This is a genomic window from Haloferax sp. Atlit-48N, from assembly GCF_003383015.2.
Taxonomy (GTDB): domain Archaea; phylum Halobacteriota; class Halobacteria; order Halobacteriales; family Haloferacaceae; genus Haloferax; species Haloferax volcanii.
The window spans coordinates 2,747,039-2,801,028 of the sequence record NZ_CP137689.1; the positions used below are offsets into that span (position 1 = coordinate 2,747,039).

60 protein-coding genes (2 of these 60 running past the window's edge) are annotated in these 53,990 nt (G+C 68.7%); 23 read left to right on the forward strand and 37 right to left on the reverse strand.

The features are described 5' to 3' along the window. The 3 genes from DEQ67_RS14565 to DEQ67_RS14575 all read right to left on the reverse strand — a co-directional run. Positions 1-254 carry the 5' portion of a tryptophan--tRNA ligase gene (locus DEQ67_RS14565; protein WP_115860761.1) on the reverse strand. It extends 1,336 nt beyond the left edge of the window, so the window shows 254 of its 1,590 coding nt (coding positions 1-254); the start codon lies at positions 252-254; its stop codon lies beyond the left edge, outside the window. After that, entirely contained in the window at positions 251-1,270 is a 1,020-nt protein-coding gene (endA, locus tag DEQ67_RS14570; RefSeq protein ID WP_004066002.1) for a tRNA-intron lyase, read from the reverse strand. Before endA ends, DEQ67_RS14565 begins: the two co-directional genes overlap by 4 nt. 185 nt (positions 1,271-1,455) lie before the next feature. Next, a complete protein-coding gene (locus DEQ67_RS14575; protein ID WP_115860759.1) occupies positions 1,456-2,187 on the reverse strand; it encodes an Sjogren's syndrome/scleroderma autoantigen 1 family protein in 732 nt (243 codons plus the stop codon). Positions 2,188-2,289: 102 nt separating this feature from the next. Between DEQ67_RS14575 and DEQ67_RS14580 the strand changes: the two genes are divergently transcribed. After that, positions 2,290-2,940 (forward strand): HAD family hydrolase, encoded by a 651-nt coding sequence (locus DEQ67_RS14580; protein WP_115801928.1) that lies wholly within the window; start codon positions 2,290-2,292, stop codon positions 2,938-2,940. Between the two features lie 69 nt (positions 2,941-3,009). Here the strand turns inward: DEQ67_RS14580 and DEQ67_RS14585 are convergent, their stop codons facing one another. Continuing rightward, complete coding sequence (locus DEQ67_RS14585) at positions 3,010-5,349, reverse strand: DEAD/DEAH box helicase (protein WP_115801929.1); 2,340 nt, start codon at positions 5,347-5,349, stop codon at positions 3,010-3,012. Between the two features lie 608 nt (positions 5,350-5,957). On the opposite strand from DEQ67_RS14585, the gene lipA reads away from it, so the two are divergent. From lipA to lpdA, 5 genes are all read left to right on the forward strand, one after another. Continuing rightward, positions 5,958-6,893, forward strand: a complete 936-nt coding sequence (gene lipA, locus DEQ67_RS14590; RefSeq protein ID WP_049920508.1) for a lipoyl synthase — start codon at positions 5,958-5,960, stop codon at positions 6,891-6,893. Positions 6,894-7,200: 307 nt separating this feature from the next. Then, positions 7,201-8,307 (forward strand): pyruvate dehydrogenase (acetyl-transferring) E1 component subunit alpha, encoded by a 1,107-nt coding sequence (gene pdhA, locus DEQ67_RS14595; protein WP_004065991.1) that lies wholly within the window; start codon positions 7,201-7,203, stop codon positions 8,305-8,307. Next, on the forward strand, positions 8,304-9,287 hold the full coding sequence (locus tag DEQ67_RS14600) for an alpha-ketoacid dehydrogenase subunit beta (protein ID WP_004044820.1): 984 nt from the start codon (positions 8,304-8,306) through the stop codon (positions 9,285-9,287). The genes pdhA and DEQ67_RS14600 overlap by 4 nt, the downstream gene beginning before the upstream one ends. 3 nt (positions 9,288-9,290) lie before the next feature. After that, positions 9,291-10,874 (forward strand): dihydrolipoamide acetyltransferase family protein, encoded by a 1,584-nt coding sequence (locus DEQ67_RS14605; RefSeq protein WP_115860755.1) that lies wholly within the window; start codon positions 9,291-9,293, stop codon positions 10,872-10,874. Next, positions 10,874-12,301, forward strand: coding sequence for a dihydrolipoyl dehydrogenase (gene lpdA / locus DEQ67_RS14610; RefSeq protein ID WP_115891790.1), 1,428 nt, complete (start codon positions 10,874-10,876; stop codon positions 12,299-12,301). Before DEQ67_RS14605 ends, lpdA begins: the two co-directional genes overlap by 1 nt. Before the next feature lie 31 nt (positions 12,302-12,332). Here lpdA and DEQ67_RS14615 read toward each other — a convergent pair whose 3' ends face one another. The 4 genes from DEQ67_RS14615 to serB form a co-directional block, all read right to left on the reverse strand. Then, positions 12,333-12,545: a helix-turn-helix transcriptional regulator gene (locus DEQ67_RS14615; RefSeq protein WP_004044826.1), complete on the reverse strand. Its 213-nt coding sequence runs from the start codon at positions 12,543-12,545 to the stop codon at positions 12,333-12,335. Beyond that, positions 12,542-12,958: a DUF2178 domain-containing protein gene (locus DEQ67_RS14620; protein WP_006600888.1), complete on the reverse strand. Its 417-nt coding sequence runs from the start codon at positions 12,956-12,958 to the stop codon at positions 12,542-12,544. The genes DEQ67_RS14615 and DEQ67_RS14620 overlap by 4 nt, the downstream gene beginning before the upstream one ends. A 187-nt stretch (positions 12,959-13,145) precedes the next feature. Beyond that, positions 13,146-13,337, reverse strand: coding sequence for a hypothetical protein (locus DEQ67_RS14625; RefSeq protein ID WP_004044830.1), 192 nt, complete (start codon positions 13,335-13,337; stop codon positions 13,146-13,148). Between the two features lie 51 nt (positions 13,338-13,388). Then, positions 13,389-14,036, reverse strand: coding sequence for a phosphoserine phosphatase SerB (gene serB / locus DEQ67_RS14630; protein ID WP_004065980.1), 648 nt, complete (start codon positions 14,034-14,036; stop codon positions 13,389-13,391). A gap of 142 nt (positions 14,037-14,178) precedes the next feature. Here serB and DEQ67_RS14635 point away from each other — a divergent pair, with 142 nt between their 5' ends. Then, positions 14,179-14,616, forward strand: a complete 438-nt coding sequence (locus tag DEQ67_RS14635) for a hypothetical protein (RefSeq protein ID WP_115801932.1) — start codon at positions 14,179-14,181, stop codon at positions 14,614-14,616. Positions 14,617-14,646: 30 nt separating this feature from the next. Here the strand turns inward: DEQ67_RS14635 and DEQ67_RS14640 are convergent, their stop codons facing one another. After that, positions 14,647-15,312, reverse strand: a complete 666-nt coding sequence (locus DEQ67_RS14640; protein WP_115801933.1) for a DUF7504 family protein — start codon at positions 15,310-15,312, stop codon at positions 14,647-14,649. A 138-nt stretch (positions 15,313-15,450) separates the two neighbouring features. On the opposite strand from DEQ67_RS14640, the gene serA reads away from it, so the two are divergent. Beyond that, entirely contained in the window at positions 15,451-17,028 is a 1,578-nt protein-coding gene (gene serA, locus DEQ67_RS14645; RefSeq protein ID WP_006600886.1) for a phosphoglycerate dehydrogenase, read from the forward strand. Between the two features lie 36 nt (positions 17,029-17,064). On the opposite strand, the gene DEQ67_RS14650 is transcribed toward serA, so the two are convergent. The 6 genes from DEQ67_RS14650 to DEQ67_RS14675 form a co-directional block, all read right to left on the reverse strand. Next, a complete protein-coding gene (locus tag DEQ67_RS14650; protein WP_115891791.1) occupies positions 17,065-17,643 on the reverse strand; it encodes a hypothetical protein in 579 nt (192 codons plus the stop codon). Between the two features lie 149 nt (positions 17,644-17,792). Continuing rightward, on the reverse strand, positions 17,793-19,052 hold the full coding sequence (gene thrC, locus DEQ67_RS14655; protein WP_115891792.1) for a threonine synthase: 1,260 nt from the start codon (positions 19,050-19,052) through the stop codon (positions 17,793-17,795). Between the two features lie 114 nt (positions 19,053-19,166). Further along, a complete protein-coding gene (locus DEQ67_RS14660; RefSeq protein ID WP_004044838.1) occupies positions 19,167-19,538 on the reverse strand; it encodes a helix-turn-helix domain-containing protein in 372 nt (123 codons plus the stop codon). Positions 19,539-19,620: 82 nt separating this feature from the next. Then, positions 19,621-19,857, reverse strand: coding sequence for a hypothetical protein (locus DEQ67_RS14665; RefSeq protein WP_004065969.1), 237 nt, complete (start codon positions 19,855-19,857; stop codon positions 19,621-19,623). Positions 19,858-19,977: 120 nt separating this feature from the next. Then, a complete protein-coding gene (locus DEQ67_RS14670) occupies positions 19,978-20,670 on the reverse strand; it encodes a DUF5828 family protein (RefSeq protein WP_004065968.1) in 693 nt (230 codons plus the stop codon). Between the two features lie 73 nt (positions 20,671-20,743). Beyond that, positions 20,744-20,953: a hypothetical protein gene (locus tag DEQ67_RS14675; protein WP_006600884.1), complete on the reverse strand. Its 210-nt coding sequence runs from the start codon at positions 20,951-20,953 to the stop codon at positions 20,744-20,746. An 88-nt stretch (positions 20,954-21,041) separates the two neighbouring features. Here DEQ67_RS14675 and DEQ67_RS14680 point away from each other — a divergent pair, with 88 nt between their 5' ends. Continuing rightward, entirely contained in the window at positions 21,042-21,422 is a 381-nt protein-coding gene (locus DEQ67_RS14680; RefSeq protein ID WP_115801936.1) for a cupin domain-containing protein, read from the forward strand. After that, on the forward strand, positions 21,419-22,072 hold the full coding sequence (locus DEQ67_RS14685; RefSeq protein WP_115860747.1) for a hypothetical protein: 654 nt from the start codon (positions 21,419-21,421) through the stop codon (positions 22,070-22,072). Before DEQ67_RS14680 ends, DEQ67_RS14685 begins: the two co-directional genes overlap by 4 nt. Before the next feature lie 36 nt (positions 22,073-22,108). Here the strand turns inward: DEQ67_RS14685 and DEQ67_RS14690 are convergent, their stop codons facing one another. The 3 genes from DEQ67_RS14690 to DEQ67_RS14700 all read right to left on the reverse strand — a co-directional run bounded on the left by DEQ67_RS14690 (position 22,109) and on the right by DEQ67_RS14700 (position 25,332). Beyond that, entirely contained in the window at positions 22,109-23,932 is a 1,824-nt protein-coding gene (locus DEQ67_RS14690; protein WP_115860745.1) for a carbon starvation CstA family protein, read from the reverse strand. Between the two features lie 136 nt (positions 23,933-24,068). Continuing rightward, positions 24,069-25,034 carry an ArsA family ATPase gene (locus DEQ67_RS14695; RefSeq protein ID WP_004065960.1) on the reverse strand — a complete coding sequence of 322 codons (966 nt, stop codon included), beginning with the start codon at positions 25,032-25,034 and terminating at the stop codon, positions 24,069-24,071. Position 25,035: 1 nt separating this feature from the next. Continuing rightward, positions 25,036-25,332 (reverse strand): hypothetical protein, encoded by a 297-nt coding sequence (locus DEQ67_RS14700; RefSeq protein ID WP_115801940.1) that lies wholly within the window; start codon positions 25,330-25,332, stop codon positions 25,036-25,038. A 101-nt stretch (positions 25,333-25,433) separates the two neighbouring features. Between DEQ67_RS14700 and DEQ67_RS14705 the strand changes: the two genes are divergently transcribed. The 4 genes from DEQ67_RS14705 to DEQ67_RS14720 all read left to right on the forward strand — a co-directional run bounded on the left by DEQ67_RS14705 (position 25,434) and on the right by DEQ67_RS14720 (position 28,130). After that, positions 25,434-26,726: a CobW family GTP-binding protein gene (locus DEQ67_RS14705; protein ID WP_115891793.1), complete on the forward strand. Its 1,293-nt coding sequence runs from the start codon at positions 25,434-25,436 to the stop codon at positions 26,724-26,726. Further along, positions 26,723-26,977 (forward strand): hypothetical protein, encoded by a 255-nt coding sequence (locus tag DEQ67_RS14710; RefSeq protein ID WP_115891794.1) that lies wholly within the window; start codon positions 26,723-26,725, stop codon positions 26,975-26,977. The genes DEQ67_RS14705 and DEQ67_RS14710 overlap by 4 nt, the downstream gene beginning before the upstream one ends. 108 nt (positions 26,978-27,085) lie before the next feature. Next, positions 27,086-27,766 (forward strand): uracil phosphoribosyltransferase, encoded by a 681-nt coding sequence (gene upp / locus DEQ67_RS14715; protein ID WP_004044864.1) that lies wholly within the window; start codon positions 27,086-27,088, stop codon positions 27,764-27,766. A 160-nt stretch (positions 27,767-27,926) separates the two neighbouring features. Further along, the gene (locus DEQ67_RS14720) at positions 27,927-28,130 is read left to right on the forward strand and encodes a DUF7569 family protein (protein WP_004044866.1); all 204 of its coding nucleotides are present in this window, start codon (positions 27,927-27,929) and stop codon (positions 28,128-28,130) included. Between the two features lie 284 nt (positions 28,131-28,414). Here the strand turns inward: DEQ67_RS14720 and DEQ67_RS14725 are convergent, their stop codons facing one another. Continuing rightward, positions 28,415-29,047 carry an IMPACT family protein gene (locus DEQ67_RS14725; RefSeq protein WP_115801943.1) on the reverse strand — a complete coding sequence of 211 codons (633 nt, stop codon included), beginning with the start codon at positions 29,045-29,047 and terminating at the stop codon, positions 28,415-28,417. A 334-nt stretch (positions 29,048-29,381) separates the two neighbouring features. Next, the gene (locus DEQ67_RS14730; protein ID WP_004044870.1) at positions 29,382-29,885 is read right to left on the reverse strand and encodes an ACT domain-containing protein; all 504 of its coding nucleotides are present in this window, start codon (positions 29,883-29,885) and stop codon (positions 29,382-29,384) included. A gap of 150 nt (positions 29,886-30,035) precedes the next feature. On the opposite strand from DEQ67_RS14730, the gene DEQ67_RS14735 reads away from it, so the two are divergent. Then, a complete protein-coding gene (locus DEQ67_RS14735) occupies positions 30,036-30,731 on the forward strand; it encodes a hypothetical protein (protein ID WP_004065955.1) in 696 nt (231 codons plus the stop codon). A gap of 36 nt (positions 30,732-30,767) precedes the next feature. Here the strand turns inward: DEQ67_RS14735 and hisB are convergent, their stop codons facing one another. Continuing rightward, positions 30,768-31,361: an imidazoleglycerol-phosphate dehydratase HisB gene (gene hisB / locus DEQ67_RS14740; RefSeq protein WP_004044873.1), complete on the reverse strand. Its 594-nt coding sequence runs from the start codon at positions 31,359-31,361 to the stop codon at positions 30,768-30,770. A 121-nt stretch (positions 31,362-31,482) separates the two neighbouring features. On the opposite strand from hisB, the gene DEQ67_RS14745 reads away from it, so the two are divergent. Together DEQ67_RS14745 and DEQ67_RS14750 are read left to right on the forward strand one after the other, a co-directional pair. Next, a complete protein-coding gene (locus tag DEQ67_RS14745; RefSeq protein ID WP_223173856.1) occupies positions 31,483-31,629 on the forward strand; it encodes a hypothetical protein in 147 nt (48 codons plus the stop codon). A 57-nt stretch (positions 31,630-31,686) separates the two neighbouring features. Beyond that, on the forward strand, positions 31,687-31,875 hold the full coding sequence (locus DEQ67_RS14750) for a hypothetical protein (RefSeq protein ID WP_008576453.1): 189 nt from the start codon (positions 31,687-31,689) through the stop codon (positions 31,873-31,875). 45 nt (positions 31,876-31,920) lie between these two features. Here DEQ67_RS14750 and hisA read toward each other — a convergent pair whose 3' ends face one another. Continuing rightward, complete coding sequence (hisA, locus tag DEQ67_RS14755) at positions 31,921-32,637, reverse strand: 1-(5-phosphoribosyl)-5-[(5-phosphoribosylamino)methylideneamino]imidazole-4-carboxamide isomerase (RefSeq protein WP_004065951.1); 717 nt, start codon at positions 32,635-32,637, stop codon at positions 31,921-31,923. A 125-nt stretch (positions 32,638-32,762) separates the two neighbouring features. Between hisA and glmM the strand changes: the two genes are divergently transcribed. Next, entirely contained in the window at positions 32,763-34,127 is a 1,365-nt protein-coding gene (glmM, locus tag DEQ67_RS14760; protein ID WP_115860739.1) for a phosphoglucosamine mutase, read from the forward strand. A gap of 45 nt (positions 34,128-34,172) precedes the next feature. On the opposite strand, the gene DEQ67_RS14765 is transcribed toward glmM, so the two are convergent. The 9 genes from DEQ67_RS14765 to DEQ67_RS14805 form a co-directional block, all read right to left on the reverse strand. Next, positions 34,173-34,424, reverse strand: a complete 252-nt coding sequence (locus DEQ67_RS14765) for a hypothetical protein (RefSeq protein WP_115801945.1) — start codon at positions 34,422-34,424, stop codon at positions 34,173-34,175. 88 nt (positions 34,425-34,512) lie between these two features. Continuing rightward, on the reverse strand, positions 34,513-34,881 hold the full coding sequence (gene hisI, locus DEQ67_RS14770; protein WP_115801946.1) for a phosphoribosyl-AMP cyclohydrolase: 369 nt from the start codon (positions 34,879-34,881) through the stop codon (positions 34,513-34,515). A gap of 81 nt (positions 34,882-34,962) precedes the next feature. Beyond that, the gene (locus DEQ67_RS14775; protein ID WP_115801947.1) at positions 34,963-36,015 is read right to left on the reverse strand and encodes an A24 family peptidase; all 1,053 of its coding nucleotides are present in this window, start codon (positions 36,013-36,015) and stop codon (positions 34,963-34,965) included. Positions 36,016-36,088: 73 nt separating this feature from the next. Beyond that, entirely contained in the window at positions 36,089-37,030 is a 942-nt protein-coding gene (locus DEQ67_RS14780; protein WP_115860737.1) for a hypothetical protein, read from the reverse strand. Between the two features lie 118 nt (positions 37,031-37,148). After that, positions 37,149-37,538 carry a ferredoxin Fer gene (gene fer, locus DEQ67_RS14785; RefSeq protein WP_004065944.1) on the reverse strand — a complete coding sequence of 130 codons (390 nt, stop codon included), beginning with the start codon at positions 37,536-37,538 and terminating at the stop codon, positions 37,149-37,151. A gap of 140 nt (positions 37,539-37,678) precedes the next feature. Next, complete coding sequence (locus DEQ67_RS14790) at positions 37,679-38,800, reverse strand: inorganic phosphate transporter (RefSeq protein WP_006600870.1); 1,122 nt, start codon at positions 38,798-38,800, stop codon at positions 37,679-37,681. 106 nt (positions 38,801-38,906) lie between these two features. After that, positions 38,907-40,199 carry an O-acetylhomoserine aminocarboxypropyltransferase/cysteine synthase family protein gene (locus DEQ67_RS14795; RefSeq protein ID WP_004065939.1) on the reverse strand — a complete coding sequence of 431 codons (1,293 nt, stop codon included), beginning with the start codon at positions 40,197-40,199 and terminating at the stop codon, positions 38,907-38,909. Positions 40,200-40,330: 131 nt separating this feature from the next. Then, positions 40,331-41,578, reverse strand: a complete 1,248-nt coding sequence (gene metX, locus DEQ67_RS14800) for a homoserine O-acetyltransferase MetX (RefSeq protein ID WP_115891795.1) — start codon at positions 41,576-41,578, stop codon at positions 40,331-40,333. Beyond that, a complete protein-coding gene (locus DEQ67_RS14805) occupies positions 41,575-42,894 on the reverse strand; it encodes an O-acetylhomoserine aminocarboxypropyltransferase/cysteine synthase family protein (RefSeq protein WP_115860735.1) in 1,320 nt (439 codons plus the stop codon). Before DEQ67_RS14805 ends, metX begins: the two co-directional genes overlap by 4 nt. Before the next feature lie 177 nt (positions 42,895-43,071). Between DEQ67_RS14805 and ligA the strand changes: the two genes are divergently transcribed. Further along, the gene (gene ligA / locus DEQ67_RS14810; RefSeq protein WP_115860733.1) at positions 43,072-45,171 is read left to right on the forward strand and encodes an NAD-dependent DNA ligase LigA; all 2,100 of its coding nucleotides are present in this window, start codon (positions 43,072-43,074) and stop codon (positions 45,169-45,171) included. Positions 45,172-45,234: 63 nt separating this feature from the next. On the opposite strand, the gene DEQ67_RS14815 is transcribed toward ligA, so the two are convergent. From DEQ67_RS14815 to DEQ67_RS14825, 3 genes are all read right to left on the reverse strand, one after another. After that, positions 45,235-46,158, reverse strand: a complete 924-nt coding sequence (locus DEQ67_RS14815) for an ABC transporter permease (RefSeq protein ID WP_004044911.1) — start codon at positions 46,156-46,158, stop codon at positions 45,235-45,237. Next, positions 46,155-47,135, reverse strand: coding sequence for an ABC transporter ATP-binding protein (locus tag DEQ67_RS14820; protein ID WP_115801953.1), 981 nt, complete (start codon positions 47,133-47,135; stop codon positions 46,155-46,157). Before DEQ67_RS14820 ends, DEQ67_RS14815 begins: the two co-directional genes overlap by 4 nt. A 114-nt stretch (positions 47,136-47,249) precedes the next feature. Then, the gene (locus DEQ67_RS14825; RefSeq protein WP_004044915.1) at positions 47,250-47,525 is read right to left on the reverse strand and encodes a hypothetical protein; all 276 of its coding nucleotides are present in this window, start codon (positions 47,523-47,525) and stop codon (positions 47,250-47,252) included. A gap of 112 nt (positions 47,526-47,637) precedes the next feature. Here DEQ67_RS14825 and DEQ67_RS14830 point away from each other — a divergent pair, with 112 nt between their 5' ends. Further along, positions 47,638-47,865, forward strand: a complete 228-nt coding sequence (locus DEQ67_RS14830; protein ID WP_115860731.1) for a hypothetical protein — start codon at positions 47,638-47,640, stop codon at positions 47,863-47,865. Positions 47,866-47,888: 23 nt separating this feature from the next. Here DEQ67_RS14830 and DEQ67_RS14835 read toward each other — a convergent pair whose 3' ends face one another. Then, the gene (locus tag DEQ67_RS14835; protein WP_004065900.1) at positions 47,889-49,412 is read right to left on the reverse strand and encodes a methyl-accepting chemotaxis protein; all 1,524 of its coding nucleotides are present in this window, start codon (positions 49,410-49,412) and stop codon (positions 47,889-47,891) included. Between the two features lie 142 nt (positions 49,413-49,554). Between DEQ67_RS14835 and DEQ67_RS14840 the strand changes: the two genes are divergently transcribed. After that, on the forward strand, positions 49,555-51,294 hold the full coding sequence (locus tag DEQ67_RS14840; RefSeq protein ID WP_115860729.1) for an excinuclease ABC subunit C: 1,740 nt from the start codon (positions 49,555-49,557) through the stop codon (positions 51,292-51,294). A 64-nt stretch (positions 51,295-51,358) separates the two neighbouring features. Here DEQ67_RS14840 and mdh read toward each other — a convergent pair whose 3' ends face one another. Next, positions 51,359-52,273 (reverse strand): malate dehydrogenase, encoded by a 915-nt coding sequence (gene mdh, locus DEQ67_RS14845; RefSeq protein WP_008578602.1) that lies wholly within the window; start codon positions 52,271-52,273, stop codon positions 51,359-51,361. 206 nt (positions 52,274-52,479) lie between these two features. Here mdh and DEQ67_RS14850 point away from each other — a divergent pair, with 206 nt between their 5' ends. Both DEQ67_RS14850 and DEQ67_RS14855 read left to right on the forward strand, forming a co-directional pair. Further along, complete coding sequence (locus DEQ67_RS14850) at positions 52,480-53,079, forward strand: Sjogren's syndrome/scleroderma autoantigen 1 family protein (RefSeq protein WP_115891796.1); 600 nt, start codon at positions 52,480-52,482, stop codon at positions 53,077-53,079. An 80-nt stretch (positions 53,080-53,159) separates the two neighbouring features. Continuing rightward, positions 53,160-53,549 carry a universal stress protein gene (locus DEQ67_RS14855; protein WP_008609153.1) on the forward strand — a complete coding sequence of 130 codons (390 nt, stop codon included), beginning with the start codon at positions 53,160-53,162 and terminating at the stop codon, positions 53,547-53,549. 24 nt (positions 53,550-53,573) lie between these two features. On the opposite strand, the gene DEQ67_RS14860 is transcribed toward DEQ67_RS14855, so the two are convergent. Continuing rightward, positions 53,574-53,990 carry the end of a DEAD/DEAH box helicase gene (locus DEQ67_RS14860; RefSeq protein ID WP_115801958.1) on the reverse strand. The gene runs 2,160 nt beyond the window's last position, so only the last 417 of its 2,577 coding nucleotides appear in the window; the start codon falls outside the window, past its right edge; it ends in the stop codon at positions 53,574-53,576.

A 53,990-nucleotide genomic window follows, 5' to 3' on the forward strand; every position in this document is an offset into this window, starting at 1 on the left:
TCGTCGCCGTTGCGCATGGCGTCGAGGACGGGCCGGTAGTCGCGGTGGCCGAAGATGACCCCGCGGCGCATCAGGTAGTGCGGGTTCGGCACCTCGTCGAGCACCTCGTCGAACTCCTCGATGCCGAACTCCTCGAACAGCTTCCGGTAGTCGGAGACGGTCGACGAGCCCCACGGGTCGAGGGCAACTTCGTCTTTCCCCTCTGCTGTGCCTCCATCGGTGCGGATGCGCTCCGCGGGTTCGTCGTCTGTCATGGCGTGAGCCGACTGACCGAAAGCCAGTCTATCTCTCCGTTGTCGTCGGTCAGCGCAAAAACCATTCGCTTGCGGACACCGCCGGCGAGGCGCACGTCGAGCGAGAGGTCCCGCGGGACGAACGTGTGGTCGGGCGCGACCACGCGCACGAGGAACTCGGAGTGCGAGAGGTCGTCGACCGACTCGAACTCGGTGTAGACGCGGAAGTCCGAGCCGAACTTGAAGCCGCTCTTCGGGACCGTCTTGGCCTCCCTGAGCGCGGCGTACACCGCGAGTCGACGGTCGAACCGGTCGCCCTCCACGTCGCGGCCGCGGGAGACCACGTCGGCCTCGTCGATGGCGAGCGCGTCGGCGCGGGCGAGGTAGGCGGCTTCCAGCAGCGACAGTTGGAGCGGGCCGCTGTCGGCGTTTCTGCCGTACAGCCGCTGACCGAAGAAGCCGCGCTGGTAGAGGCGGTCGACGCCGTCCCAGACGAGCGCGCGGTCCGAGAGGAGTTCCGCGTCGAGGTCGGCCGGGAGGTCCTCCGCGGCCGTCCCCTCGGGGGAGTCGCCCTCGGTGTCGAAGTAGGTCAGGTCGCCGTCCTCGTCGACGATGGCGAGCACCACCTCTCCGAGCGACGAGACGGGGATGCTCTCGCGCTCGCCGACGACGCGGACGCGGTGTTCGACCTCGCCGTCCCACGGCCCCTTCCCGCGGGGGTAGACGAGGAAGTCAGCGCCCGCGGCGTCCGCGACGCCCGGCCACCCCTCGCGGGCGGGCGAGAGGTAGAACCCGCGGTCGCGGAGGTCTTTGTAGACGACGAAATCGAGGGTGGTCCCGGTGCGCGCGAGGAGTTCGCGCAGGCCCATCCCGTCCACGCCGTCGATGTCGTCCCGCGAGAGCAGGTGGGCGGCCTCGACGGGCGCGACCTCGAGGTCGTCGCCGCCGGTGGGTCTCCCGTAGCCGCGGGAGTCGTGGAACCGCTGTCGAGCGTCGCCCGGGAGATGGACGACGCCGTCTTCGAGGCGTCCTTGCATACCAGAATCGGGGCGCGGCGACGACAAAGGGCCTGCGATGCCGGCGGCGCGGCCCGCGGGGGCGTCGGAGCGGCGGCCGTCGCCGCCGCCGGTTCGTCGCGGTCGCGGCCCCGACCCCGGACGCACCCCTCGCGGCCGGCCGTGTCGCCAGCGACGGGGCCACGCTCGCCGCCCCTCGTCTCGACTCATCGGCCCTCGCAGGTCGAGTCGAGACACCGCCGGCCGCGACCCGTCTCGAATATCGGCAGGCCGCAGTCGCAGTCGTCTCCGACGACGCCCGCGGGGAGCGAGAAGGCCGTCTCGCAGTCGGGATAGGCGTCGCAGCCGGCGAGCAGGCGACCGCTCCGCCGGAGGATTCGGAGCGGCGACCCGCAGTCCGGACACGACCACTCGCCGTCGAACCGGTCTTTCACGTGGTCGTCCAGCGGGTCGCACCGGCGGTCGATGCACACCTCGAACGGCGCGCCGCGCTCGACGCGCATCAGCGGCAGGCCGCAGTCGTCGCACGTCTCGTCGAGGACGGTCGCGCCCGCAGGGAGGCGATACTCGGTCCCCGAGTCGAGGGCGACGACGGAGCCGTTGGTCCTGACGAGCGGGTCGCCGGTGTCGGGATGCGAGCCGACCGGGACACCCGCGTCGCTCGCGGGGTACTCGGCGCGGCCGGTCACGTCGTTCGAGTCGACGGTGAGGGTCTGGTCGCCCGCGCGGGCCACGAGGCCGAACGACCCCGGTCCCGACTCGACGGTCAGCGAGTCGGCGCGGGTCAGCCACGCGACGGGCTGGTAGCCCCCGGCGTCGTGGACGAGGACGGTTCTGTCGGGCTTGGCCACGACGACGACCCGGCCGCGCTGGGTGCGGTCGCGGGAGCCTTCGAAGCTGACGGTGCAGTCGCCGGCGAAGACGCGTATCGAATCCATGCGGCGGGGTGGTCGCCGGTTCCGATTTGAACCTACGTGCGAGGGTTCACCGGGCATGCCGCGGCACGAAGCTCTTTGGTCGGTCGCGGCCGAGGGCGAATCATGGACGCGAACGTCGTGCTGTTCGACATGGACGGAGTGTTAGTCGATTCCGAGCAGTACTGGCACGCCTTCGAGGACGAGTGGGTGTTCGCCGACGCCATCGAGTCCGGCGACCCCGACCACGAGGAGATAACGGGGATGAACTTCCGCGAGATATACGACTACCTCGACGCGGAGTACGGGACGACCGTCACGAAAGACGAGTTCGTCGCGGCGTACCACGAGAACTCAGAGAGCGTCTACGGCGAACACGTCGTCCTGATGGACGGCGCGGAGGAGCTGTTTTCGGACCTCCGCGCGGCGGGCAAGAAACTCGCAATCGTCTCGTCGGCCCCGCAGGACTGGATTTCGACCGTCCGCGAGCGATTCGACCTCGACCCGCTTGACCTCGTGCTCTCGGCCGACGACATCGACAAACCGGGGAAGCCCGAACCCCACATCTACGAGCACGCCGCCGCCGAGTTCGGCGTCGCCCCCGAGGAGTGCGTCGTCATCGAGGACTCGATAAACGGCATCGAGGCGGCCGTGCGGTCCGGCGCGTACACCATCGCCTACCGCGGCGGGCAGAACGCCGACCTCGACCTCTCGCGGGCGGATAGAATCGTCGACGGGCCGGCGGAGTTGCGGGCGGCGCTGTTGGGCGAGGAGTAAGCGAGAGGCGACCGAGACGAGATTACAAACGACCGAACCCCGACCGAACGCGGCTGCCGCCGCGCTTTTCTATTCGACCCGAACCGTCCGCGACTCCCGAATCGGGAGCAGCGGCAGGTCGGGGAACGCGACCTCCACGACGAACTCCAGTTCGTCGTCCGTCGCGCCGAAGACGCCGACGGGGACGGTCACCTCGTCGGAGAGGTAGCACGTCTTCGTCGACATCTCAACGTCGTTGACGGTGACGCGGATGCCGACGGAACCGCCGCCGCCGTCGTTTCGAACGCGGATGTCGTGCATGTCGCTCTCGCCGCGGGCGACCGACTCGGGGAACTCGCCCCAGTCGATGTCGGGCGCGGGGAGGTCCTTCGCGCTCTCGATGACGCGCTCGGCGACGCCCTGCGAGAGGCCCGCCCGAGTGAGTTCTTTCACGCCGGCGTCGACCACGTCTGCCGGGGTCGAGAGGCCGCCGGTGGCGAGCTTTCGCGCGCGACCGGGACCGATGCCGTCGACGGCCGTGAGCGCCGCGGCGTCGCTGCTGACGCCGTTGTCGACGCGGGCCTCGACGCGCCTTGCGAGGTTTGCCGCGCGGGCGTCCGCGAAGGTGTCGAGGAACTCCCGGAGCGCCGAGAGGAGTCGGAGCGCGTTCTGCTTGATGACCCACGCGTCGCTCCGGAGTTCGCTCGGCGTCGAGTTCGCCATGCTGGCGTGGAGGATGGCGAGCACCTTCTTCGGGCCGTCTTCGAGCGTGGTCGAGACGCCCGTCAGCACCGAGTCGACGGCGTCCACCTCGGACTGGCGCGCCGACACCTGTCGGAAGTCGGCCGCGCCCGCGACGGTTTCGAGGACGTCGTCGGCGGTGATGCGGTCCCGTTCCGCGAGGTCCGCGAAGCGCGAGGCGGTCCCGAGTCGGAGATAGTACTTCGAGGTGAGTCGCCCGAGCGGGGTCGCGTCGATGGAGAGGTCGTCGTCCATCTCGACGAAGCCGCGGGAGACGAGGCGGTCGAGCACGTCGCGGACGCGCTCGCGGAGGTCTTCGAAATCGTAGGCCGCCGGGTTCGACTGCGCCCGCCGGTAGTAGAACGTCGTCTCCAGCCACGACATGACGTCGTCGAGGTCGCGGATGGTCCCCATGGCGATTTCGGCGTTGAGGTGCGAGTCGAGGTCTTCTGCGAGGCGCGACTCGATTTCCTTGCCCTCGCGAAGCAGGCGGCGGTACTTGTTCTGGTCCGAGCGGTCGCAGACGACCCAGCCGTAGCCGACGTCGTCGTAGCCGGGGCGGCCCGCGCGGCCGAGCATCTGGAGGATGTCGAGCGGGGAGATGTCCACCTCGCCTTCGAGCGGGTCGTGGTGTTTCGTGTCGCGGATGACGACGCAGCGCGCGGGGAGGTTCACGCCCCACGCGAGCGTGGAGGTCGAAAACAGGAGCTGAATCTTGCCCTCCTTGAACCACTCCTCGACGGCCTCGCGGTCGTCCCGCGAGAGGCCGGCGTGGTGGAAGCCGACGCCGTCCAAGACGCCCTTGGCGAGCGAGTCGTTGCTCAGTTCCTTCGCCTCGTTGTGGAAGTCGTAGTCGCCGCGCGCGCCGATGGGTACGTCGCGCTTTGCGAGTTCGTCGCGGGCCTTGGCGGCCGCGCGGACGGCGTCCTGCCGCGAGGAGACGAAGACGAGCGACTGGCCGCCGTCGCGGATGTGCGGCTCCGCGAGGTCGAACGCCCGGTACAGTCGGCGGTACTTGTCGGCGAAGGAGTTCTCGCCGTGGGTGTAGGTCTTGACGCCCGCGTGGAGGTCGACGGGGCGATAGTCGTCACCGAACTCGAAGGTGGTCTCGTCCGGCGCGTCGAGCCACGCCGCCACGTCGTCGATGTTGGGCATGGTCGCAGACAGCGCGACGATTCGGGGGTCGCAGATGCGGCGCATCCGCGAGACGGTGACTTCGAGGACGCCGCCGCGGGTCTCCGAATCCAGCAGGTGGACCTCGTCGATGACGACGCAGTCGACGTCCTCTATGAACGAGTAGCGCGCGGAGTCGTGTTTCCGGGTCGCGGAGTCGGTCTTCTCGGGCGTCATCACGAGGATGTCGGCGCGGGCGGCCCGGCGGGGATTCAGGTCGCGCTCGCCGGTGACGACGTAGACAGAGTAGCCGAGGTCCTCGAAGCGCTCCCACTCGGTCTCCTTCTCGGTGGTGAGCGCGCGGAGCGGCGCGATGAAAAGCGCCGTCCCCTCGTCGCGGAGGGTCCGGCAGATGGCGAGTTCGGCGAGCGCCGTCTTCCCGCTGGCGGTGGGCGCGGAGGCGACGACGTTGTGGTCGGTGTCGAGGATGGCGGGCAGCGCCTCGCGCTGCATCCGGTTGAACTCCTCGAACCCGAAGGCGTCTGCGAACTCGGGGACCGCCTCGGCGACTTTCACTGGGCGCACCTCCGGGTGCGCGCTGGCGTCGGGGACGAGACGAAGACGAGCGTCATACACGAAGCCGAGTCGTCCGTGGGGAAAGGCGTTTCTCCATCCGGCGCGGCGACTCGGGAGCGTCGAACGAGCGGAATACGGAGGGGCTGAGGTTGGTGAGTGGTAGGGTGGTGAGGATTGGTTCGGGGCCCGAGGCGCAGGCCCGCTTACGCGGCGCCGGCGAGCGCGGCGATGAACGACCAGTTCGTCCCCGCGGTGGCCTCGTGCTTCTTCGATTCGGCCTTCGTCATGTCGCGGCGGTGTTTCCAGTTCATACTCGAGAGAAGTATTTACTCGAATATAAGTTTTTCAGTTATTTGATACATCTAGCACGGTCGTACGTGCTGTTTGATTGAAAGTCGTGATGTATCCGAGGTTGACGTTTCGTTTTCCGTGATAGAACTGTTCGTTTGAACTATTCTGAACAACGTGTGCTACCGTAGACCATTGTTCGACCGAACGGTGTCGTGGCGACGCGGGTTCGGTCGCCTCCGGCGAGCGATCCCGCCGCCAACCCGACAGACGGCGGACCAATCCTCACGTTTTTGCCCGTCGCCTCGCAAGAACTGCCTATGCGCACGCGGCGGAAGCCAGACTGGTTGAAGATGCGACCGCCATCGGGCCGGCGCTTCACCGATATCAAATCGACGCTCCGGGACCGGAACCTCAACACCGTCTGCGAGGAGGCGAACTGCCCGAACCTCGGGGAGTGCTGGAGCGGCCGCGACGGCCCCGGGACGGCCACGTTCATGCTCATGGGCGACCGGTGTTCGCGCGGGTGTAACTTCTGCGACGTGACGACAGGCGGGATGGAGCCGCTGGACCCCGACGAACCGGCGAACGTCGCCGACGCGGTGACCGAAATCGGCCTCGACTACGTCGTGTTGACCTCCGTGGACCGCGACGACCTGCCGGACCAGGGCGCGGCCCACTTCGCGGAGACCATCCGCGAAATCAAGCGCCGCGACCCCGAGGTGCTCGTCGAGGTGCTGATTCCCGACTTCCAGGGCGAACCCGAGCACGTCCGGAAGATAATCGACGCCGGACCCGACGTCATCGCCCACAACATCGAGACCGTCGAGCGCCTCCAGTGGCCGATTCGGGACCGCCGCGCCGGCTACGAGCAGTCGCTTTCGGTGCTCCAGCAGGTGACAGACGAGTCCGACATCCACACGAAGACCTCGGTCATGCTCGGCCTCGGCGAGCACGCCCACGAGGTCTACCAGACCCTCTCGGACCTCCGCGAGGCCGACGTTGACATCGTCACCTTCGGCCAGTACCTCCAACCCTCCCGGAGCCACCTCGACGTGTTCGAGTACGTCCACCCCGACGCCTTCGAGACGTGGCGGCGCGTCGCAGAAGACGAACTGGGCTTCCTCTACTGCGCGTCCGGCCCGATGGTCCGGTCGTCGTACAAGGCCGGCGAACTGTTCGTGGACGCGCTCCTCCGCGAGGGGTCGAGCGTCGAGGAGGCGCGGCAGGCCGCCCGCGCGGCCGCCGGACAGTAGGCCGCGGTCGCCACCCCTCGCGTCCGCCCGACTCAGCCATCCGGGTCCGACATCCGGTCCGACCCCGCCCCCGCCCCGAAGCGGACCTGCAACGCTGCCGATATTTCCGATTATTTCTCGGTGATGTGTGGGTTCACACGAATGAACGTCAGGAAGAATCGTTTAGAAGCGAAAATGTCCAATTTTACCTCGTGTGAGTTGACATAGCACGACGCGAGACGCAATATTCCGAGTCAAAGTAAATTATATACGAAAACAATATAACGCCGGCGGGTGTCGATTTTGCCATGAACAGGAGGGTTCTCCCGTGAGCGTGCTTCAACGCGACCCGCAGGACCAGGTACGAGTGCTCGACGAGGACGGGACCGTCGTCGGCGAGGTTCCCGACATCGACGACGAGACGCTCGTCGAGATGTACCGATACATGCGTCTCGCCCGGCACTTCGACACGCGGGCGGTGAGTCTCCAGCGACAGGGGCGGATGGGGACGTATCCGCCGCTGTCGGGACAGGAGGGCGCACAAATCGGGAGCGCAATCGCGCTCGACGAACAGGACTGGATGGTCCCGAGCTATCGCGAACACGGCGCGTCGCTGCTCCGGGGGCTTCCGCTGAAGCAGACGCTTCTGTACTGGATGGGCCACGAGAAGGGCAACGAGATGCCCGAGGGCGTGAACCTCTTCCCGCCCGCGGTCCCCATCGCTTCGCAGATTCCCCACGCGACCGGCGCGGCGTGGGCGAAGAAGCTCCGCGGCGAGGACGACACGGCCGTCATCTGTTACTTCGGTGACGGCGCGACCTCCGAGGGCGACTTCCACGAGGGGCTGAACTTCGCGGGCGTCTTCGACACCCCGAACGTCTTCTTCTGTAACAACAACCAGTGGGCCATCTCGGTGCCGCGGGAGCGACAGACCGCCTCCGAGACGCTGGCGCAGAAGGCGACCGCCTACGGCATCGACGGCGTGCAGGTCGACGGGATGGACCCGCTCGCGGTCTACTCCGTGACGAAGGCGGCGCTCGACAAGGCGAAGAACCCCGGCGAGGGCGAGGGCCGCCCGACGCTCATCGAGGCGGTCCAGTACCGCTTCGGCGCGCACACGACCGCCGACGACCCGACCGTCTACCGCGACGACGAGGAAGTCGAGAAGTGGAAGGCGAAAGACCCCATCCCGCGGCTGGAGGCGTTCCTCCGCGAGACGGGCCGCATCGACGACGAGGCCGTCGAGGCCATCGAAGAAGACGTGAAAGGGCGGGTCGCGGACGCCATCGAGGCGGCCGAGTCCGACCCGCGGCCGGACCCGAGCGAGATGTTCAACTACGCCTACGCCGAGCGGACCCCGGAGATTCAGGCACAGTACGAGGAGTTCGAAGCGCTCCGCGAGAAGTTCGGCGACGAAGGATTCCTCAGAGAATGAGCAGTCAGAACCTCACCATCGTGCAGGCGGTACGGGACGGTCTCTACACCGAGATGAACCTCGACGACGAGGTGCTCGTCATGGGCGAGGACGTCGGCAAGAACGGCGGCGTCTTCCGGGCCACGGAGGGCCTCTGGGACGAGTTCGGAGACGACCGCGTCATCGACACGCCGCTGGCCGAATCGGGCATCGTCGGCACGGCCATCGGCATGGCCGCGATGGGGCTGAAGCCGGTCCCCGAGATTCAGTTCTCCGGCTTCATGTACCCCGGATTCGACCAAATCGTGAGCCACATGGGGCGGTTCCGCAACCGCACCCGCGGCCGCTACACGCTCCCCATGGTGCTCCGCGCGCCCTACGGCGGCGGCATCCGCGCCCCCGAGTCGCACTCGGAGTCCAAGGAGATGTTCTACGCGCACGAGGCCGGCCTGAAGGTCGTCATCCCCTCGACGCCGTACGACACGAAGGGACTGCTCATCTCCGCCATCCGCGACCCCGACCCGGTCATCTTCATGGAGCCGAAGCTCATCTACCGGGCGTTCCGCGGCGAGGTCCCGGAAGACGACTACACGGTCCCCATCGGCGAGGCCGCGGTTCGCCGCGAGGGCACGGACGTGTCCGTGTTCACCTTCGGCGCGATGACGCGCCCGACGCTGGAGGCCGTCGAGAACCTCGAAGAAGAGGGTATCGACGCCGAGGTCGTGGACATCCGAACCATCTCGCCGCTCGACCGCGAGACCATCGTGGAGTCGTTCAAGAAGACCGGCCGCGCGGTGGTCGTCCACGAGGCCCCGAAGAACGGCGGCCTCGGCGCCGAAATCACGGCGACGGTTCAGGAGGAGGCGCTGCTCTATCAGGAAGCGCCGGTCAAGCGCGTCGCGGGCTACGACGTGCCGTACCCGCTGTACGCGCTGGAGGACTACTACCTCCCGTCGGTCGCCCGCGTCGAAGAAGGTATTCGTGAGGCGGTGAACTTCTGAACGATGGCGCTCAAGGAATTCAAACTCCCCGACGTCGGTGAAGGCGTCGCGGAAGGCGAACTCGTAACGTGGCACGTCGCGCCGGGCGACGAGGTAACCGAAGACCAGGTGCTCGCGGAGGTCGAGACCGACAAGGCGCTCGTCGACGTGCCCTCGCCGTTCGACGGGACGGTGAAGGAACTCCTCGCCGAGGAGGGCGAGGTCGTCCCCGTCGGCGACGTCATCATCACCATTCAGGAGGATGGCGACGACGAGGAGGCCGCCGCAGACGCCGAGACTTCCGATTCGGACGCTGAAACGGCCGAGTCTGAGTCGGCCGAGAGCGACGACGCCGACGGCGCTAGCGACGACGAGTCGGGTTCCGGCGGGCGCGTGTTCGCCCCGCCGAGCGTCCGTCGCCTCGCCCGCGAGCTCGGCGTCGACCTCGACGCCGTCGACGGCAGCGGCCCGAGCGGCCGCGTGACCGAAGGCGACGTTCGCGCCGCCGCGGACGACGACGGCGACGAGGACGACGAGCCCAGCGGCCCGCGGACCGTCCAGAAAAACGGGAAGTCCGCGACCGCGAAGCGCGACGAGGGAACGTCGAGCGCGTCCGCCTCCTCGTCCGCGCCGGCCGAGAGCGCCGACCGCGAGCAGACGCTCGCCGCGCCCGCGACCCGCGCGCTGGCCAAAGAGGAGGGCGTCGACATCGACGCGGTCCCCGCGACGGAGATGCGCGACGGCGAGGCGTTCGTCTCGCCCGAGGCCGTCCAGGAGTACGCGCAGGCCCAGCGCGAGGCGCAGGCCGCGGACGCCGAGGCGGTGTCCGCCGAGGCCGACGCCGGAACCGCGACCGCCGAGGCGACGGGCGACGCGGCGAGTGAACCCGCACCGCCCGAGGCCGGCCCCGGTGCCGGCGAGCGCGTCCCCTACAAGGGCGTCCGCAAGGCCATCGGCGACCAGATGCAGCGGTCGAAGTACACCGCGCCGCACGTCACCCACCACGACGAGGTGGACGTGACGGAACTCGTCGAACTGCGCGAACAGCTCAAGCCCGTCGCCGAGGAGCGCGGCTCGCGGCTGACCTACATGCCGTTCGTGATGAAGGCCGTCGTCGCGGCGCTGAAGGACTTCCCGTACCTCAACTCGCAGCTCGACGAGGAAAACGAGGAAATCGTCCTGCGCGACGAGTACAACATCGGCGTCGCGGCCGCGACCGACGCCGGTCTGCTCGTCCCCGTCGTCCACGACGCGGACCGCAAGGGGATGCTCGAACTCGCCGACGAGATGAACGAGAAGGTCGAGAAGGCCCGCAACCGCAAAATCGCGCCCGAGGAGATGCGCGGCGGCACCTTCACCATCACCAACGTCGGCGGCATCGGCGGCGAGTACGCCACGCCGATTATCAACTACCCCGAGGTGGCGATTCTCGCGCTCGGAGCCATCAAAGAAAAGCCCCGGGTCGTCGACGGTGAGGTCGTGCCGCGAAACGTCCTCACCCTCTCGCTGTCGTTCGACCACCGCGTCGTCGACGGCGCGCAGGGCGCTCGGTTCACGAACCGCGTGAAGGAACTGCTCGAAGACCCCAAACTGCTGGTGTTAGAATAATGGTCGTCGGAGACATCGCAACCGGAACCGAACTGCTCGTCATCGGCGCGGGACCCGGCGGCTACGTCGCCGCCATCCGCGCCGCACAGAACGGCATCGACACGACGCTGGTCGAGAAGGACGCCTACGGGGGCACCTGCCTCAACTACGGCTGTATCCCCTCGAAGGCGCTCATCACGGGGGCGAACCTCGCCCACGAGGCGGGCAACGCCGAGGAGATGGGCATCCACGCCGACCCCGTCGTGGACATGTCGCAACTGCGCGACTGGAAGAGCGGCGTCGTCGACCAACTCACCGGCGGCGTCGAGAAGCTCTGTAAGGCGAACGGCGTCAACCTCGTCGAGGGAACCGCCCGCTTCAAAGACGAACACGCCGTCCGCATCGCCCACGGCGGCGAGGGGCAGGGCTCGGAGACCATCGAGTTCGAACACTGCATCATCGCCACCGGCTCGCGCGTCATCCAGATTCCCGGCTTCGACTTCGGGGACGAGCCGGTGTGGTCGTCGCGCGACGCCCTCGAAGCCGACACCGTCCCGGAGCGACTGGTCGTCGTCGGCGGCGGCTACATCGGGATGGAGCTGTCCACGACGTTCGCGAAACTCGGCGCGGACGTGACCGTCGTCGAGATGCTCGACGACATCCTGCCGGGCTACGAGTCCGACGTGGCCCGCGTCGTCCGCAAGCGCGCCGAAGAGCTCGGCATCGACATGCACTTCGGTGAGGGAGCCAGCGGCTGGCGCGAGGAGGACGACGGCATCATGGTGACGACCGAGACCGAAGACGGCGAGGAAAACGAGTACCGCGCCGACAAGGTGCTCGTCGCCGTCGGGCGCTCGCCCGTCACCGACACGATGGACATCGAGAACGCCGGTCTCGAAGCCGACGACCGCGGATTCCTCTCGGTCGACGACCGCCGCCGCACCGACGTGGAGCACATCTACGCCGTCGGCGACGTGGTCGAGGACACGCCGATGCTCGCGCACGTCGCCTCGAAGGAGGGCATCGTCGCCGCCGAGCACGTCGCCGGCGAACCGGTCGCCTTCGACAGTCAGGCCGTCCCCGCCGCGGTGTTCACCGACCCCGAAATCGGCACGGTCGGCATGACCGAAGCCGACGCCGAGGAAGCCGGCTTCACGCCCGTCGTCGGGCAGATGCCCTTCCGGGCATCCGGCCGCGCGCTGACGACGAACCACGCCGACGGCTTCGTCCGCGTCGTCGCCGGCGAGGAGTCCGGCTTCGTCCTCGGGGCGCAAATCGTCGGCCCCGAGGCCTCCGAACTCATCGCCGAACTCGCGTTGGCCATCGAGATGGGCGCGACGCTCGAAGACGTGGCCTCGACCATCCACACCCACCCGACGCTCGCGGAAGCGGTCATGGAGGCCGCCGAGAACGCGCTCGGACAGGCGATTCACACCCTGAATCGGTGAGGAAGCGTCCGAAAAACGGCGAGCTGATTTTTTAGGCGGTCAGGTCGGCATCGAGTTCCGGGTCGAAGAGGTCCTCGACGCGGCAGTCGAAGTACGCCGCCAGCTTGAACGCCAGTTCGAGCGAGGGGTCGTACCGCTCGCGCTCGATGGCGTTGATGGTCTGGCGGGTGACGCCGACCGCTTCGGCGAGTTCGCCTTGGCTGAGGTCGGCGGCCTCGCGGCGCGTTCGGAGCCCGTTTTTCATGTCCGAGCGCGGACCCAGAGGTAGCACAGGGCGAAGAGCCCGAACAGTCCGACGTAGCCGTACAGCGCGCCCGAGAGGAACGGCGAGACCTCGAACAGCCCGAGCGTCGCACCGAGTCGGGCGGCGGACGCGCCGAGGACGAGAACCACCGCGGCGACGGTCATGGTGAGCTGACTCGCCCGCCGTTCGAGCGAGCGGTCGCGCTCGTCGAACAGCGCGACGTCGGTGCCGCGCCAGACGGCGAGCGCGGCGACGATGCCGAGCCAGTAGACGGCTTCCCCGAGGACAGGGTAGTCGAGGAATCGGAGGACGAGGGAGGCGAGGACGCCCGCTCCGATGGAACCGAACAGCAGGCGCCGGTACCGCCGTTGTCTGGAGAGCCGAGGCGTCGGTGAGCGTTGGACTTGTGACATAGTGCTGTGTAAAGCGCCGGTCGCGGGAAGCCGGGTGGAAAGTTCGCTTTACAGTAAAGTATACTTTACACATCGACTTAATCGTTGTCCCCGTTCGGTCGCGTCGCTCCGGGGTTCGCACAGTCGCAAAAAGAGCAGTTCAGCGTCGGTTCAGTTCTGTTCTGTCCTGTCTGGGTCGCGGTCGCGCTCACCCGTCGTCGAACCACCACAGCGCCAGCATCGTCCCCACGACTGCCACGGCCGCGGGAAGCGACTCGTCGACGCCGAGTGTGCGGACATCGAGGAGGACGACGCCCTCGAACAGGGCGGCGACCGCGAGAACCACGAAGGCGAAGCCCGCCACCCAGAGTTCGGGCGTGTTGACGTCGCTGATTGCCATGCGCGGCGCTACGGGCCGAGATATGATAAGTGTTAGCAGACCACAAGCAGTCTACTCGTCGGCGTCGAGAATCCCGTGGCTCTCGAAGAGCTTTCCGAGTCGGTCCATGGAGGCGACGACGGCGTCGCAGGCCGGGCGGACCGCGTCCTTGGGGACGAAGCCGACCGAGAGGCCGGCGACTTCGAGCATCGGGAGGTCGTTCGCGCCGTCGCCGACCGCGACCGTTCGGTCCATGGGTACGTCGAGTTCGGCGGCGTGAGTCTCCAGCGCCGTGTCCTTCGTGCCCTCGATAAGCGACCCTTCCACGTCGCCGGTGAGTCGGCCGCCCTTCACGGGCAGGCGGTTCGAGACGATGTCGTCGACTTCGACGCCTTCCTTTTCGAGCGCGCGCTCGACGCCGCGTTCGAAGCCGCCGGTGAAGATGGCGACGTGGTGGCCGTAGTCGCGGAGGCGCTGGATGAGGTCGGCCGCGCCGGGGCGGAGTGCCACCTCGCCGTAGGCCTCCTCTGCGAGTTCCTCTTCGAGACCTTCGAGGAGGCGGGCGCGCGACCGGAGGCTCTCCGCGTAGCTCAGCTCGTCGTTCATGGCTCGCTCGGTGATGTCGGCCATCTCGTCGGCCGTGCCGTTCTTCTTGCCGAGGAGGACCGTCATCTCGGAGTCCGAGAGCGTGCCGTCGAAGTCGAAGGCGATGATGCGCATATCTGCCCGTCGTCGCCGCGGGGTTTCAAAGCTTCCGCGTCGGCAGTTATGCGGCGCGGGAGGGACGCTGGCGAGCCGACCGCCGGGAAACCGCGGCGACGCCGCGCACAGCTATTTATCCATCGTCTCCCTGACAACACGTATGGACGACCTCCACGACGCCGAACACGAGACGCTCAGCGACGTCGAAGCCGACCTTGCCGAGGACTTCGGCGAGGAAGGAGACAGTCCGCTCCGACAGTTCGTCCGAAGCCTGCACGACCTCGACGAGGCCGAGGTGCGCGCGGTCGGCCAGTACGACGGCGAGGCGTTCGAACTGCTCTACCTCCGCGGCGATATCGACGAGGCGCTCGAACCGGACGCGCGCACCGAGCGCGTGAAGACGCTCGTGATGAAGGCGCTCGGCGAGCCAGTCAACGAACCCGAACTCGATGACTACGGGGAGTTGAACGCCGTCATCCGGTGGTTCGACGAGGTCGTCGTCGCCATCTATCCGCACGACGAGTGGTCGGGGGCCATCGCGACGTTCGACCGGGCGAACTCGCCGCTGGTCGACCTCGCGGTGACGCACCTGTCGTGAGAAGGCTCGCCGGCCGCCTCCGGAACCCGCTCAGATTCGAAGCGGCGTCCACGACCGCGGGCCGTCGTCGAGGCCGCGGACCCGGAACTCGGGGTCGCCGTCGGTGTCGCGCGTCTCGACGAAGCCGTCGAACGGCTGTTTGAGGAGCGCGAGTTCGCGCTCGTCGACGAAGCCGGTGTCGAGCGTGAAGACGCCCGTGAACCCGGCCGCGGAGATGCGGCCCGTGATGACGTGGAGGAACTGGAACAGCCGCTTGAGGTCGGTGTACATCACGAGCGTCGAGAGGACGTGCAGGCCGACGCGGGCCGACCGACTCGCCTCGTAGTGCTCCCGGAGCGACTCGGTCAGGTGGATGCCGATGCCGGTCAGGTCGCCGGGGCTGGAGACGTACCGGAGGTTTCCCGCGTCGGCGCGGTCATCGAGGAGGTCTGCGACGCTCGTCGTGTCGATGACCTCGAACTGCTCCGGGGGCGACCCGCTGATGTACGACAGCTCCCGTGCGATGCTCGGGGCGGGCTTTTTCGTCGTCACGACGACCGTCCCCGCGTCGGTACGCTCGCCGGGCGCGAGCATCGAGAGCATGAGCCGCCGCTTCCGCGTCATCGTCGGGCCGGCGATGAGCACGGACCCGGAGTCCGGAAGCGACACCTCGGGCGGTTGCGTCGCCGGCGAAGCGTTCTCGGGACGGAAGACCATCTACTGAATCTATCGGACTCGCGCAGATAATACTAGTGGGCGAACGTGTTGAGACGCCAACCCATGCGAGACAGTCTCAATGTCACGATATCGGCCGTTGTGACAACCCTTAACCCGCACGGGTCAGACCCTACGCGCATGAAGGTACTCGTCACGGACCCGATCGCCGACGCGGGTCTGGACCGGTTACGCGAGGCCGGTTACGAGGTAGAGACCGCGTACGACGTCGAAGGTGACGCGCTGCTCGAAGCCGTCTCCGACGCGAACGGGCTCATCGTCCGCTCCGGAACGCAGGTGACCGCCGAGGTGTTCGAGGCGGCACCCGACCTCGTCATCGTCGGACGCGCCGGCATCGGCGTCGACAACATCGACATCGACGCCGCGACCCAACACGGCGTCATCGTCGCCAACGCGCCCGAGGGGAACGTCCGCGCCGCCGCCGAGCACACGGTCGCGATGGGCTTCGCCGCCGCGCGCTCGATTCCGCAGGCTCACGCCCGCCTGAAGGACGGCGAGTGGGCCAAGTCCGACTACCTCGGCAACGAGGTCAACGGCAAGACCCTCGGCGTCGTCGGCCTCGGCCGCGTCGGCCAGGAGGTCGCAAAGAAGTTCTCGTCGCTCGGGATGGACATCGTGGCCTTCGACCCCTACATCGGGGAGGAGCGCGCCGACCAGCTCGGTGCCGAACTCGTCGAGTTCGACGCCTGTCTCTCTCGCGCCGACTTCCTCACCGTCCACACGCCGCTGACCCCCGAGACGGAGGGGCTCATCTCCACCGACGAACTCGAAACGATGGGCAGCGGCTACCTCATCAACTGCGCCCGCGGCGGCGTGGTCGACGAGGCCGCCCTCGCCGAGGCCGTCGACGCCGGCGTCATCGACGGAGCCGCGGTCGACGTGTTCGCAGACGAGCCCGTCTCGCCCGACAACCCGCTTCTGTCCGTCGACGACGTGGTCGTCACGCCGCACCTCGGCGCGTCCACCTCGGCCGCACAGGAGAACGTCGCCGTCTCGACGGCCGACCAAGTGGTCGCCGCGTTCCGCGACGAACCCGTCATCAACGCGCTCAACGCGCCCTCGGTCGACGAGAGCGCCTTCCCGCGCATCCAGCCGTACATCGGCCTCGCCGAGACCGCCGGCAAAATCGCCGCCCAACTGCTGGGCGGGCGCCTCAACGAAGTCGAGGTCACCTACACCGGCGACATCGCTGCCGAGGATATCGAACTCGTCACGGCCTCCGCGCTGAAGGGCGTCTTCGCGCCGCTCGAATGGCAGGTCAACGCCGTCAACGCCCCGCAGGTCGCAGAGGAGCGCGGCATCGAGGTCGTCGAGTCGAAGTCCCGCCAGTCCGACGACTTCCAGAGCCTCGTGACCGTCACCGTCCGCAACGGCGACGAGGAGATGACCGTCTCGGGGACGCTGTTCACCGGCGAGGACCCGCGCATCGTCCGCATCAACGGCTACCGGCTGGACGCCATCCCGTACGGCCAGATGCTCGTCGCCCGCAACTACGACAAGCCGGGAGTCATCGGCTTCATCGGGACCGTCCTCGGCGAGAACGACGTGAACATCGCCGGGATGTTCAACGCCCGCCGCGCGAAGGCCGGCGGCGAGGCGCTGACCGTCTACAACCTCGACGACGACGTGCCCGAAAGCGTCCGCGAGAAGCTCCTCGCCGACGACCGCATCATCGACGTCGACCTCATCACGCTCTGAAGCGGCCGACCCGAATCTTCTGAAAAACGAGACGAGCTACCGTCGGCCGAGCGCCGACGCGACGCCCTCGACCACGCGCCCGACGGCGGACCGCACCGCGTCGGCCGCGTTCGATTCGACTCCCGAGCGGCGCGACCGGTCGTTTCGCGGGGCCGAGCGACCGCGAGTCTGTTTTCGGCTCCCGTCCCGACGCTCGGCCAGCAACCGTTCGTAGCGGTCGATTATCTCCTGTTGGTTCGTTTCGGCGCTGTCGAGTCGGGCGTTGAGCCGAGCGTTCGCGCGCCGAAGCGCCTCGTTCTCGCGCTGGAGGGCGTCTCGGCCCCGCGCGTCGGCGGGGGGCGACGGGCGGCGACCGCGCGACTGCTGACGGCCGCGCGACTGCGAGGCCGTGGACGCCTGTGCTGACGGAGTCGCGGACGCGGGTGAGGATGCGGGCGAGGACGAGGGCGCTGACGAGGCCGTGGATTCGTTGGTGGACGTGGCCGAAGACGCGGGGGCTGCGGAGGCCGAAGACGCGGTTTCGGACGGCCCGTTGTCGATTCCGTCCGGCGGGTACGTTCTCGAACCGGCCCCGTCCCGGCTGACGGTCCCGGTCGGCATACTGCTGAGCGACATCGTGTGCCACGACGTACCACAGAATGAAAAGAATGTGTCAGACGCGCACCCGACGCGCGTCATCGCCGGCGGTCGGACCGCGGCGAGCGCCGTCGTGTGCGGCCGTCAGCGACGGTCAGCCACGGTCGGCACGGGGCCCGGCGGCGCGCCTACTCGGCGAGGTGTTCGAGGACCGCTTCGGTGTCGTTCGGGACCGGTTCGGGGTCGTCGCCCGCTTCGAACGCCGCGTCGGGGTCCTTCAGCAGGTGGCCCGTCGTGAGACAGACGACCTGTTCGTCCTCGGAGACGACGCCCTCGGCGCGGAGCTTTCGGAGGCCGGCGACGGAGGCGGCGGAGGCGGGTTCGACGCCGACGCCCTCGGCCGCGAGGTCGCGCTGCGCCGCGGTGATTTCCTCGTCGGAGACGGCGACGGCCGTGCCGTCGGTCTCGCGGATGCCGGGGAGCGCCTTCGGCGCGTTGACCGGGTTGCCGATGCGGATGGCGGTCGCGCGCGTCTCGACGTCCTCCCAGCGCTGGGTGTCGTCCCAGCCGTTCTCGACGGCCTCGACCATCGGGGCCGCACCCTCGGCCTGCACGCCGGTCAGTTTCGGCACGTCGTCGGCGTCGAGCGCGCCCGACTGGACGAGTTCGCGGAACGCCTTGTAGAGCGCGGAGGTGTTGCCCGCGTTGCCGACGGGGAGGACGATGCGGTCCGGGTAGCTGCCGTAGTCCTCGTGGAACTCCTCTAAGATTTCGAGGCCGATGGTCTTCTGGCCCTCCAGTCGGAAGGGGTTCAGCGAGTTGAGGAGGTACGCCTCGCCGCGGGCGGCGAGGTCCTGGACGATGTCGAGACAGGAGTCGAAGTTGCCGTCGACTTCGAGGATGCGCGCGTCGTGGAGCGACGCCTGCGCGATTTTCCCGGCGGCGACCTTCCCGGCGGGGAGCAACACGAGCGTCTCCATCCCGCCGCGCGCGCCGTAGGCGGCGAGCGCCGCGGAGGTGTTGCCGGTCGAGGCGCAGGCGAGGCGGCCGACGCCGAGTTCCTTTGCCACGCGGACGCCGACGGTCATGCCGCGGTCCTTGAACGAGCCGGTGGGGTTCATCCCCTCGTGTTTGACGCGGAGCGTCTCGACGCCCACGTCGGCTTCGAGGCGGGGTACCTCGTGGAGCGGCGTCGCGCCCTCGGGGAGCGAGACGCCCTCCTCGAAGGGGAGCGCGGCGTTGTAGCGCCAGACGCCGCGGCCCTCGAAGTCGTCCCAGGTCGGCGGGGACGCGTAGCGGACTTCGAGGAGGCCGTCGCAGTCGTCGCAGGTGTACCGAACGTCCTCGAACGGCGCGAACTGCGCGCCGCACGCGATACATTCGAGCCAGGTGCCGTCGGCGGCGACGGATGGCTCCTCGGGGGCGGGTGCCGTGAGTTCGAGGCTCATTGCTCGGGCGGTGGCACCAGAGGGACAAAAGCGGGCGGGTTTGGGCGGCACCTGCCGGGCGACAGGCGCACCGAGAACGCGGTCGGCCGAGAGGCTTCGAAGACGACGAAGAACCTACGACTCGCCGAAGGCGTCGATGCGGGCGTGAACGTCCTCCGCCCACTCGTCGAGCGCGGCGTGCATCATCTCCTTGGCCTCGGGGAGCGGGGTGGCCGTGTACTGGTAGACGTAGCCGCCGGGGTCGAGCAGGCGGCGCTTGCGCTCGGTGAGGCCCTTGTCGAGGAGCGTCGTCAAAGAGCGGTTGACGTTGCTGCGGTCGCGGTCGAGCACCTCCGCCAACTCCGCGACGGTGCTTCCGGGGTTGTCGAGTAGTGCGAGATACGTCCGACTCTCGTGGCTCTGGATGCCGAAGACGCACGCGAGGACCTGTCCGAAGTTCGGGTCCTCGGTCTCCATCAGTTCGCCCATGTCCGGTGCGTCGGCCATGCACACCTGTTCGCCGTGCGTCGGATTAAACCCTCACTTACAGGCGAGCGAGCGGCCGCCGCGGCCGGGAACCGCACCGACGCTACTCTTTCGCGTAGCCCATCTTCAGCACGCAGGCGCGCATCCCGTCTTCGTCCTCGTGTTTGTGGAGCGTCGTCGGCGTGTCGCAGTAAAAGACCGTCCCGTCGTGGCGGAGCGTCACCTCGTGGACGCCGCCGAGCAGTTCCGCTCGGACGACGACGCGGCGACCCTCGCGGAGCGCGTCGAGGATTTCGTCTGCGGTCAGTTCGCCGGACTCGACTCGGAGCGGCTCGGGCATACCGGAGGGTCGCAGGCGAGCGGTATCAGTATTGTCGATGGCGGCGAGTGCCGACGGAAGCGCGTGCCGACGGCGGGCGGCGGGCGGCGGGCGGCGAGTCGAGCCGAACCCGGATCCGGCTCAGTTCGTCGTCCAGTTAGACCGGTGTTCCTCGTCGGTCGTCGGCACCTCCACGCCCTCGACGGCCTCCGCGACCTCGGTCTCTTTCGGCGTGTCGATGTGCCAGCGGTCGATTTCGTCCTCGAAGTCGCGCAGCGTCTCCGACACCATCGACTTCAGCTCGTCGTCGTTGACGTTCACCTCGAAGACGAACCGCTCGTCGCCGGAGCCGCGGCCGACCCGCTGGATGTTCGCGCTCACGAGTTCGTTGTCGAAGTAGTACGGAGCCAACTGGGTCATCACGTTGCGGTAGACCGTGTCCTCGACCTTCCGCAGCGCCTTCCGCCCGGCGGAGTCGGCCGCGCGGGCGACGTAGTTGATGGAGTCCTGCCACGACTCGACGGCTCCCTCGTTGTCGCCCTCCTCGACCCGCTCGTAGGACCGAGACAGCTTCTCGCCCGCCGTCTTGAGGTCGTCGTTGGGCGTCTTGCCCGCCTTCTCGCCTTCGCCCTCGCCGACGCTGGCCTGCTGGGCCGTCTTCTCGTTTACGTCCTCACCGAGTCGCTCGTGGGACTTGGGTCGCCACTCGTCCCAGTCGTCGAAGGCGGTGCTGTCGACGTCGGCGTCGCGGAGCGCGCGGGTGATTCGCTCCCCGTGTTCGACGACCTCGTCCCAGGTGCCACGGCGTTTGAACCCGGAGATGCTCTCTTCCATTGTCGTTGACGGGAGTACGTGCCAGACGGTATAAACTCTGCGAGGGGACGGGTTCGCACACGGGTGAGAACGTCTAGCGGTCGCCGTAGACGAAGCGCTCGGCGGCCGCGTCGAGGCGAGCCGACAGCCGACCGAGCCACGCCCCCGGCGACGCGGCCCGAAGCGCCGCCTCGTCGAGTTCGATTCGGTCGTCGCCGAGCGGGTCGCGAGACTCGTCGGCGGTGGCGTCCACGACGGTCGTCATCGAACACCGACCGCACCCCTCGCGGGTCGAGTCTGCCATGCGCCGCGCTTCGGAACCTTCACGAATAAACCTTGGTTTCCGGGCGGGTCGCGACGGGCTTATACGGTCGAACGTGTTGCTCCGTCTCATGGGATATCGCGTCGTGGACGCAACCGCCGTCGAGCCCGCCGACGACCGCCCGTGCGAACTCCGCCGCATCGGCGGCGAGGCCGGCTTGGAGACCGTCGCGCTCAACCGCTTCCGGGCCGCCCCCGGCGAGCAGGTGCCGCTTTCGTACCACTACCACACAGAACAGGAGGAGGCGTTCTACGTCCTCTCGGGCACGCTGTTCGTCGAGACGCCGGACGAGACGTTCGAAGTCGACGCCCACGGCCTGTTCGTCGCCGACCCCGAGAGCCCCCACCGGGCGTACAACCCCGAGGACGCCGCGGAGCCGGTCGAACTGCTCGCGCTCGGCTCGCCGGCCGTGTCGGGCGATGCCGTGCCCTACGACTCCGACGAGGAATGAGGAGCGTCGAACCCGAGGACGCCGAAGGGGCGGGAGACCCGGATGGGCCGGAGGAGTCGGATGCGTCGGCCACGGAGTCCGCCCTCGACCGCCCCGAGTGGGACGACGAGTACCTCGACCGGGCGGCCGAGCGGCTCATGTACAACTACGACTTGCAGCGGGAGTACGCCGTCCGCGGCGAGCGGTTCGACCTGTTCGGCTCGATGCGGATGGAGAGCCAAAAGCAGTTCCTCCACCGGTCTATCAACTACGCCAACCACCACGCGATGGAGTACATGCTCGCGCGGCGGGTCGACGCGGCCACCGTCGCCGAACTCGAACGGCTCGTCGAACTGGGCCACGCGCTCGCCGACGAGTGGATAGAACCCGACGAGGAGCACTACGGGACGGAGTTCACGTTCGTGCTCGTCGCCGACGCGGTGCCGGAGGAAGTTCGGGCGTTCGTGTCCGACTTCGCGGACCGGACGCTCCTGAAGTTCGGCTACTACGGCCACTACGAGGTGAACCTCGCCGTCGTCGCGCCGAGCGACGAGGACGCCGCGGCGAGCCGCAACGCCGACTCGGTCGCCGCGTTCACCCTCTGGAGCGACGGGTCGCCGGCCGCATCCGACGGGCTGTTGGACCGACTCCTCGGGAAGCTGCGTCGGTGAAAAAAAAGCGGCGTCGGAACGGCGAACGGTCGCGCGTCAGTCGTCGCTCGGCTGCGGCCGACCGCCGCGACCGCCACCGCCGCCCGAACTCCGCGCGTCTTTGATGTTGTCGTAGCCGATTTTCGCCAGCGCAAGCGCCAGGTAGACGAGCACCAGCGCGAGGACGATTTGGACGACTGCGGCCACCATCGCAAAGGTGCCCGCCGAGGCCATCCACTCGGGGTTCATGAACTTCGCGTAGACGTTGTCGTGGAACGCGAGCCACAGCAGGCCCAGCGACGTGATGGTCGTCATGAGAGCCATCGGCAGGCCCGTGCTGAGAAGCTGCTTGGAGTCGTCCCAGTTGGCGAGCCAGACGGTCGCGGTCAGGAGCGCCAGCGCGGCGAGCAGCTGGTTCGCGCCCCCGAACAGCTGCCAGAGCGTCAGCCACGAGCCGCTCGTGATGAGGATGTACGCCGGCAGCGACTGCACGAACGCGTTGCCGTAGCGGTTGGTCGCGAACTCCTCGACCGGCGTCTCGGGCGTCCCGACGATTTCCTCCATCATGTAGCGACCGAGGCGAACCGCGGTGTCGGTCGAGGTGAGGAGGAAGCTGACCAGCACGAGGGCCATGAACGGCCCGCCGAAGTCAGTCGGGATGCCGAAGCTCGACAGGATGACGCCGCCGCCCGCGGCGAACGTCGGCAGCGCGAGGCCGATACCGCCGCCCACGTCGGGCGCGATGATGGCGACCGTCGCCAGCGCGACGGTGGCGAGGAGGCCCTCACCGAGCATGCCGCCGTAGCCGATGACGCGCGCGTCGGACTCCTTGTTCAACTGCTTCGAGGTCGTGCCCGACGAGACGAGCGAGTGGAACCCGCTGATGGTCCCGCAGGCGATGGTGATGAACAGAAGCGGGAACAGCGGCGCGCCGGAGCGACCGATGAAGCCGTAGTACGGTTCGAGGTTCGTCACGAGCGGCTGCGTCGGGGTCGTGAAGAACGTGCCCGCGACGATGGCGACGAGCGCGCCGCCGACGCCCGCGTACAGCAGGAACGACGAGAGGTAGTCGCGCGGTTGCAGGAGCACCCACACCGGGAGGGCGCTGGCGACCGCCCCGTAGACGAGGATAATCGGGACCCACGCCGCGGTGTTCCCGTTGAACGAACTCGCGCCCGGGAGCCACGAGCCGGAGCCGGAGAACAGGACGAACGTCTCGGCGGGCGCGCGGGCCGCGGGCTCGAACAGCGCAATCGGGTACTGAATCCCCGCGTAGACGCCGACGAACATCGCCGCGACGAACACACCCGTCCCGAGCAGGAACGGGAGATTCAGCTGATAGAGGTAGACGCCGAACAGCACCGCGAGGACGATGTACACCAGACTCGCCGTGGCCGCCTCGGGATAGGCGTTGAACACGATGGCCACCACGAGGGCGAACACCGCGACGACGAGGACGATGGTGAGAAACGCGAACCACAACAGCATGTTCTTGCCGCGCTCGCCGACGTACTCGCCGATGATGTAGCCGATAGACTTCCCGTCGTGTCGCAGGCTGCTCGACAGCGACACGAAGTCGTGGACGCTCCCGAGAAGCGGATTCCCGAGCGCAATCCACGCGAGCGCGGGGACCCAGCCCCACACCACGCCCGCCGTAATCGGCCCGACAATCGGCGCGCCGCCCGCGATGCTCGAATAGTGATGCCCCAGTAACACCGGCTTTTTCGCCGGAACGTATTCTTGACCGTCTTCGTACTTGTGCGCTGGCGTCTCACGACTGTCGTCGAGTTCGACGAACTGCGCGAGATATCGGGAGTAACCGAGATACCCGACGGTAAACAACGCAAGCACCGTGACGACCAACCAGATGACTTGTACCATGGTACGCTGCCCCATTGGGAGAAACGAAAATGCCTCCCTTAATGGTAACGATAGATAGGAATGTATCGTGTTCGAACGACAGGTTCGTTCGGAGATGCGCGTCGAAAACTTCCGCCGCGCGGCTCGTTGTGACAGCTTACTGAGTGTCCGGTGCGGTGCCTACGTCGAGTTCGGCCGCGACCTCCCCGAGGAAGTCGCCTTTGACCTCCGCGACCCGCGTCTCGACGGCGGCGACGAGCGGCGGTGAAAAATTCTCGCGGAGGTCGTCGAGTCGCTCGCGCTCTGTCTTGACTCGCTCGCGCAAGAACGTCGCCCCCCGGCCCGACTCGTCGGGGTCGGGTTCGGGCGTGAGGCGGTTGACCGCGAGACCGCGCACGTCGAGGCCGTAAGAGTCGAGTTGGTCGATGGCGCGCTCGGTCTCGCGGAGCGATAGCTCGTCGGGGTTCACGACGAGGAAGAAGGCGGCGTCGTCCTGGAGCGTCGTCTTGGCGAACGAGAAGTCGTCGCGGCGCTGTTCGAGGCGGGCGATGATGGGGTCGCCGTCCATCATGCGCCGGGGCTCGTTGTTGCCGATGGCGGCGCGTTCGAACAGTTTGACCGACTCCTTGCGCTTGTGGAGGAGTCGCTGAATCCAGCCGTCGAGGTACTCCGGCAGGGAGAGCAGTCGGAGCGTCCCGCCGGTCGGTGAGGTGTCGAAGACGACCCGGTCGTAGTCGTCCGCCGAGCGCATCACGTCGATAAAGCGGTCGAACAGCGCCGATTCGTACGCGCCGGGCGTCTGGTGGGCCATCTCTATCTGCCGGTCGATTTCGTTGACCATCGCCGGGCTGACCTGGTCGCCCATCGCCCGCTTCGTCTCCATGAGATGTTCGCGGACCTCGGTCTCGGGGTCGATTTCCATCGCGTCGAGGTTCGACTCGCCCGCGACCGCCGCGGGCTCGTCGGTAAAGGACTGGTCGAACACGTCGCTCGTGCTGTGGGCCGGGTCGGTCGACACGAGGAGCGTCCGGACGCCGTCGCGGGCGCACTTGACCGCGTAGGCGCTCGACATCGTCGTCTTGCCCACGCCGCCCTTGCCGCCGAAGAAGACGAATTTGCGCATGTTAGAAGTGGTACTGGTGACCCTTGCGTTCGAGGAGCGACCCGCGGTCCCACATCCGCCGCTCCCACGCCTCGAACTCGTCTTCGAGATAGGGGAGCAGTTCGGCGGTGTAGTACGAGATGGGCGAGGGGATGCCGAACGCGTCGGGGAAGCACGCGAGCATGAACGCGTCCTCGTCGTCCTCGGCCTGCTGTTCTATCTTCTCGTAGGCGGGGTGCGAAACCATCCCGTGGTAGAGGCCGCGGAGCCACTCTTCGACGAGTTCGCGGAAGGATTCGATGCGCGCGGCGAGCGTCATCAGTTTACACACTCGCCCGCTGTCGGACAAAAGGGTATCGTTCACGAACGTCCGCGCTGGTTACCTGCGATTTCATATGTGCGGCCCCGGTAGCCCCGCTCATGAACGCGGGGGAGACGATTCCGGTGACGGTGCTGGGCGGGAGTCTCGGGGCGGGCAAGACGACGCTACTCAACCACCTGTTGACGAACGCCGGCGACCGCGACATCGCCGTGCTCGTCAACGACATGGGCTCCGTGAACGTCGACGCCGAACTCGTCGCCGAGGAGTCCGACCTCGCGGTCGGCGGCGGCGTGACCGAACTGTCGAACGGCTGCATCTGCTGTGAGCTACAAGACGACCTCGAAACCGCGGTCGTCCGCCTCGCGCGCGAGCGGTCGTTCGACCACCTCGTCGTCGAGGCCTCGGGCGTCTCGGAGCCCGGTCCGGTCGCCAGACTGTTCGTCACCTCGCGGGCGGCCGCCCGCTACGACGTGGCCGGCCTCGCCACGGTCGTCGACTCGCGGCTGTTCGCGGACACCTTCGGCGGCGGCGACCCGGACCGAACCGTCGCCGAGGAGGGAGACGGCTCGGTGCGCCCGCTGTCGGACCTCCTCGTCGAACAGGTCGAGAGCGCCGACCTCGTCGTCCTCAACAAGCGCGACCTCGTCTCCGACGCGGAGCTCGGGGCGGTCCGCGACGCGGTCAAGGCGCTCCGCCCCGGCGCGACCGTGGTGGAGACGGACCACGGCGACGTGGACGTGGACCTGCTCCTGTCGGACTGCCACGACCCCGACGCGCCCGTCGGCTGGCGGGCGACGCTGGAGGGCGAAGCGGGCCACGATGACGGCGACGAGGGCGACCACGACCACGACGACCACACGGACGGAGACCACGACCACGACCACGACGAAACGCCCCACGCCGAGGCGACCTACGGCGTCACGTCGTTCGTCTACCGCCGCCGCGCGCCGCTGGACCCCGACGGCGCGGCCGCGGTGCTGGGCGACCTCCCCGACTCGGTCGTTCGCGCGAAGGGGTCGCTGTGGGTCGCCGGAGCCGAGGACGTTCACTACACTTACAGTCAGGCCGGGCCGTCAGCGTACGTCGCCGCCGCCGGCCCGTGGGTCGCCTCCCGACCCGAGTTCGAACAGGACGCCTACCGCCGCAACCACCCCGACTTCGACTGGCACGACGACCACGGCGACAGGCGGACCGAACTGGTGTTTATCGGCCGCGAGATGGACGAAGACGCACTCGCGGCCGCGCTCGACGCCCACCTGCTCGACCCCGGCGCGTCCGCGGACGCCGGCGACTTCCCGACCGACCCCGGCGAGGAAGTCGCGCTCGCGGAGCCGACCCGGGAACGCGAGTCGGTTCCGACCGCGGGCGCGGTCCCGGAGGGCCGACGATGAGCGGCGAGTCGGAGCGGGCCGGCGGCGACGACGAGAAGCGCGGCGGCGATACCGAGGAGCGCGAAGCGGAGATAGAGTGGGGCGAGGGCGACCCGCGGGTGCTGTTCGTGATGAACCTCGTCCTCTCGACCGTGTTCGCGGCGGTGGTCGTCTACGGCCTGTCGTACCTCGACCTCGCGGCCTTCTCGGTCGTCAACGTCGCGTCGGCGGCGCTCGTGCTCACGGCGGTCACGTACCTCGTGACGAACTGAAACCGCGGGATGGGTCACCGACCCATTCTCCGCGTGAACTACCCGCAGGCGACCGCTGGCGGCCGATAGCCGCATTTATGTCCTTCGGGAAACCGCCTTCTCAGTAAGATGCCCATCGAAGACCGAGACGACGCGTACCTCATCACGCACGCGCTGGCGAAGGACACGCTCTCGCGCCTCCGGGACGTGGAGACGACGCAGGTCGCCTTCCGGAAAGGCCTCGTCAAACTCGGCCGCATCTGTGGCTACGAGATAATCGACGGCGCGATGGAGACCGAATACGTCACCATCCAGACCCCGCTCGCAGAGACGACCGGCGAGCGCGTGAAAGGGCTCGACAACGTCGTCATCATCAACGTGCTCCGCGCCGCGACGCCGTTCGTGGAAGGGCTGCTCAAGGCGTTCCCGCGGGCGAAGCAGGGCGTCATCTCCGCCGGCCGCGACGAGGAGGCGGGGATGGACGACGACGGCGGCTTCCCCATCACCATCGACTACGTGAAGCTCCCCGAAATCACGGAGAAAGACACCGTCATCGTGGCGGACCCGATGCTCGCCACCGGCTCGACGATGTGCTCGGTCCTCGACCACATCCTCGAAAACGCCGGCGTCGACCCCGAAAAGCTGTTCGTCCTCTCGGCCGTCTCCGCGCCCGACGGCTTGCTCCGCGTCGACAACGAGTTCCCGGAGGTCGACCTGCTGACGGTCGCCATCGACGACTACCTCGACGACGACGGCTACATCGTCCCCGGTCTGGGCGACGCCGGCGACCGCGCGTTCCGCACGACGTAACTCGGTCTCGTCTCGTCTCGTCCCGCCTCGCCCCGCCTCGTCGCGTCACGGCTCGCGGGCGGTCGCGACGACCGCCGGCCCGGATTCGGGTAACGACTAAGTTACCGCCCGCGCACCTCCGACGCATGGACGAACCTCGCGCCGCCGGAGGGTGCCGACGATGAGCGACCCGTGCGACGGCTGTGGACGAGCGGTCGAAGACGCCCTCGCTCGTGCGGTCCAGTTACAGGTCGACGGCTCGACCGTGGACGACCAGCGGCTCTGTCCGACCTGTTTCGCGGACTGGATCACCCAGTACGAAGAACAGATGTCGCCCAAGCGGTCGTCGGACGACTCGACGGATTCCGAGATAATCGTCGACTGACGGCGTCGGGTCGGGGCCGTGTCTCCCACGACCTCGCAGACCCCCTCTTTTCGGGTCGAGAAACGATTCCCCTCGGCGGGTTTTCGTTCGAGTCGAACGTCCCGAACCGAACCCCCGTAGACTACTGTGAGAGACTGTTACAAGGGGTGCGGCGGGGTCGACACCCGAGTCCGCGAACCCCTTCGTTTCGGGTCGAAGCCCCGCGGGCTCGCGGGTCGGGGGCGAAAAGGAAACGGAGAGAGCGCCGACGCGCCGAGGGTCGTCGAATCGGACCGACGGCCGTGCTACTCGATGTTCGCGCGGCCGCTGGTCGCGCTCCGGATGCGGTCGCGGAGCTCCGGGCCGTCCTCGACGGGGACGCGAACCTCGAAGGACACGTCGGCCTCGTAGGCGGCCTCGAACTCGACGCCCGCGCTTTCTAACAGCCCGCGAACGCTCCCCGAGTCGTCGTACTCGACGGTTACGGTGAACCGCTCGTGGGGAATCTCCTCGACGACGCCCGCCGCGTCGAGCGCTTCTTTCACGGCCCGGGAGTACGCGCGGGCGAGGCCGCCGACGCCGAGGTTGGTGCCGCCGTAGTAGCGCGTCACGACGGCGGCGACGTTGCGCACGTCCTGCTGGACGAGGACGTTGAGCGCCGGTTTCCCCGACGAGCCGCTCGGCTCGCCGTCGTCGCTCTGGTACTCGCGGAGCATGACGCTCCCCTCGCCGGGGACCGACGACGAGGCCGACCCCGCGGGTACCCGGTAAGCGGGGACGTTGTGGGTCGCGTCGGGGTGGCGCTCCTCGATTTCGGTGACGAACGCCTCCGCCTCCTCGACCGTCTCCGCGGGGGAGACGTAGCCGATGAACTCCGAGCCGTTGACCTCGAAGCGGGCGTCGCCCCGGCCGGCGACGGTTCGATAGGCGTCGGTCATGCCACCGAGTTGGCGTCGCGGCGTGGAAAAGCGTTCGCACCGTGTCGTCGGCGCACCGACGCGGGCGGCGAGGAGGGCAAGCGACGCGACCAACGGGGAGCGACGGCGACGGCGACGGGGATTCGAACCGGAATCGACGCGCTACTGGCCGCAGGCGTCCGCGTACGACGTACACCCGTTTTGGATGCAGACGCCGCAGAGGTGGCGCGTCTCGGAAATCGGCTCACCACAGCACATGCAACTGCGCATGGACACCATGCGAAAAACTACCGCGGGAGGTTACAAGAATCTTATTGCCGTGTTGACAGAATATCCGCGGTGCCGACGGGCGGGCTCAGGCGATGGTGATTCGGCGGACGAAGCCGAGGTTCGACAGGTCGTTGAGCAGGTCGCCGGGAATCGGCTCGTCGGTGATGATGTAGAGCTTCGGGTCGTCGGTGAACTCGGGGTCCTCGCTTATCGTCTGGCGAATCGAGATGTCCGCGTCAGCGAGTTTCGAGGTGACGGTGGCGACGATGCCGGGCTCGTCGGCGTCGGCCACCTCGACGGTGAGCACGGAGAGGTCGAGCACCGGCGCGAGGTCCATCAGGCTCGGAATCGACGAGATGTTCTGGAAGATTCGTCGAAGCTCCTCGTCGTCGAGGATGGCGTCGGTCGTCGAGTCGACGACCCGCCGGTCGACCTCGGCCTCGCGGGCGATTCCGGTGTTCGGTATCTCGATGCCGCCCGAGACGACCCGTCCCTGGTCGTTGACGGAAAAGCCCCGTTCCAAGAGGAGCCGAATGACAGCCTGCTGGCTCGGGCTGCCCTCGAACTTCTCCATAATCTCGTCGAACATTCGTTGGTCGGGGGATTTGCGGGCGGATGCATTAAGTGGTCCGTCACCGGCGACGCCGCGGCCGAGGCATTCGGCGTCGACCCCGCCGGCGGGCCGCCGACGCCGCGTCCGGGGAATGGGTTTAACCGTCGGCGCGGAGACCGGTCGTCCATGCGCGAACTACGCACCTGCGATTTCTGTGGGACCGACGCCGTCGGCGTGTTCGAGGTACTCCCGCCGGCGTTGACGCCGGCCGACGACCAGCGGCGCGTCGTCCTCTGCGAGCACTGCGAGGAGACCCTCAGCGAGGTCATCGCGCCGCTTCTCTCCCGACTCGGCGTCGACGCCGACGTGGACGTGGCCGACGACGCGCGGGCCGAGACCGGCGCGTCCGCGGCACCGGAGCGAACCACGAGCGGGTCGGGCGGCGAGGCCGCCTCCGTCGACGTGAACGCGGTCGACCCCGCGCCGACGCCGCCGGAGCCGGCGGACCACGACTCGCCCGACGAGGGCGACGACGCTGGTTCTCCGGGGGACGACGCGAACGACAACGACGGCGTGGACGACGAAGCCGAGGTCGAAACCGAAGCCGAGGCCAAGACCGAAACCGAGAACGAGCCCTCCGCGTCGGCGGCCGACGAGCAGCCCCGACCCGACGGCGAGTCCGGCCGGGGTGAGGAGCCGCCGAAGTTCCGGAAGGTCATCCGCATCCTCCAGAACCGCGAGTTCCCCGTCGAGCGGGCGGAGGTCGAGGCGTTGGCGTCCGGCGCGTACGACCTCGACGACGACGAGGTGGCCGACATCTTCGACTACGCAATCGAACGCGGGCTGCTCGTCGACGACTCGGGGACGCTCCGGCGGCCCTGAGCGGTCGAACGCGCTGAATCAGGGAGCAGGCGGCGATTACAGTTTTCCTTTCGTGCTCGGCGTGTCGGAGCGCCGCGGGTCCACGCGGGTCGCGTCGTCGAGCGAGCGCGCGAGCGCCTTGAACAGCGCCTCGACCTCGTGGTGGGCGTTGTCGCCCTCGACGCCCGCGTGGAGCGTGAGGCCGGCGTTCATCGCCAGCGACATGGCGAAGTGTTCGGCCATGTGGCTGGTGAACTCGCCGACGTACGGTTGGGAAAAGTCGCCCGAGAACTCGAAGAAGGGGCGGCCCGACACGTCGACGACGACGGAGGCGACGGCCTCGTCGAGCGGGACCTTGCGGTCGGCGTAGCGGACGATGCCGCGCTTGTCTCCGAGCGCTTCGGTGAACGCCTCGCCGAGGACGATGGCCACGTCCTCGACGGTGTGGTGGTCGTCGATGTGGAGGTCGCCGTCGCACTGGACCGTCAGGTCGAACAGGCCGTGTTTGGCGAAGGCCTCCAGCATGTGGTCGAAAAATCCGATACCGGTGTCGACGACCGCGTCGCCGTCGCCGTCGATGGCCAGCGTCACGTCGATGGTCGTCTCGGCCGTCTCGCGGGAGACGGCCGCGCGTCGGTCGGCGTCGCTCATGTCGCGTTCGAGGCGGGCCGCGCATATAGGGATTCTCGTCGCCGCGAGGGCGATTCTCGATGCCGACGCGTCAGACGAGCGTCTGACGGGCGTTCATGCGTTCGGACGCGTACGGTGGGGTATGCAGCGAAAGGGAGCGCTGGTGGTGGGGTACACCATCTGCGTCGGGGGACTCCTGCTCACCGCGCGGTCCGGGGTCGCTGTCGCGTTCGGCGTCGCGCTGGTGACGCTCGCGGTCAGCGCGGTCGTGCTCGGCGGGGGCGTCTGAAGTGATAGAGAGCGAACCGACGCGAAAAGTGTCGACCCGTCAGGGGGCGGGCGACTGATGGGCCGCGGAGCGACCGCCAGTCCGAAACGCGACGTGGTGACGGTCAGTATGCTCGTCCTCGCCGGGCCGTTCTTGGCGACCTCGCGCCCCGAGACCGCGATTATCGGCGCGCTGTTCGTCGCCGTCGGCGTCTACGGAACTGTCGAGAGCCTCGCCGCGGCCGTCGCCGCGTATCTCGACGCGTAGCGGTGCGCGGCGTCTCGGGTGCGTCTCGGCGTGCCGGCGACGCGACTACGCCTCCATCGCTTCTTCGAGCGTGAATCGACCCTCGTAGAGCGCGGTGCCGACGACGGTCGCCGCCGCGCCCGCCTCGCGGAGCGCGCGCACGTCGTCGAGCGAGGCGACGCCGCCGGAGGCGACGACCGGGATGTCGACCGCGTCGACGACGGCCGAGGTCGTCTCGAGGTGGACGCCTTCGAGCTGCCCCTCCACGTCCACGTCGGTGAAGAGGATGGCCGCCGCGCCGAGTTCCTCGTAGCGGGCGGCCGCCTCGGCGGGGTCGAGGCCGGTGCCCTCGGTCCAGCCGGAGACGACGACTTCGCCGTCTTTCGCGTCGAGGCTGACCATCACGCCGTCGGGGTAGTCGGCGGCGAGTTCGGCGACGATATCGGGGTTCTCGACGGCCGCGGTGCCGAGGATGACGCGGTCGACGCCGCGGTCCAAGAGGTCGCGGGCGTCGTCGGCGGTGCGGATGCCGCCGCCGAGTTGGAGCGGCACGTCGACCGCGTCGAGGACGGCGTCCACCGCCGGGGCGTTCTTCCGCTCGCCCTCGAACGCGCCGTCGAGGTCGACGAGGTGGAGCGTCTCCGCGCCGGCGTCGACCCAGCGACGGGCGGCCTCGACTGGGTCGCCGTAGCTCTTTTCGGTGCCGCGTTCGCCCTGCACGAGCTGGACGACTTCGCCGTCTTGCATGTCGACCGCGGGGACGACTTCGAACTCCGGGAACATACGTCACCGTGGGCGAGCGGCGTGCGTAAACGCACCGGATACGGCGACCCGGGTTCACCGAGGAACGTAACGAGCGAACCAACAGTTCGGAACGGCTTTGTCGCGCCGGGGTTCACACACACTCAATGAAACTCTTCGGTTCCAGCGGCACCCGCGGCGTGGTGGGTGAGAGCCTCACCCCGGAGTTCGTCCTCCGCGTCGCCAAGGCCGCCGGCACGGTCTGGAACACCGGCCGGGTCGCCATCGCACGGGACACCCGAACCACGGGCGAGATGTTCGTCAACGCCGCCGAGTCCGGGCTGGCGAGCGTCGGCGTCGACGTGGACGACCTCGGCGTCGTCCCCACCCCCGCGGCGGTCCGCTACTGCGAGAATCAGGCCGTTCCGGGCGTCGTCATCACGGCCTCGCACAACCCCCCGGAGTTCAACGGCGTCAAACTCGTCGGCGACGACGGCGTCGAACTCGCCGTCGAGGAGCTAGAGCGCATCGAAGACCACATCCTCGCCGAGGAGTTCGACGTGACCGAGTGGGACGCCGTCGGGAGCGTCCGGTCGGTCGAGACCGCGAACGACGACTACCGCGAGGACCTCCTCGCCAACGTCGACCGCGAGAAAATCGCCGCCGCGAACCTCACGGTCGCGCTCGACCCCGGCCACGGCGCCGGGTCGCTCGTCACGCCCGACTTCCTCCGCGAACTCGGCTGCGAGGTCCGCACGGTCAACGCCCAGCCCGACGGCCACTTCCCCGGTCGCCAGTCCGAGCCGGTCCCCGAGAACCTCCGCGACCTCGAACGCCTCGTCCGCGCGACCGACGCCGACGTGGGAATCGCCCACGACGGCGACGCCGACCGGGCCGTCTTCGTGAACGAGCACGGCGAGTGCATCTCCGGCGAGGCGTCGCTGGCCGCCCTCGCGGCCGCCGCCCTCGAACCGGGCGACGCGACCGTCTCCGCCGTGAACGTCTCCCAGCGCCTCGTCGACGTCTGCGAGGAGGTCGGTGCCGACCTCGAACTCACGCCCATCGGCGCGACGAACCTCATCACCCGCATCCGCGAGCTCTGGCGCGAGGGTCGGAACGTCCCCGTCGCGGGCGAGGGGAACGGAGGAGTGTTCTACCCCAACTACCGCCTCGTCCGCGACGGCGCGTACATCGCGGCGAAGTTCCTCGAACTCGTCGCCGAGCGCCCCGCGAGCGAACTCGTCGCGCCCTACGAGGACTACTACAACGTCCGCATCAACCTCGAATACGACGAGGAAGCCGAGTTGACGGCGATGCTCAACGCCGCCGCCGACTACGCCGAATCGGCCGACGCGACCCCGAACACGACCGACGGCTACCGCCTCGACTACGGCGACGCGTGGGTGCTCGTCCGCCCCTCCGGGACCGAGCCGAAAGTCCGCGTCTACGCCGAAGGCCGCTCCGAGGAGCGCGCGACCGAACTCGCCGAAGACGCCGCCGACGCGCTCCGAAGCGCGGTCGCGACGCTGTAACTCGGCGACAGAACCGACGAAAAAGAATCTCTTTTCGCGCGCCGCTCACAGGCTAATCGCCGCGAACAAAAGCGCCAGCGCCCCGAACACCAGAAGCATGAAGCCGCGTTCGAGGTCGTCGCCGTCGAGGTCGTCGTCCGGCGGGTCCTCGCGGGTCGGGTCGAGGACGAACTCCGGGTCGTCCGAGCGGGCGACCCGGCGGGCGGCCGCGGCGCTCTTGAGCAGTCGGCCGCCGAGGGCGAAACAGCTCAGCCCCACGACGATGGCGACCAGCGAAATCGGACTGACGTTCACCATCGGCCCGCGACCGCGGTCATGGGTCGGTCGCCACGGGTCGCCGTGGTCGCCGCGCCGGTCGGTGTCGTCATCGGTCGGCTCGCATCGGTCACTCGTCGTCGTAGACCGCGTCGGGGTCGAAGACGCGCTCGCCGACGTGGTCGCCCTCGACGGTGCGGTAGAAACACGACCGGTGGCCGGTGTGGCACGCGCCGACGTTCTGGTCGACGAGATACAGCAGGGTGTCGGCGTCGCAGTCGACGCGGATCTCCCGAACCTCCTGTGTGTGGCCGCTCGAAGCCCCCTTCTCCCAGAGTTCGTCGCGGCTCCGCGAGTAGTAGTGCGCCCGGCCCGTCTCGACGGTTCGGTCGAGCGCCTCCGGCGAGACGTACGCCAGCATGAGCACCTCTCCGGAGTCGGCGTCCTGCGCCACGGCGGGGACGAGGCCGTCCTCGCCGAAGTCGACATCGACGGTCATGATTCGGGCCACGCGGTCGCGGGGGTTATCTCTTGTGCGTCGCCGCGCGGAAGGCGCGCCCGACGCAGACTCCGCAGCGACTCAGACGATACCGAGCGCGCCGAGGACGCCGAAGAGCACGTCGCCGTAGACGAACGCGACGACGAGGCCGACGAACATGGGGACGAGAAACGGGATGCCCGGCGAAATCCACACCGACTCGCGGGTCGTCACGAGGTCCAGTCCGCCGCGGAGTTTCTCCGGCGACGTGCCGTAGGCGCTGCCCTCGATGCTGTCGAGGAACTGGGCCGCGCCCCACGGGTCGTCGAACGACCCGCCAGAGTCGGCTTCGCGGCCGTCGTCTCCGGGGGCGTCTCCGCCGGCGGCGTCCGCGGTCTCGCCGTCGCCGTCGAAATCGGCCGACGCGCCGCCGTCGGTGGCCGCGCGGTGGACCGCGCCGTCGGTCGGGTCGAACGTCTCGCCGATGCCGTCGGGGTCGCGGAGGTCCTCCGGGTTCGAACGCAGGTCCGCGAGCGTCAGGCCGCGCCAGCGGAGGTACATCCGGAGCGCGTCGAGGTCGAGGCCGTTCCGCGTGACGCCCTCGGGCGACTCGAACAGGCGGCCGTGGGCCGTCGGGAGCGACGACACGGAGACGCGGCGGCCGACGAACGAGATGGGGAACTCGAACTCGCCGTCCGCGAGGTTCCGGGCGGCGAGGTAAAGCGGGTAGGCGAGGCCGACGATGACCGTGTTCGTGAGAACCGTCATCGAGAAGACGCCGAGGCGGGTGGTGGCCAGCGGGAACTCCGTCCCGGCGAGGGTGTAGCTGGGGAACGTCGGGAGCAGGATGGCGAACACCATGAGCGCCTTCGCGTCCGCGCCGCCGAAGCCGCCGAGCCGCCAGAACAGATACGAAAGCGGGACGACGAGACAGACGCTCACGCCGACGCGAATCAGGTAGAGCCGGTCGAAGACGGTCTCGGGCGGAAAGTGGCCGAGCAGTTCCCACGCGAGCAGAGCGATACCCAGCGCGGCCAGCGGATACCAGACGACGTTGGGGACGCGCCGCGTGCGAACGTCGCGTACCGCGGTCCACGCGAGGACGGGGAGTACCGCCAACCGCAGGAGGTCGGGGAGCGTGCCGATACCGAACATACCCGGAGACTGGGGGCAGGGGAGTTAGGTGTTCGGGACGGGTATCAATCCTGAAACCGACCCCGGCGGCGGGTCAGAACGCCGCGAGTTCGACGAAGCCGACGAGCCGAACCGAAATCGAAAACAGCGCCAGCGCGGCCGCGGGGACCCACACCGACCGCGAGCGCTGGTAGCCGACGGCGGCGAGTCCGAACGCGAGCGCCCACAGGACGTGTTCGACGCCGCCGGGAACGTCGACGAAGACGGTCCCGAAGGCGGCGACGCCGAGCAGTCCGAAGGCGAACACGGGAGCGAGCGCCGGCCGCGAGACGGGCCGAAGCGACCGCTCGACCGCGCTTCGGTACGTCACGCCGGCGGCGACACAGCCGCAGACGGTCGCGACGAGGAGCAGGCCGAGGACGGTGACGCGCCACGGTTTCGGGAAGACGACCAGCGTGAAGGCGGCGTCGCGGAGCACCGACTGAAAGAACGTCGCGAGCGCGGCCGCAGCGACGGCCGCCCGAGCGGGCGCGAGTCCGACCCGCGACGAGGCGAGGTCGAACACGGCCGCGACGAGGAACCCGAAGCCGAGACCGGAGAGAACCACGTCTTCGGCGGCCCGTGCTGCCGCCGCTCCAACTGACGCCTCGGGGTGGTACGTCCACCCGACGAGCGCGGCGAGCGAGGCGTCGAAGCCGACCGCGAGGAGTGCGCTCGCGGCGACGACGGCGAGTCCCGGCGCGAGAGCCGCCGCCGGCGCGTCGGTGATGCGGGAGCGCTCGGGGAGACCGAACGACGGCGGGACACCGCGATAGCGCGCGTAGACGAGCGTCGGAACCGCGAGGCCGGCGACGTTCGGCGACGCGAGCGCGCCGACTACCGGGACGCCGAGAAGTCTGAGCGACACCCAGTAGCTGGCCGCGCTCGCGACTGCGAGACAGGCGAGAAACAGCCCGATTCGACCGAGTTCGGATGCTTCGCTGGGGAGCGAGCGGTCGGGTCGAAACGCGCGGACGGCGGTCGCGAACCTCGACACGGGTGGAGCGACCGCGCCGCGGGACAAATCGCTGTCGGCTCGCGGCTCACTGCGCGGATAAATGGCGGACCCACCGGTCACGGGTCGGCGCGTCGAAAGAAATGTGCGGGTGAGCGCCTTAGATGACGCGGTTCTGCAGGTAGTCGAGGTGCTTCGCGTTGTAGACGATCTTGACCTCGTCCTCGATAGGCGAACCGATGCAGGTGAGGCGGACGTTCTTCTCGTTGACTTCCTCGTCGGAGAGAATCTGCTGCATGTCCATGTCGATTTCGCCCTCCTTCACGATGGCTGCACAGTTCGCACAGGCACCTGCGCGGCAGCTGAAGGGCCAGTCGTAGCCCTGCGCCTCGGCGGCTTCCAGGATGTACTCGCCCTGGTTCACTTCCATCTCACCGTAGTCTTCGGCGTCGAGACCGGCGTCAGCCGCCTCTTCGAAGAGGTCGTCGTCGTCGAGGTCCCAGCCGTTGTCGTCGAGAACTTCGTAGTTGAGGTAGGTTACCGTGGGCATCGACAGAGGATTCGAAGGCCACCCCATTAGACTTTGCTGTTCCGTGCGCCGAATTCGGCCCGCGTTCCGGCGGCGACCGCCCGTTTATTACATTTTTGACCGTGATGGTTGCAGAATGACGGGTGCGACGGGTGCACGGGTCAGACAATGCCGGCGGAGAACAGCGCGTACGACGCGATGGCCGAAAGCGAGGGCGTGAGCATCCAGAAGAAGATGACGCGCCCGGTCGTGCCGGGGTCGAACAGGTCCTGCGCGGAGAGTTCGTCCGGCGCTTCCTCGCCCATCTTCGGCACCTCGTCCTCTCGCTCGACGGTGAGCGCGTTGACCGACACCTGCGGGGACTCGCCGCCGCTCAGGGCCTCACCGAGCGTGACGGTTCGAGTCGCCCGACCCCAGCCGAGGCCGACGATGCACATCGTCGCGCTCACGGCGAGGCTGGCGGGGATACCGATAGCCGACAGGAAGGAGATGAGCGACGCGCTCACCGTCTCGACGATGAGCGCCGCGAGGATGGGCAGTTGCGTGAGGTCGTTGCCGACGGTGTCGAGCGTCCGGCGAGCGATGGTGAACGCGCCGAGGCCGATAGCGCCGCCGGCGACGAGGATGCCCGTGTTCATCTCGAGCGCGCCGTTGCCGACGAGCGGGGCGACCGCGTTGGCGACGTTCGACGCGCCCGCGGAGAACGCCATGTAACAGGCGACGACGACGACGAGGACGGTGCTGCCGAACTCGCGGTAGGTCGTGTTCGGGCCGAGTCGCGGCCGCGGGAAGCCGCCGTCGCGGTCGAGCGCGACGAGCGCGCCGGGGCTTCGGTCGAGTTTGAGCCACGCGTCGAGGTAGGGGTAGACGTACCTCCCGATGACCGCGCATATCCAGAAGGCGATGACGGGCGCGACGATCCACCACGAGATGATTTCGAGCATCACGCCGGCGTCGAGCGACCCGTGGGCGAGGCCGAGACCCGCGATGGCCCCGACCGCCGTCATCGACGTGGAGGCGGGGACGCCGAAGGTGTTCGAGACCAACAGCGCGAGGCCGACGAAAAAGAGGACGGCGACGCTCGCCGCGAGGGTGAACTCGCTTTGCGGGACGATTTCGCCGCCCATCTTGGCGACGACTTCTCGGCCGAGGGTCCACCCACCGAGGAGCGCGAACCCGGTCATCAGGGCCGCGGCGGCGAGTTTCCCGAGCACGTCGCTCCCGACCGCGGGGCCGAACGCGACCCCCGTGGACGAGCCGCCGATGTTGAACCCGACGAACACTGCCACCAGGAGACCGACGAAGAGGAGTGCTTCTACCACGGAGTTACCTACTGGCGCAGGCACAAAAGTGACGGCGGTCGGTCGCTCGGGCGACGCCGAAGCCCGCTCAGTTCGACGCGGCGCGAATCGCCTGGTCGAGGTCGTCGACGATGTCGTCTACGTCCTCGATGCCGACAGACAGGCGGACCATGTCGGGCGTGACGCCCGCGGCGGCCTGCTCGTCGTCGGTGAGTTGTTGGTGCGTCGTGGACGCCGGGTGGATGACGAGCGTCTTCGCGTCACCGACGTTGGCGAGGAGCGACGCGAGTTCGACGTTGTTGACGGTGCCCTTGGCGGCCTCGTAGCCGTCGGTGAGGCCGAAGGTAATCATGCCGCCGTAGCCGCCGTCGAGGTACTTCGACGCCTCCTCGTGGGTCTCGTGGGAGTCGAGGCCGGGGTAGTTCACCCACGACACCTTCTCGTGGTCGTCTAAGAACTCCGCGACGGCCTGCGCGTTCTCGCAGTGGGCGCGCATCCGAAGCGGGAGCGATTCGAGCTTTTCGAGCGTCTGCCACGCGTCGAACGGCGACTGGGCGTTGCCGAGGTCGCGCAGGCCGCGGGCGATGGCGGCGTAGGTGAAGCCGGCGGGGCCGAACGTCTCGTCGAAGTTGACGCCGTGGTACGCCGGGTTCGGCTTGGCGATTTCGGGGTAGTCGTCGGCGTACTCGTCCCACGGGAAGCTGCCGCCGTCGACGAGGATGCCGCCGATGGTCGTGCCGGCCCCGTGAATCCACTTCGTCGTCGACTCCCAGACGAGGTCAGCGCCGTGTTCGATGGGGTTGCAGAGGTAGGGCGTCGCGAACGTGTTGTCGACGAACAGCGGCGTCCCGTGGTCGTGGGCGACCTCCGCGATGGCCTCGATGTCGGGCGTCACGAGCGCCGGGTTGCCGATGGTTTCGAGGTGGACGAACGCGGTGTCGTCGTCGATGGCCGCCTCGTAGGCGTCCACGTCGAGGGTGTCCACGAACCGGGTCGTGACGCCGCGGCGCTCGACGGTGTGGGTGAGGTAGGTGTAGGTCCCGCCGTACAGCGACGACGCGGAGACGATGTTGTCGCCGGCCGAGGCGAGCAGGAAGGTCGCGAGGTCGAACGCGGCCATCCCGGACGACGTGGCGACCGCACCCACGCCGCCTTCGAGCGAGGCGAGGCGCTCCTGTAACATCCCGACGGTCGGGTTCATCAGCCGCGAGTAGATGTGACCCGGCTTTTCGAGGGCGAACTGCGCGGCCGCGTCGGCGGCGTCGTCGAAGACGTACGAGGTGGTCTGGTACAGCGGCGGGGCGCGCGCGCCCGTCGCGTCGTCGGGGCTCTGACCGGCGTGGAGGCTCCGCGTGTGGAAGCCCGGGCTGTCGTCGCTCATGACCCGAACGTCGACCCGGACGGGGCTAAAGCACGGCGTCGGTCGCAATTCCCGCCGGGTTCTGCGACACGGTAGCGACTCACAAGAAACCCCTGAGAACCGAGGGTCGTCCCCGCGTCGCCCCCCGCGGCTCAGCGCGAGAACAACGAGGAGTGGACCGGGGCGAAGTCCTCGTCCTCGTCGGGTTCGCCGCCGTCGGGCGCGGTGTCGGTCACGGCGCGGCCCGCGACGCCCTCGTCGACGAAGTCAGCGAGCGGCGGGCCGACCTTCTCGGGTTCGACGAGGAAGGCGTCGTGGCCGTGGTCGGACTCGACGACGTGGTGGGCGACCGGCACGTCGCCGCGGCGGAACGCGCCCGCCAGCGACTCCGACTGCTCGGTCGTGAAGTGCCAGTCGCCGGTAAAGGAGACGAGGAGCGCCTCGCCCTCGAAGGCGGCGAGCGCGGCCGCGTCGGATTCGTAGCCCTCCGAGAGGTCGAAGTCGTCCATGGCGCGCGTGAGATACAGGTACGCGTTGGCGTCGAAGCGCTCTGCGAACTTCTCGGCCTGATAGTCGAGGTAGGACTCGACCTCGCGGTACGGGAAGAAGGACGCCGCGGGGTCCGACGGGAAGGCGTCGCCGCGCTCGCCGCGACCCGCGGAGCGCCGGCCGAACTTGCGCTCCATCGAGTCCTTCGAGAGGTACATCAGGTGGCCGAGTTGGCGGGCGAGGCCGAGACCCGCGTCGGGCGAGGGGCGCTCTTCGCCGTAGTAGTCGCCGCCGTTCCAGTTCGGGTCCGAGGTGATGGCGCGGCGGGCGACGGCGTCGATACCGAGACACTGCGAGTCGAGGCGGGCCGCCGAGGCGATGACCGCGAGGCGCTCCACGTCGTCGGGGAACTGCACGGCCCAGTCGAGGGCGTTCATGCCGCCGACGGAGCCGCCGACGACGGCGTGTAGGCGGCCGACGCCGAGGTGGTCGAGCAGGCGGCGCTGGGCGCGGGTCCAGTCGTGGACGGTGACCGGAGGGAAGTCCGTGCCCCACGGCTCGCCGTCGGGACCCTCGCTGGCCGGGCCGCTCGTGCCGTAACACGACCCCGGGACGTTCACGCAGATGACGTAGTAGTCGTTCGTGTCGATGGCCTTGCCCGGCCCGACGATGTCCCCCCACCACGCGCGGGCCTGCCCGGAGACGCCCGACTCGGTGCCGTGGCCGGCGACGTGCTGGCTCCCGGTGAGACCGTGACAGACGAGGACCGCGTTCTGTCCGTCGAACTCGCCGTAGGCCTCGTAGGCGACTTTCAGGTCGGGCAGTATCTCGCCCGACTCGAACTCGTGTTCCCCGATGTCGACGACATCGGATTCGACCCGCCGTCCGGGCGTGGTTCGGGTACGGCTCATCGCTCCTCCGCGTCCCCGTCGGCCTGCTGACGCAAGGCGTGTTCGATTGCCCGGTCGAGGTCGTCGATGATGTCGTCGGCGTCCTCGATGCCGACCGACAGCCGGAGCATATCGGGGGCGACGCCCGCGGCGCGCTGTTCGTCCATCGAGAGCTGTGCGTGCGTGGTCGAGGCGGGATGGATGAGCAGCGTCTTCGCGTCGCCGATGTTGGCGAGGAAGCTCACGAGGTCGACCGACTCGCAGACGGTCTTGGCGGCCCCGTAGGCCGCCTCGTCGTCCTCGCCGTCGAGGCCGAACGTGACCATGCCGGCGTAGCCGCCCTGCAAGTACTTCGAGGCGAGGTCGTGGGTTTCGTGGTCCTCGAAGCCGGGGTAGGTGACCCACGCGACGCCGTCGCGGTCGCGGAGGAACTCGGCGACGCGGCGGGCGTTGTCGCAGTGGGCGCGCATCCGGAGCGCGAGCGTCTCGACGCCCTGGAGGGTCTGCCACGCGTCGAACGGCGACTGGCAACTGCCGGTGCTCCTGACGGCGCGCTGGCGGACCGCCTCGGCGAAGGCGCGCTCACCGAATCGCTCGACGAAGTCGACGCCGAACGCGGGGTTCTCGCCGGAGAGTTCGTCGTAGTCGGCCGCGTCCCACGGGAAGGTGCCGCCGTCGACGACGACGCCGCCGACGGTCGTACCGGAGCCGTGGAGCCACTTCGTCGTGGACTCCCAGACGATGTCCGCGCCGTGTTCGATGGGCCGACAGAGCGCGGGCGTGGCGAACGTGTTGTCCACGACGAGCGGAACGCGGTGCTCGTGGGCGACCGCCGCGATGGCCTCGAAGTCGGGCGTCTTCAGCGAGGGGTTCGCCACCGTCTCGACGTGGACGAAGGCGGTGTCGTCGTCGATGGCCGCCTCGTAGGCGGCCACGTCGAGCGTCTCGACGGTCCGGGATTCGATGCCGCGCCTGACGGCGGTCTTCGAGAAGTACGAGGCCGTGCCGCCGTACATGTCCTCCGAGAGGACGGCGTTGTCACCGACCGACGCGAGGACGGTCGTGAGCGCGTCGAGCGCGCCCATGCCCGAGGCGGTGGCGACCGCGTCGACGCCCGCTTCGAGGGCGGCGAGGCGGCGTTCGAGGATGCGGGTCGTCGGGTTGGAGATGCGGGAGTAGACGTCGCCGTCGGCTTCGAGGGCGTACAGGTCCGCGGCGTGGTCCGCGTCGTCGAAGACGTACGACGTGGTCTGATAGAGTGGCGGGGCGCGGGCCCCTGTGGCCGGGTCCGGGTCCTGTCCGGCGTGGAGGCCGAGCGTGCGAAAGCCTCGATTCATGTATCAGGTGCATAATCTTCGATAGAGGAATAACCGTCAGTTACGGCAAGCGTTGCCCGTGGTTTGAGGTGGCGACGCAACGACGGTTCGGGCGGCTGGCATCGTCGCGGCCCGTCACGCCATCCATCCACCGCCACCCCGGAGCGTTTACCCGCCGTCCGGCCGACACCCGAACCAATGAGCGACGCCGACGTCGACGCCGAGTCGAACCCGTACCTCCGCGACCCGCCGACCGAGTTCGAACCCGCCGAGTCGCTCTCGCGCGAGGCGGCCGAAGAGCAGGCCGCACTCCTCCGCGAGGCCGTCCGCGAGCACGACCACCGCTACTACGTCGCGGCCGACCCGCTCGTCTCCGACGCGGCCTACGACGCGCTGTTCTCCCGACTCGTCGCGCTCGAAGGCGCGTTCGACCTCGACACGACCAACAGCCCGACGAACCGCGTCGGCGGCGAGCCCATCGACGCGCTGGAGACGGTCGAACACGTCGCGCCCATGCTCTCTATCGACCAGAGCACCGACGCCGACGACCTCCGCGAGTTCGACGAGCGCGTCCGCCGCGAGGTCGGCGCGGTCGATTACGTCTGCGAACCCAAGTTCGACGGCCTCTCGGTCGAAGTCGTCTACGAGGACGGCGAGTTCGTCCGCGCGGCCACCCGCGGCGACGGCCGGCGCGGCGACGACGTGAGCGCCCAGGTGAAGACGATTCCGACCGTTCCCCTCTCCCTCCGCGGCGACCACCCCGACCGACTCGCCGTCCGCGGCGAGATTTACATGCCGAAGTCCGACTTCAGCGACCTCAACGCCCGGCGCGTCGAAGCCGGCGAGGACACCTTCGCCAACCCCCGGAACGCGGCCGCCGGGACGCTCCGCAACCTCGACCCCTCGGTCGTCGCCGACCGCCCGCTCGCGGTGTTCTTCTACGACATCCTCGACGCGAGCGCGCGACCCGACAGCCAGTGGGCGGCGCTCGACCGCCTGCGCGAGTGGGGTCTCCGCGTCACCGACCGCATCGAGCGCGCCGAGGACGTGGCGGAGGCCATCGACTACCGCGACCGGATGCAGGCGGCCCGCGACGATCTCGACTACGAAATCGACGGCACGGTCATCAAGGTGGACTCGCGGGACGCCCGCGAGCGGTTGGGCGAGAAGAGCCGCTCGGTCCGCTGGGCGTTCGCCTACAAGTTCCCCGCGCGCCACGAGGTGACGACCGTTCGCGACATCGTCGTGCAGGTCGGGCGGACGGGCCGGCTCACGCCGGTCGCCATCCTCGACCCCGTGGACGTGGGCGGCGTCACCGTCTCCCGGGCGACGCTCCACAACCCCGACGCGAGAGCCGCCCTCGGCGTCGCGGTCGGTGACCGCGTCCGCGTCAAACGCGCCGGCGACGTGATTCCGCAGGTGGTCGAGGTCACCGAAGACGGCGGCGGGAGCTACGAGTTCCCCGACGAGTGCCCCGTCTGCGGGAGCGCCGTGGACCGCGACGGCCCGCTTGCGTTCTGCTCGGGCGGGCTGTCGTGTCCGGCCCAACGGGAGGCCTCCATCGGCCACTTCGCGGTCAAGGGCGCGATGGACATCGACGGCCTCGGCGAGGAGCGCGTCGCCCAACTCGTCGACGCCGGCCTCGTCGAGACGGTCGCCGACCTCTACGACCTGACGGCCGACGACCTCACCGAGTTGGAGGGGTGGGGCGAGACGAGCGCCGAGAACCTCGTGGCCGCCGTCGAAAACTCGACGAACCCCTCTCTCGACTCGTTTCTCGTCGGCCTGAGCATCCCCGAGGTGGGCGAGGCGACCGCCCGCGGCCTCGCCCGCGAGTTCGGGTCAATCGAGGCGTTCCCCATCGAAGCCGACGCCGAAGAAGACGAGTTCGACGCGTTCGAGGAACGCCTGACGACCGTGCCCGACGTGGGCGAGACGGTGGCGCGTCGCGTCCGCGACTTCTTCGAGAACGCGGACAACCGCGCCGTGATTCGCGCGCTGCTCGACCGCGGCGTCGACCCCGAGCCCGTCGAATCGGGCGGCGACGAACTCGACGGCCTGACGTTCGTCGTGACCGGGACGCTCGTGGCGAGCCGAAGCGACGTGACGGAACTCGTCGAATCCCACGGCGGCAACGTCACCGGCTCCGTCTCGGGCAACACGGACTACCTCGTCGTCGGGGAGAACCCCGGCCGGTCGAAGCGCGACGACGCCGAAGCGAACGACGTGCCGACGCTCACGGAAACCGAGTTCGAGGCGCTGCTCGCGGAGCGCGGCGTGGCGTATCCGCCGGAATAGAACGGTCAATCGGTTCGCTGAGACGGGCGCTGAGGCGACCGCCTCAGGCCCGGTGCGTCGGCCTCAGAGGTCGGCCTTCTCGAACGCCCGGTAGCCGAGCAGCGGCGGGACGACAATCCACGCGACGAGGATGGCGAGGATGAACGGCCCGGTGAAGTAGAACGGCAGCGACTGCGAGAACGTCGATTCGATGGTGAGTCGCTCGGCGAGGCCGGCCTTGAACAGGCGGGCGGCGACCGCGGGCCCGTACAGCTCCGCGACCAGCGTCTCGTAGGCCCGAAGCGGGTTCAGGTACTTGATGAAAAGCCGCATCTGAACGATTTGCGGCGCGGTCAGCGCGGTGAGACCGAGCTGTTCGACGACCCAGTTGACGAGCCGCGGGACGCCCGTGGCGACCGTCGACCAGAGGACGGCGAAGATGAAGTACAGCCCGACGGTGCCGAACAATGCCTGCCGCTGGGAGGCCGAGGTCGCAGAGAGCCAGACGCCGATGGAGACGAACGCCGTGGCGAGCAGTCCCGAGAGGGCCACCTGCCCGGCGTAGGAGACGAACATGACCTGCCCGCCGGTGAACAGCATCGCGAAGAGGGCGACGACGAAGCCGACGAGCATCGAGACGAGGACGACGAGCGTGCGGCCGACCAGCTTTCCGAACACCACGTCGCGCCGGGAGTTCGGCAGCGACAGCAGGAGCTTGATGGTGCCCGACTCGCGCTCGTCGATGAGCGAGCCGTGGGCCGTCACGAGCGCGATGAGCGCGAGGACGAACCCGAGCATGCCCGCGTACGAGAAGTTGAACAGCCCGCCCGGGGCGGTCGTGAGGCCGAACAGCGTCTCGGAGTTCGCGCCCGCGCCCGAGAGCAGAACGCCGTAGAACAGCGCCGTCGACCCGCCGATGAGCAGGGCGAAAAACAGCGTCAGCCCGAGGAGCCACCGCGACCGGAGGGCGTCGCGGAAGTCCTTGCGCGCGACGGATTCGAGCGTCACGCCGCCACCTCCGGTTCGTCGGCCGGGTCGTCGCCCTCGGTGTACGCGAGGAAGATGTCCTCCAGCGACGCGGAGTCGGTCTCGAAGTCGGCGACGGTCGCGCCGTCGGCCTCGACGGCCTCGATGACGCGGGTCTTGGCGTCGTCGGTACAGCCGACGACGAGGCGGTCGCCGTCAGATTCGACCGACGAGACGCCGTCGAGCGCGCGGACCGCGTCGAGGTCGGCGTCGCCGTCGACGTCGATGCGGAGCACCGCCTCGGCGTCGACGCGGTCGCGGAGGCCCTCGATGGTGTCCTCGGCGATGAGTTCGCCGTCGCGCATGATGCCGACGCGGTCGCAGACCGCTTCGACCTGCGCGAGGACGTGACTGGAGAAGAACACCGTCGCGCCGCGGTCGGCCTCGGTGCGGACGATATCGCGCATCTCGCGCGCGCCGGCGGGGTCGAGACCGGAGGAGGGCTCGTCGAGGACGAGGAGGTCGGGACTGCCGGCGAGCGCCATCGCGAGCGCGAGGCGCTGGGACATCCCCTTGGAGTAGCCGCCGGCGCGGCGGTCGGCCTCGTCGGGGGTTAAGCCGACGCGGGAGAGCAGTTCGTCGGGGTCGTCGTCGGCTTCCTTGGACTCGATGGCGAACTCGACGTGTTCGCGCCCGGTGAGCCGGTCGTACACCTCGTAGCCCTCGGGGAGTACGCCGGTCCGACGACGGACGGCCACGCTCTCGGCCTGCGCGTCGTGTCCGAGCACGTGGACGGACCCGCTCGTCGGACGCACGAAGTCGAGAAGCATGTTGATCGTCGTCGATTTTCCAGCACCGTTGGGACCGAGGAACCCGAAGACCTCCCCTTCCGCGACGGAAAACGAGAGGTCGTCGACGGCGGTGACGGTGTCGGGTTCGGACGACGGGAGGAGGGTATCGAACAGTCCCTCGTCGTCTTCGAACCGTTTCGTCACCCCGTTTAGTTCGATGGCGGCCATGGGCGGGCCTGCGTCGCACTGCCTTAAAGTGTTTTAGGTGCGGAAATCACGGCCGATAACGTTGCGGGCGGAACTCGGGGGCTGTCGAAGTCGCAGTTCGCCGCCGCTGGCGTGTCAGACCTCGTCGTCGGGTTCGTGGGAGTCGGCCATCTTCGTCGCCTCCGCGGCGTACCGCTCACGCAGGTCGTCGTCATCCACGGGTTCGAGATTCTCCGTCGGCGCGTCGATGGCGGCGGTCACGGTCATCCGGCGCTGGTGCATCACGGCCGCGGCGAGCTCCTTCCGGAGTTCGTACTCGCCGTCGGGCGTCGCGTAGATGAGGATGATGAGGTCGCGGTCGTCGTAGGACCGCTCGACCAACCAGAGCCGCGTCGTGTCGTCGTCGCTCATGGGCCGTGGTTCGGCCGGGGTTCCCTTACGCGTGCCGGCATCGCATCGCGGAGCGTGCCGCGCCGGGAGTCCCCCCTATCGTTTATTCGCTCCGCAAGCGTACGATTCCGGCATGTTGGAGACGCTGCTCGGGGACGACGTGGAGTCGTCGGGCCGATACCTTCCCGAACTCATCTACGGCGCGAACGACGGCATCGTCACGACGTTCGCCGTCGGCGCGAGCCGGTGCCTCGTGACGAATCGCTCGTGGCTCGCTAACAGCGTCGAGATGTTCGTCGTCGGAATGGCGGCCGCCACGGTCGCCTACGCGGTCGGGAACCTCCTTGCCGGCGTCGCCTGACGCGGGCGCGTGTCCGACTCACGTCAGGCGGACCGGCTCCCGGTCAGCTCCTCGACTTCGGTGGCGAGTGACGACAGCGCCTGCGTGCTTTCGTCGGTCGCCGCGACGATGCTGTCGACCGCGCCCTCGGTCTCGACGGTCCGGTCGCGCACGTCCTCGATGGTCGCGGTCAGCTCCTCGACCGCCTCGGCCTGCTCGTCGGTCGCGCGGGAGACCTCCGCGACGCCGTCCGCGGCGGTGTCGATGGAGGCGGCGATTTCCTCGAACGCCGCCAGCATCTCGGAGATGCGCTCGTCGGCGTGTTCGATGCGGTCGTTGGACTCCGTCGCCGCGTGGACCGCTTCGTCGGTCTGCGACTGGATGTTCTCTATCTGCGCGGTGATGTCTTCGGTGTGCTGGCGCGTCTCGTCGGCGAGCGACTTGACCTCCTCCGCGACGACGGCGAATCCGTCGCCGTCCTCGCCGGCGCGGGCGGCCTCGATGTTCGCGTTGAGCGCGAGCAGGTTCGTCTGTTCGGCCACCTCGGAGATGACCTCGACGACCGCCTCGATGTCGTCCATGCGGCCGCCGAGTTCGGTCACGCGGTCGACGAGTTCGTCGCCCATCGTGACGACGCTCTCGGTCGCTTCTCGCGCCTCGCTGTTGGCCTCGCGACCCTCGGCGGTCGCCTGCCGCGCCTCGGTGGCTGCGGTGTCGACCTCGTCGGCGGTGGCGGCGACCTCCTCCATCGTCGCGCTGAACTGCTGCATCTGTGTCGCGCCCTCGTCGAGGAGGTCGCGCTGTTCGTCGACGTTCTCGACGATGGCGTCGGCCGCCGACGCCGCCCGCGTGACCGCCGCGGTCGCCGTCTCGGTCTCGTCTTCGACGTTCGACGCCAGCGTCGAGAGATTCCGCGCCGTCTCGTTGACCGCGTCGACGACGAGATACAGCTGGTCGTCGACGGCCCCACTGTCGTCTATCGTCGCCCGCGCGTCGAGGTTCCCTTGGCTCAACTGGGTCAGCGTCGATTCGACCTCGGAGACGAGCGCGGCGACCTCGCGGTGGCGCTCGACCTCGGTCGTGCGGTTGCGGACGGTCTGGAGGACGCCGACGAGCTCGTCGCCCTCGTACAGCGGCATCGCGGTGTGCCGGGCGTGACAGTCGTCGCCGTTCGCGTCCGCGAACGTCTCCTCCGCGGCGTACAGCAGCCGGTCGGGGTCGTCGAGTTCCACGCCGTCGAGCGACGCGGCGTCGCGGGGGTTGTCGAGGACCTGCCCCGCGAGCACCCGGGCCGCGGCGTTGCCGTAGAACGTCTCACCGAGGTCGCGCCGGCCGAGCGCGTCGGCCGCGGACGTGCCGGTCAACGACTCCACGCCGGCGTTCCACGCCGCGATGCGGCCCTGTTCGTCGAGGACGAACGCCGGAAGCCCGACGCCGTCGAGCAGTACGTCGTCGTCGACGTTCAGGTCCGGCGCGTCGGTGGCGGAACCGGCGACGATTCCGCCGTCCGGTAACGGCGTCTCCTCACCGAACCACGAGCGGACGCGTGAGAGTATACCAAGTGACATTATCGACTTCGTTTCAGGGCATCACAGGAGTATCTTTCGAGGGCAGTATCAAATAAGATAATCACGCAGTGGCGGGATGGTCGAGTCGGCCGCTCCGCTCGACGCGTCAGCCTCAAGCCCCTCGCGCGGTAAGCCACCCCAGATGGACCTTGCCGCGGTCAGCGAACGAGCCAGCGCGCTGCCGTCGGACCCCGGCGTCTACCAGTTCGTCGCCGGCGACGCGGTGCTGTACGTCGGGAAGGCGGTCGACATCCGCGCGCGAGTTCGGTCGTACGCGGACCCGCGCTCGGAGCGCATCTCCCGGATGGTCGACTGCGCGGAGCACATCGACTTCGCCGTTACCGACACTGAGACGCAGGCGCTGCTCCTCGAAGCCAACCTCATCAAGCGCCACCAGCCGCGCTACAACGTCCGGCTGAAAGACGACAAATCCTACCCGCTGGTCCAACTGACGGCCCACGCGGTCCCGCGCATCGAGGTCACCCGCGACCCCGAGGACTCCGCGACCGTCTTCGGGCCGTACACCGACAAGGGCCGCGTCGAGACGGTCGTGAAGGCGATTCGAGAGACCTACGGCCTCCGCGGCTGTTCTGACCACAAGTATTCGAACCGCTCGCGGCCGTGTCTCGACTACGAGATGGGCCTGTGTACGGCCCCCTGTACCGGCGAAATCGCGGAGCGCGACTACCGCGAGGACGTGGAGTCGGCGGTTCGATTCTTCGAGGGCGAGACGGGTGTCCTCGCGGACCCGCTCCGCCGGGAGATGGAGGCGGCCGCGCAGGACGCGGAGTTCGAGCGCGCCGCCAACCTCCGCGACCGACTGGAGGCCGTCGAGTCGTTCCACGGCGCGGGCGAAGACGCCGTCTCGTCGCAGTCCGACGAGCGCGCCATCGACGTGCTCGGCGTCTCGCTCCGCGGCGACTCGGCGACGGTCGCCAGACTCCACGCCGAGCGCGGTCAACTGGTGGACCGGACCCGCCACCACCTCGACGCGCCCGAGGGCGAAGACCGCACGGCCGCCGTCCTCTCGGCGTTCCTCGCGCAGTTCTACGCCGAACGCGACCTCCCCGACGCGGTCGTCCTCTCGGAGCACCCCGACGACGAGGACGTGGTCGCGTGGCTCGAAGCCGAGGGCGTGGGCGTCCGCGTCCCCGGCGCGGGCCGCGAGGCGAAACTGGTCGAACTCGCGCTGAAGAACGCCCGCCGGCGCGCCGGCCGCGACGACGGCCTCGCGACGCTCGCCCGCGAACTCGACCTCGACGTGCGCCGCGTCGCCCGCATCGAGGGCTTCGACGTGAGCCACGCGCAGGGCAAGGCCGTCGTCGGGAGCGACGTGTGCTTCGTCGACGGAAGCGCCGAGACCGCGGACTACCGCCGGCGGCGACTCCCCGAGCGCAACGACGACTACGCGAACATGCGCGACCTCGTCCGCTGGCGGGCGACCCGCGCGCTGGAGGGCCGCGACGACCGCCCGGACCCCGACCTGCTCCTCATCGACGGCGGCAAAGGACAGTTGAACGCCGCGCTCGACGCCCTCGACGAGACGGGCTGGGACGTGCCCGCCGTCGGCATCGCCAAGGACCGCGAACTGGTCGTCACGCCCGACCGAACCTTCGACTGGCCGGACGACGCGCCGCACCTGCACGTCCTCCAGCGGGTCCGCGACGAGGCCCACCGCTTCGCCGTCCAGTACCACCAGACGCTCCGAGACGAGGTGAAGACCGTCCTCGACGACGTGCCCGGCGTCGGTGAGAAGACCCGCCGGGCGCTGCTGACGCGGTTCGGCAGCGTCGAGGGCGTGCGCGAGGCGTCTGTCGAGGACCTGACCGACGTGCCCGGCGTCGGCGAGAAGACGGCCGACGAACTGAAGCGGCGGCTCTGAGCGGCGTCAGATACTCGGGTGAAAAAGACGGATTGGATTCGTCGCGCGAGCGAGCCGGAGCGGCTTACGCGATTTCGTCGTACTGGTCGCGGAGCTTCTCGGCCGCGTCGTCCATGAGGTCGGCCTCGTAGTCGTCGAGGTCCCACTCGACGACCTCCTCGATGCCGTTCGAGCCGAGTTTGACGGGGACGCCGAAGGCCGTGTCCTCGTAGCCGAACTCGCCGTCGAGGACGAGCGAGCCGGGGAGCACTTCGCCGGTGTCGTGCAGGACGGCCTCGACCATGTGGGCGACGCCGGTCGCCGGACCCCACTGGGTCGCGCCCTTGCGCTCGATGACGTCCATGGCGGACTCCTGGAGGTCACCGAGAATCTCCTCTTTCTCGTCGGCGGAGAAGGCGGGGTCGTTGCCGTCGACGCGGACCTTCGAGAAGACCGGCACCTGCGCGTCGCCGTGCTCACCGAGGATGGTCGCGTCGACGTTCTTGACCGGCACGTCGAAGCGCTGGCTCAGCACGTAGCGGAAGCGGGCGGAGTCGAGGCGGCCGCCGAAGCCGATGACTTTGTGGCGGTCGCGGTCGCCCGTCTCGTAGAGGTGACGGTTGAGCAGGTCCACGGGGTTCGACGTGGTGATGGAGACGAAGTCGTCGTTGTGCTCCGCGAGCGAGGAGCCGATGTCGTCCATGATGGGGGCGTTGTCGCCCGCGAGGTCGATACGGGTCTGTCCCGGCTGCCGCGGGATGCCCGCCGTGATGACGACCACGTCGGAGCCGGCGGTGTCCTCGTAGCCGCCCTGCGTCACGACCGTGTTGGAGTCGTACGCGATGCCGTGGTTCGTGTCCGCCGCCTGTCCGACCGTCTTGTCTTCCATCTTCGGGATGTCGACGAACACGAGTTCGTCACAGACATCGCGAAGCGCGAGGTTGTACCCAGCCGCGGCACCGACCGTGCCGGCCGCACCAATCACGCTAACTTTCGTCATGCCACATTAACGACGCTGTGGATTCCGAGTAAACGTTTCGGAACGGGCACCGAACCGCAGTCTGTCGATTTCGTGTTCGTCAGTCGTCGAACTTCGGGCGACAGCGACGGGGTGGACTCGGGCGCGAGAGCCGGTGAAACCGCCGGTGACGAAACCGGTCGAACGACGCCGTGGGGTTTTTCGACGCACGTCGCGTCCACACGCACATGAGCGACTTCGACAAGGAAGCAGAGCGCCAGCGACTTCGGGAGAAGTACGAGCGAGACGAAACGAAGCGACGGTCGACCCAGCGGATGAGCGAGCTGCTCCTCAAGGGCGCGACGATGACGAACAAGCACTGCGACAACTGCGGCGACCCCTTGTTCCGCTACGAGGGGCAGGTGTTCTGTCCGACCTGTCAGGCCGAGGGGCAGGCCGCGGCGAACGCCGACCAAGACGCCGAGCAGGCCGCCGAAGCGGCCGTCGAAGCCGACGAAAGCGAAGCCGAAGCCGAGGCGAACGCGAACGAGACGGCCGCCTCCGCGGGGAGCACCGAGGCCGCCGACGAGACGCGCCGCGACCCCACCGGCGCGAACGGGCGCGACGCGGCACCGACTCGGACGCGAACCGCGGGCGAGCGGGAGGCGACCGAGCGACGCGCGCCTCGCGAGGTCGCCGGCGACGTGACCGCCGCGCGCGAGTCGCTCGTGCGGACGCTGACGTGGGCCGCCGAACAAGCCGAGTCGACCGACGACCCGCGGCGGGCGACGGACTATCTGACCGCCGCGCGCGAGGCCGCCGAGGCCATCTCGGCGCTCGACCGATAACCGACTGCCTGTCCTCGCCACCTCGCGTCGGCTGTCGCTCCGGGCGGTAGAACTACCGCCCCGCGGGTCCTCTGTTTCGTATGGACGTTCTCATCCCCATCGACGGCACCGACGCCAGCAAACGCGCGCTCGACTTCGCCATCGAGATGGTCGACGGGATGGGCGGGAGCCTCCACGTCGTCCACTACACGAACAACCAGACCGACGCGACGGAGGCCATTCTCGACGACGCGCGCGGCAGACTCAAAGCGGGCGACTTCGGCGGCGAACCGGAGCTTTCGACCATCACGGTCGACGTGTGGACCGCCGACCGCGTCGGCGAGGAGATTCTCGACACCGTCGAGCGCGGCGGCTTCGACCACGTCGTGATGGGCCACCACGAAGACGGCATCGTCGAGCGAACCGTCTTCGGGAGCGCCGCAGAAACGGTGCTCCGGGCCGAGGCCGTTCCGGTGACTATCGTCCCCTGACGCGCTCCGGGCGGTGAACGCGGCTCAGCGGTACTCCGAGCCGACGACCTCGCGGATTCGCTCGGCGGTGACTTGGCCGACGCCGCGGACCTCCTTGAGGTCCTCCTCGGTGGCGGTCATGACCGCCTCGACGCTCCCGAACGCTTCGAGCAGCGTCCGCGCCGTGACCGGGCCGATGTCGGCAATGGCGGAGACGACGTACTCCTGTTGTTCGTCGAGCGTCTTCGCGCTCTTGCCGCCGTGGACGCTCACGGTGCGCTCGCGGTCCGTCTGCTCGCGGGTGGCGATGGTCGCCAGCAGCTCCGCGGTGTCGTCTTCGTCTTCGGTGAACAGCACGCTCACGTCGAAGTCGACCGCGACCGACGACAGCGCCCCGCGAATCGCGCCGGGGTGGATGTTGCGCTCCTCGTAGAGCCCGCGCCCCTCGATGACGAGCAGCGG

Bases quoted from the DNA above. Each gene is read 5' to 3' on its own strand.
- DEQ67_RS14725 (WP_115801943.1), bottom strand. From the start codon at position 29,047: ATGACCGACGCCTATCGAACCGTCGCCGGCCGGGGCGACGCCCGCTTC.
- endA (WP_004066002.1), bottom strand. From the start codon at position 1,270: ATGCAAGGACGCCTCGAAGACGGCGTCGTCCATCTCCCGGGCGACGCT.
- fer (WP_004065944.1), bottom strand. From the start codon at position 37,538: ATGCCCACGGTAACCTACCTCAACTACGAAGTTCTCGACGACAACGGC.
- lipA (WP_049920508.1), top strand. From the start codon at position 5,958: ATGCGCACGCGGCGGAAGCCAGACTGGTTGAAGATGCGACCGCCATCG.
- DEQ67_RS14825 (WP_004044915.1), bottom strand. From the start codon at position 47,525: ATGAGCGACGACGACACGACGCGGCTCTGGTTGGTCGAGCGGTCCTAC.
- DEQ67_RS14615 (WP_004044826.1), bottom strand. From the start codon at position 12,545: ATGAAAAACGGGCTCCGAACGCGCCGCGAGGCCGCCGACCTCAGCCAA.
- DEQ67_RS14805 (WP_115860735.1), bottom strand. From the start codon at position 42,894: ATGAATCGAGGCTTTCGCACGCTCGGCCTCCACGCCGGACAGGACCCG.
- hisB (WP_004044873.1), bottom strand. From the start codon at position 31,361: ATGAGCGACGCCGACCGACGCGCGGCCGTCTCCCGCGAGACGGCCGAG.
- DEQ67_RS14665 (WP_004065969.1), bottom strand. From the start codon at position 19,857: ATGCCCGAGCCGCTCCGAGTCGAGTCCGGCGAACTGACCGCAGACGAA.
- hisA (WP_004065951.1), bottom strand. From the start codon at position 32,637: ATGTTCCCGGAGTTCGAAGTCGTCCCCGCGGTCGACATGCAAGACGGC.
- DEQ67_RS14720 (WP_004044866.1), top strand. From the start codon at position 27,927: ATGAGCGACCCGTGCGACGGCTGTGGACGAGCGGTCGAAGACGCCCTC.
- DEQ67_RS14575 (WP_115860759.1), bottom strand. From the start codon at position 2,187: ATGGATTCGATACGCGTCTTCGCCGGCGACTGCACCGTCAGCTTCGAA.
- thrC (WP_115891792.1), bottom strand. From the start codon at position 19,052: ATGAGCCTCGAACTCACGGCACCCGCCCCCGAGGAGCCATCCGTCGCC.
- DEQ67_RS14795 (WP_004065939.1), bottom strand. From the start codon at position 40,199: ATGAGCGACGACAGCCCGGGCTTCCACACGCGGAGCCTCCACGCCGGT.
- glmM (WP_115860739.1), top strand. From the start codon at position 32,763: ATGAAACTCTTCGGTTCCAGCGGCACCCGCGGCGTGGTGGGTGAGAGC.
- metX (WP_115891795.1), bottom strand. From the start codon at position 41,578: ATGAGCCGTACCCGAACCACGCCCGGACGGCGGGTCGAATCCGATGTC.
- DEQ67_RS14695 (WP_004065960.1), bottom strand. From the start codon at position 25,034: ATGCGCAAATTCGTCTTCTTCGGCGGCAAGGGCGGCGTGGGCAAGACG.
- DEQ67_RS14640 (WP_115801933.1), bottom strand. From the start codon at position 15,312: ATGGTCTTCCGTCCCGAGAACGCTTCGCCGGCGACGCAACCGCCCGAG.
- ligA (WP_115860733.1), top strand. From the start codon at position 43,072: ATGAGCGACGCCGACGTCGACGCCGAGTCGAACCCGTACCTCCGCGAC.
- DEQ67_RS14820 (WP_115801953.1), bottom strand. From the start codon at position 47,135: ATGGCCGCCATCGAACTAAACGGGGTGACGAAACGGTTCGAAGACGAC.
- serB (WP_004065980.1), bottom strand. From the start codon at position 14,036: ATGCGCATCATCGCCTTCGACTTCGACGGCACGCTCTCGGACTCCGAG.
- DEQ67_RS14650 (WP_115891791.1), bottom strand. From the start codon at position 17,643: ATGTCGCTCAGCAGTATGCCGACCGGGACCGTCAGCCGGGACGGGGCC.
- DEQ67_RS14850 (WP_115891796.1), top strand. From the start codon at position 52,480: ATGAGCGACTTCGACAAGGAAGCAGAGCGCCAGCGACTTCGGGAGAAG.
- DEQ67_RS14750 (WP_008576453.1), top strand. From the start codon at position 31,687: ATGGGCCGCGGAGCGACCGCCAGTCCGAAACGCGACGTGGTGACGGTC.
- DEQ67_RS14775 (WP_115801947.1), bottom strand. From the start codon at position 36,015: ATGTTCGGTATCGGCACGCTCCCCGACCTCCTGCGGTTGGCGGTACTC.
- DEQ67_RS14855 (WP_008609153.1), top strand. From the start codon at position 53,160: ATGGACGTTCTCATCCCCATCGACGGCACCGACGCCAGCAAACGCGCG.
- DEQ67_RS14605 (WP_115860755.1), top strand. From the start codon at position 9,291: ATGGCGCTCAAGGAATTCAAACTCCCCGACGTCGGTGAAGGCGTCGCG.
- DEQ67_RS14710 (WP_115891794.1), top strand. From the start codon at position 26,723: ATGAGCGGCGAGTCGGAGCGGGCCGGCGGCGACGACGAGAAGCGCGGC.
- DEQ67_RS14580 (WP_115801928.1), top strand. From the start codon at position 2,290: ATGGACGCGAACGTCGTGCTGTTCGACATGGACGGAGTGTTAGTCGAT.
- upp (WP_004044864.1), top strand. From the start codon at position 27,086: ATGCCCATCGAAGACCGAGACGACGCGTACCTCATCACGCACGCGCTG.
- DEQ67_RS14685 (WP_115860747.1), top strand. From the start codon at position 21,419: ATGAGGAGCGTCGAACCCGAGGACGCCGAAGGGGCGGGAGACCCGGAT.
- DEQ67_RS14620 (WP_006600888.1), bottom strand. From the start codon at position 12,958: ATGTCACAAGTCCAACGCTCACCGACGCCTCGGCTCTCCAGACAACGG.
- DEQ67_RS14830 (WP_115860731.1), top strand. From the start codon at position 47,638: ATGTTGGAGACGCTGCTCGGGGACGACGTGGAGTCGTCGGGCCGATAC.
- mdh (WP_008578602.1), bottom strand. From the start codon at position 52,273: ATGACGAAAGTTAGCGTGATTGGTGCGGCCGGCACGGTCGGTGCCGCG.
- DEQ67_RS14835 (WP_004065900.1), bottom strand. From the start codon at position 49,412: ATGTCACTTGGTATACTCTCACGCGTCCGCTCGTGGTTCGGTGAGGAG.
- DEQ67_RS14765 (WP_115801945.1), bottom strand. From the start codon at position 34,424: ATGGTGAACGTCAGTCCGATTTCGCTGGTCGCCATCGTCGTGGGGCTG.
- DEQ67_RS14840 (WP_115860729.1), top strand. From the start codon at position 49,555: ATGGACCTTGCCGCGGTCAGCGAACGAGCCAGCGCGCTGCCGTCGGAC.
- DEQ67_RS14670 (WP_004065968.1), bottom strand. From the start codon at position 20,670: ATGGAAGAGAGCATCTCCGGGTTCAAACGCCGTGGCACCTGGGACGAG.
- DEQ67_RS14690 (WP_115860745.1), bottom strand. From the start codon at position 23,932: ATGGTACAAGTCATCTGGTTGGTCGTCACGGTGCTTGCGTTGTTTACC.
- DEQ67_RS14705 (WP_115891793.1), top strand. From the start codon at position 25,434: ATGAACGCGGGGGAGACGATTCCGGTGACGGTGCTGGGCGGGAGTCTC.
- DEQ67_RS14600 (WP_004044820.1), top strand. From the start codon at position 8,304: ATGAGCAGTCAGAACCTCACCATCGTGCAGGCGGTACGGGACGGTCTC.
- serA (WP_006600886.1), top strand. From the start codon at position 15,451: ATGAAGGTACTCGTCACGGACCCGATCGCCGACGCGGGTCTGGACCGG.
- DEQ67_RS14635 (WP_115801932.1), top strand. From the start codon at position 14,179: ATGGACGACCTCCACGACGCCGAACACGAGACGCTCAGCGACGTCGAA.
- DEQ67_RS14675 (WP_006600884.1), bottom strand. From the start codon at position 20,953: ATGGCAGACTCGACCCGCGAGGGGTGCGGTCGGTGTTCGATGACGACC.
- DEQ67_RS14745 (WP_223173856.1), top strand. From the start codon at position 31,483: ATGCAGCGAAAGGGAGCGCTGGTGGTGGGGTACACCATCTGCGTCGGG.
- DEQ67_RS14625 (WP_004044830.1), bottom strand. From the start codon at position 13,337: ATGGCAATCAGCGACGTCAACACGCCCGAACTCTGGGTGGCGGGCTTC.
- lpdA (WP_115891790.1), top strand. From the start codon at position 10,874: ATGGTCGTCGGAGACATCGCAACCGGAACCGAACTGCTCGTCATCGGC.
- DEQ67_RS14735 (WP_004065955.1), top strand. From the start codon at position 30,036: ATGCGCGAACTACGCACCTGCGATTTCTGTGGGACCGACGCCGTCGGC.
- DEQ67_RS14660 (WP_004044838.1), bottom strand. From the start codon at position 19,538: ATGGCCGACGCACCGGACATGGGCGAACTGATGGAGACCGAGGACCCG.
- DEQ67_RS14680 (WP_115801936.1), top strand. From the start codon at position 21,042: ATGGGATATCGCGTCGTGGACGCAACCGCCGTCGAGCCCGCCGACGAC.
- DEQ67_RS14730 (WP_004044870.1), bottom strand. From the start codon at position 29,885: ATGTTCGACGAGATTATGGAGAAGTTCGAGGGCAGCCCGAGCCAGCAG.
- hisI (WP_115801946.1), bottom strand. From the start codon at position 34,881: ATGACCGTCGATGTCGACTTCGGCGAGGACGGCCTCGTCCCCGCCGTG.
- DEQ67_RS14700 (WP_115801940.1), bottom strand. From the start codon at position 25,332: ATGACGCTCGCCGCGCGCATCGAATCCTTCCGCGAACTCGTCGAAGAG.